The organism is Micromonospora sp. L5, assembly GCF_000177655.2.
Classification (GTDB): Bacteria; Actinomycetota; Actinomycetes; order Mycobacteriales; family Micromonosporaceae; genus Micromonospora; species Micromonospora aurantiaca.
Genome location: NC_014815.1, coordinates 6,893,714 through 6,951,384, shown reverse-complemented (window position 1 = coordinate 6,951,384; position 57,671 = coordinate 6,893,714). Strand labels below are relative to the sequence as shown.

The following is a 57,671-nucleotide window of genomic DNA, read 5'->3' as shown; positions in this document are numbered from 1 at the left end:
TTCGCGCCGCTCCTCGCTCAGCGTCACACCGGCGGGGTTCTGGTAGGTGGGGATGGTGTAGAGGAACTTCACCCGCCGGCCTGCTCGGGCCAGGTCGGCGATGGCCGTCTCCAGCGCCTCCGGGATGAGCCCCTCGTCGTCCATCGGCACGTGGGCCACCTGGGCCTGGGCGGCCTGGAACACCCCGAGCGCGCCGACGTACGTCGGGCCCTCGGCGAGCACCACGTCACCCGGATCCAGGAAGAGACGAGCGACCAGGTCGAGGGCCTGCTGGCCGCCGACCGTGACCACCACGTCCTCCGGTGAGGCACCGCAGGAGGCGTCGATCCCGGACAGGGACATCACCTCGCAGATCCGCTCGCGCAGCTCCGGGGTGCCCTGGCCGATGCCGTACTGGAGGGTGGTGGCGCCGTGCTCGGAGCCGAGCCGGCCGAGCATCTCGCCGACCGCGTCGAGCGGCAGCGCCGCGATGTAGGGGGCCCCACCGGCGAGCGAGACGACCTCCGGCCGGCTGGCCACCGCGAAGAGTGCCCGGATCTCCGAGGCGGTCATTCCGCGGACGCGCCGGGCGTACCGGTCGGTGTAGTCGTCGAGCGTCGTGCCGGTCATGGACATCACCTCGATCGGGTGTCGGCGGGGCTGCCGCCCGGTGTGGTACCCGCGATGCCGACATCCATTGGCGGCGGGGGCCGGTTGGTCGATCGTAGTCCCCGGTGACGGTCGCGGCACCGGCCGTGTGGACACGTCCACATCCCGGACCCGCCGTCGGCCGTCCGGGCGAGGGCTCGCGCGTTCACTCCCGTACCGCCGGACGGGGGCGTACGATCGCTCGTCGGGAGCAGGAGGGCGCGGGACTCACCGGCGCTCCGAGCCTAGTGGTGGGGTGCGCTCATGTCGCGACGTCTGGTCAGCCTGACCCTGGACACGCTGGAGGACCTGCCTCGATCCTGCCGGAGCTGCGTCTACTGGGAGCTGGATCCGGTCTCCGCCGAGCGGGCCTGCGCGGCAGGCGACCCGGGCCTGGAGAAGGAGGCGTGGGTCTCCCAGACGCTGCTGGAGTGGGGTTCCTGCGGCAAGCTCGTCTACGTCGACGGCATGCCGGCCGGTTTCGTCATGTACGCCCCACCGGCGTACGTCCCGCGCTCGATGGCGTTTCCCACCTCACCGGTCTCGGCGGACGCGGCTCTGCTGATGACGGCGCACGTGGTGCCCGCCTTCGCCGACGGCGGCCTGGGCCGGATGCTGGTGCAGGGCGTGGCCCGCGACCTGACCAAGCGCGGCATCAAGGCGATCGAGGCGTTCGGCGACGCCAAGTTCGGCGACGACGCGGACGACCCGGCCCGCGCGTGCGTGGCACCCGCCGACTTCTTCCTCTCGGTGGGCTTCAAGACGGTCCGGCCGCACCCGCGCTACCCCCGCCTGCGGCTGGAGTTGCGGACGGCGCTGAGCTGGAAGTCGGACGTCGAGTACGCGCTGGAGAAGCTGCTCGGCTCGATGAGCCCGGAGACGCTGCTGCGGCCGGTCCGCCCGGCACCCGCCACCCGCTCGACGAGCTGAGCCGCGGGTCAGTCGACGACGGTGCCGGCGGCCACGATCGCCCGCAGTTCGCTCACGTCGATCGAGCCGGTCGGCACGTCCCGCTCGATCGGCAGGTACATCCGCTGCACGCCGGCCACGATGGCCTCGACCACCCGGTCCCGGAAGCGCGGGTCGACGAGCCGCGCCCGGTCGTCCGGTGAGGTGAGGTAGCCGACCTCGACGCGTACCGCGGGCATCCGGGTGAGCCGGAGCAGCTCCCATGCCTTGGCGTGGGTACGGCAGTCGCGCAGCCCGGTGCGGGCCACGATCTCCCGCTGCACGAGCCCGGCCAGGCGCTCGCCGGTCGCCGACGTGACGCCGTTGTCGGTGCCGTAGTGGTAGGTGGCCACACCCTCGGCCTCCGGGTTGGCGTGCCCGTCGGTGTGCAGGGAGATGAACACGTCCGCGCCGAGGGAGTTCGCGAGCTGGGCCCGGTCCGCGTCCGGCAGGCAGTCGCCGGGCGACGGACCCCGGGTGAGCTGCACCCGTACGCCGGCGGCGGCGAGCCGCCCCTCCAGCCGGCTGGCGAGGTCGTGCACGAGGTCCGCCTCGCTCCAGCGCAGCGTGCCGTCGGGCACCACCACGCCCGGGTCGGTGCCCCCGTGCCCCGGGTCGATCACCACGGTCCGCCCGATGAGCGTCGGCCCGGCCTGCCGGATGGCGTCGGACTCGCGCAGCCACTGCGGGCGCCCGCCGACCACCTTGCGGCCGAGGCGGCGCAGCGCGTTGACGGTGTGCGGCCCGCACGAGCCGTCCGGTTTCAGGCCCATCTCCCGCTGGAACTGCGCCACCGCGCGGGAGGTGCGGATGCCGTAGATGGCGTCGGCGCGGCCCACGTCGTACCCCATCTCCAGCAGGCGTTCCTGGAGCGAGCGGACGTCCTCGCCGGTCAGCGGCTCGGGTACGGCGTGGTAGAGCGCGCGGGCCCCGAACCGCCAGCGGGCCGCGTCGAGCGCCCGCCAGGTCTCGGCGCCCACCCGCCCGTCGACGCTGAGGCCGCGGGACTGCTGGAAGGCCCGTACCGCGCGTTCGGTCTGTGCGTCGTAGTCGTCTCCTCCGGCCTCGGCGGGAAGAAGTTCCAGGCCGGCGAGGACGGTACGGATCTCGGCCACCGCCGGTCCCTGGTCACCGGGTCGGATCGGACGCACGACGACCCCCCTCTGCACGGACGTTGCGGACCGGAACTCCGACGATGCTTACGGAGCGTACCGTGGGCGATACCCGGCGGGTTCGTGTTCATGCAGGTCAGGAAAGCCGCAACCCCCGCCACCGGGCGTGGTGACAGGGGTTGCGGCGGTGTCGGTACGGCTCAGAGCGCCGACTCGATGAGCTTGACCAGCTCGCCCTTCGGCTTGGCGCCGGCGATCGACTGCACGGGCTGGCCGTTCTTGAAGATGGTCAGCGTCGGCACCGACATCACCCGGTAGGCGCGGGCCGTCTCCGGGTTCTCGTCGATGTTGAGCTTGACGATGGTGACCTGGTCCTTCATCTCGCCCGCGATCTCCTCCAGCAGCGGCGAGACCTTGCGGCAGGGGCCGCACCACTCCGCCCAGAAGTCGACCAGAACCGGCTTGTCGGACTGCAGCACGTCAATGACGAAGCTGGCGTCCGTGACCGCCTTGGTTGCTCCCACTATGAACTCTCCTCCTCCGAACCTTGCTCGTGGAACTCTCAGCCCTGAATGGTGGCGATGAACCGCTCGGCGTCCAGCGCGGCGGCGCAGCCGGTGCCGGCCGCCGTGATGGCCTGCCGGTAGGTGTGGTCGACGACGTCGCCCGCCGCGAACACACCGGGCACGCTGGTACGGGTGCTGGGGGCCTGCACCTTCACGTACCCCTCGTCGTCCATCTCGACCTGACCGCGGAACAGCTCGCTGCGCGGGTCGTGCCCGATCGCCACGAACACGCCCGTGACGTCGAGCACCTTGCTCTCGCCGGTGTGCACGTTGCGCACCCGTACGCCGTTGACCTTGCCGTCGTCGCCGAGGATCTCCTCGACCACGGAGTTCCACTCGACCTTGATCTTCTCGTTGCCCAGCGCCCGGTCCGCCATGATCTTGCTGGCGCGGAACGAGTCGCGGCGGTGGATGATCGTCACCGACTCGGCGAAGCGGGTGAGGAAGCTCGCCTCCTCCATCGCCGAGTCGCCGCCGCCGACCACCACGATGTGCTGGTTGCGGAAGAAGAAGCCGTCACAGGTGGCGCAGGACGACACACCGTGGCCGAGGTATTCCTGCTCACCCGGCACACCCAGCGGACGCCAGGCCGAACCGGTGGAGAGGATGACGGCGTGCGCGCGGTACGCGGTCTCGCCCACCCACACGGTGCTCACCGCGTCGGAGCCGATCTCGCCGGTGTCCTTCAGCTCGACCCGCGTCACGTCGTCGGTGAGGAACTCGGCGCCGAAGCGCTCGGCCTGCTTGCGCATGTTGTCCATCAGCTCGGGGCCGAGGATGCCGTCCGCGAAGCCGGGGAAGTTCTCCACCTCGGTGGTGGTCATCAGCGCGCCACCCGACTGCACGCCCTCGATCACCAGGGGCTTCAGGTTGGCGCGGGCGGCGTAGACCGCCGCCGTGTAGCCGGCCGGACCGGAGCCGATGATGATCAGGTTGCGGACCTCGTCCACTGCCGTCTCCCGATGTGTGTGTTCGTCACCGGTCGCACCGATGTCGATCCCGAGTGCCGACGGCTCAGGGGCGCCGGCGCCTGACTTGCAGAACGTCATCGTACGAAGCGGGGATTCCCGAGCCGGTCATCCGGTGGGTCAGGTCACGTGGCGGGACAAGCGTCGTGACCGCGTTTTCACCCTACCCGCGTCCGGAACCGCGTGTCCGCGCCGGACCCGGGTACTCCGCACTCCGGCCCGCTCACCCAGCCCCAGCGGGCGCCGCCCGCGTCCGCGAACGTCACCACGAGCGCCGGTGCGCCCTGGAACCGGGCGTAGTCGACCATGTTCACGGTGAGCGGCCCGGAACCGTGCTCGACCCCGATCGCGGTGAGGCACGCGGCGAGGTTCTCCGGGCGGGTCAGCCGGTCCAGCCCGCCGAGGCCGCTGAGGCGCTGACTGTCCATGGACAGGGGCGTCTCCGCGCCGTCCTTCGCCGCGCCGGACGGACCGGCCATGTCTCCGGGGATCGACTTCGCTCCGGCGGGCGCCCGGGCGCCGGCGAGGCGTTCCGGCGTCCAGTCGGTGCCGCTGCGCACTGCCGGTCCGGTGGTCCGGTACGGCGCGGCGGCCATCGGCGCCGCCTCCCGGGCCGCCTGGTCGGCCGTACCGCTGTCGCCCGTGTCGGCCATCCGGCCGACACCGAGCCCCACCGCGGCGACCGAGGCCGCGGCCAGCGCCACCGGCCCGGCGATGCGGGCCCAGCGCCGGGGACGACGACCGGGGCCGCTGTGCCGGTCGGGACGGGGTGCCGTGCCGGGTGGCCGGCTCGCGCCGCCGGACTGCGCCGGCACGAGCGGCGTACCGTCGCGCAGCGCGGGGCCGGCGCCGGCGAGCGCCGCGGTGATCCGGTCGGCCACCGCCTGCGGCATCTCCGGCGCGGGGGCCGCGGCCCAGCCGGCCAGGTCGGCGCCGACCAGGTCGATCGCGTCGGCGAGATTCTCGTACGCGGCACGCCACGTCGGGTCCTGCTCGACCAGCCGTGCCACTGTCGCCTGCTCGGGGGTGCCGTCCAGCGCCCCGCCGAGGTAGTCGGCGAGCAGGTCGTGGTCGACCTCGCTGAACTCCCGGGAAGTCACGGCTCCTCCTGGCTGACGGCCTGACGGGACGCTCCCGACGAGGATCCGACGCCCTCGGGGCGTCTGCGGTTCCCGGAGGTGAGCCGCGGCACGTCGGCGGCCGGTGCGTCGGTGCCGGTACGCAGGTGCCCGAGCAGCACGGCGAGGCGGGCCCGGCCTCTGGCGCACCGGCTCTTGACCGTGCCCTCGGCGACACCGAGCATGGCGGCGACCTCGACCACCGGGTAGCCCTGCACGTCGACCAGGACCAGCGCGGCCCGCTGTTCGGCGGGCAGTGCCGCGAGCGCCTGCCGGACCACGAGCGCGGTGTCGTGGTCGTGGGACGGCGCGGCCGGTTCCGGACCGCCGGTGTGCCGGCCCGGTTCGCCGTCGGTGTGCACGCCGTCGGGCAGCGGGACGGTGGCGTGGGTCTGCCGCCGCCGGATCCGGTCCAGGCAGGCGTTCACCACGATGCGGTGCAGCCAGGTGGTGACCGCCGAGTCGCCCCGGAACCGGGCCGCCGCTCGATGCGCCGACAGCATGGCGTCCTGAAGGGCGTCGGCGGCTTCCTCGCGGTCGCCGATCGTCCGCAGCGCGACCGCCCAGAGGCGGTCCCGGTGCCGTCGGAACAGCTCGGTGAAGGCGTCCCGGTCGCCTGCCGCGTGTGCCCGGAGCAGCTCCAGGTCGGAGCGGCCGGGCTGCGCGCCGTCGCGTTCCGCCATCACCACATCCGGCGGAGGTGGCGCGGCGGGGACGGCGGCCGGGTCACGAGCCCTGGACCACGATCTCCTGGACGCCGAGCTTCCAGCTGTTGCCGCTGTCCTTCGCCGGCAGCTTGGTGATCCAGAACAGCAGGTACTGGTACTTCTGGTCCGGCTCGAAGGCGTTGAAGATCATCTTGGTGCCGCCGTCCTCGTTCGCCGGCCCGATCAGCGTCGAGTAGGCGTTGACGAGCTGCTTGTCGCCGGAGGAGCTGGACGGGAAGTCGCCGCGGGCGCCGGTACGCAGCTCCACGGTGGCACCGGTGGCCGAGAGCGTCGCCTCCAGCTGCTTGACCGTGTGCGGGGCGCCCAGGTCGATCCAGACACCCATGCCCTTCTTGAGGCCGCCGAACTTGCCGTTGTTGCGGTAGCTGTTGGTCTCCCAGCCCTCGTCGTCGTTCCCGTCGATCACCTTCTCGGCGTTGCGCACCTCGGCGCGGTCGCCGTCCGGGTCGATGATCCGTACGTCCTGGATGGTGAGCTTGCGGACCTGCGCGGCGGGCTCGGCGCCGCCCCCGGTGGCCGGCGCGCTGTTCGACGGCTGGGCGACCGGCTCCTTGTCGCCGTCGTCGCCACCACCGAGCGCGTTGATGCCGATGAGCAGCCCGACCAGGGCGACCGCCAGCAGACCGGCGATGCCGATGGCGACCTTGCGACCGCCGGCCGCAGCCAGCGGTGAGGGTTCCTCGCCGGGCTCGGCGGTGAAACGCAGCGGACCGGCCTGCTCCAGGAACTGCTCGTCGGCGGGGATGTCGAGCCGGCTCAGCTCGGCGGCCAGCACGTCCGACGACGGCGGAGGGATCTCCGCGTCGAGCAGGTCCATGGTGAGGTCGTCGAGGTAGGCCGGCACACCGGCGCGCATCTGCCGTGGCGCGGCGATGGCGCCGCCGGCGTCCCGGACGGCGTCCGGCAGGGCGGCGCGGCCGTGCCCGGCGGTGGCGCCGTGCAGCGGGGCCTCGCCGTGCGGCCAGTGCCCGGTCAGGGCGAAGTAGAGCACCCCGCCGACCGCGCGCAGGTCGTTCTCCTGGCTGTCCGCGCCGTCGGTACGCGCGTCGGCGAGCACCACGCGGCCGTCGTCGCTGATCATGACGGTGCCGGGGTGGAGGTTGCCGTGCACCATGCCGGTGGCGTGCACGGCGGCGAGGGCGCTCGCGACGGCGTTACCGATCGCGGTGGCCCGGGCCGGGTCCAGCGGCCCGTCGGCGGCGACCATCTCGCGCAGCGACTGCCCGTCGACCCACTCGCGGACCACGTAGGCCCGGTCGTCCTCGTCGATCGCGTCGTAGACGCCGACCAGGTTGGGGTGGATGACGCGGCTCGCGGCGACCGCGGCCTGAAGCATCTCGGTGGCGGAGTCGCCACCCGGGTAGCGGAGGACCACGGCGACGGGACGGCGGAGCACCACGTCGACACCGCGCCAGACCAGCCGGCCCGCGCTGTCGTTGTTGATGTGCTCGACCAGTTCGTACCGCTCCGCGAGCAGCTCACCGACAGTGGGAGCACCGAAGGTCACGACCGCAGGAGAGGTCTCCTCCGCTTCCTGACCCTCGCCGACCTGGGTCACCCGTCCTCCCTCGGTGATCGCGTCGATCGATGGACCCGTGCTGCTGGGCATGTGGCTTCCCGCTCTGCCTTCGGTGGAACGGCCGGCGGTCTCGACACCCGCGCCGATCCCGGTCGTACCCGTCGAGAGCGACCTTACCCGGGATGCCCGGTTCTCCGACATGTCATCTTCCCGCTGTGACCGGCCGGAAGGCCAGTCGCCACGGGCCCCGGCCGGGTCGCCCGCCCACCCGGCGGGCGAGCCGGACACGCACCGTCAATCTAAAGGTTGGCGGCAACGAGGCGGCACAGGGGCGTACCGGTGCGGAGACGGGGAGGTTTTCCCCGCCCCGGCCTGCGCTCCCTCGTCCGTACGGTTGGTTGTCCACAGGCCGAGAGGCCCATTGGACGGCGGAATTCCAAGTTATCCACAGCCGTATCCCCAGCCTGGTGATCCTCGTTCACCGTCGGTCACCGAGGGGGTCAACGCCCGAGGCGCCGCCGGACCATCCCGACCACCTCGGTGATCTCGCCGATCCGCAGCACCATGGCGAGCCCGAGATAGGTCGCGCCGATCGCCGCGCCGCCGATCACCAACTGGACCGCCGCGGCGAGCCAGCTCAGGCTCGCCGGGTCGCCGGGGAGCACGGCCACCACGAGTACGCCGACGAGCGCGGCGCCGAGCGCCGCCACGACCACCCGGCCGAGCGTCCGCATGATCCCGCCCAGTCCGATCCGGCCCACCCGGGGCCGCAGCAGCATCGCCGAGATGATCGCCGCCGCCAGGTACGACACGGCGTTGCCGAGCATCATCCCGGCGGCCGCGAACGTGTTCGAGAAGAGCAGGAACAGGCCCACCTGGAGCAGGACGCGCAGCGCCACCACCGGGATGTTGATCAGAGCCGGGGTACGGGTGTCCGGCAGCGCGTAGAACGCGAAGGTGAAGAGCTGGCTCACCGCGAACGGCACCAGGCCCAGCGCCGCCACGAGCAGCACCGTCGAGGTGGCCACCGCGTTGTCGCCGGTGAACGCGCCGTACCGGAACACCACCACCGAGATCGGGGCGGCCAGCACCGCGTAGCAGACCGCGATGGGCGCGAGCACCGCGGTGACCATCCGGGTGCCGCGGGACAGGTCGGCGGTGACGTCGTGGAACCGGTTCTCGGACGCCGCCGCGCTCATCCGGGGCATCAGCGCCGTGATGATCGAGACCGCGATGATGCCGTGCGCCATCATCAGCAGCAGGAAGACGTTGTTGTAGATCAGCAGGCCGGCGTTCTCGCCGTCCCCGCCGGTGGCCCGGTTGAGCAGGTTGACCACCACGAAGAGGCCGAGCTGGTTGACCGCGACGTAGCAGAACATCCAGGCGCCGAGCCGGGCCAGCTCGCGCAGCCCCAGCTCGCGGAAGTCGAACCGCGCCTTCCACCGGAAGCCGACCTTGCGCAGCGCGGGCAGCAGGCCGACCGCCTGCACCGCCACGCCCAGCAGCGTGCCGCCGCCGACCAGCAGGATCCGGTCCCAGCCCACCTCCTCGGGCCGGAGGCCGGTCGCGCCGAAGACGACGATGTACAGGCCGAACGTGCCGATCGAGACGAGGTTGTTGAGGATCGGCGCCCACATCGGGGCGGCGAAGTGCCCCCTGGTGTTCAGCACCGCGGCGATCAGCGCGCTGATGCCGGTGAAGAACAGCATCGGCAGCATCAGGTACGACAGCCGGGTGACGAGCTTGGTGTACGCCGGATCGTCGCCGCCGGCCGCATACACGGCGGTCAGCACCGGGGCCAGCAGCACCGCGATCAGCGCGGTCGCGGCGAGCGCCAGTACCGCGAGCGTCAGCAGGCGCTGCGCGTACGCCTCGCCCCGGTCCGCGTCGATCTTGCGGCGGCGCACCAGCACCGGCACCAGGACGCTCGTCAGCACGCCGCCGAGCAGGAACTCGTACACCTGGTTGGGCAGGAACTGGGCGGTGGTGAACGCGTCGCCGACCATCGTGCCGAGCGCGGCGCCGATCATCAGGTTGCGGATGAACCCCGTACCCCGGCTCACCAGGCTGCCGATCGCCATCACCGCGCTGTTCGCCGCGGCGCTGGTCTCGGCGACCACCTCCTGCGGCGGTGCGACGGCCTCGACGCCGGGCTGGTTCAGTGGCTCGGCCGAGATGAAGGTGGCGCCGTCGTCCGGCGGCAGGCCGCCGCCGTGCGCGTTCGCGCTGCGGTAGAGCCCGCCGCTCATCTGCCAGCCTCCAGGGGGTACGTGGCGATCGGGCCCGGCCGGCCCCGCCCAACCGGAACCTTAGTCAACCCGGACCCGTTACCCGCGCCCGGCGCGGTCGATCCACCTCCGGCCCGATAGGCTGGCGATCCCATGTCCGAAGCCTCCGCCTCCCACGCCGCCGACCGCCGCGAACTGACCGCCGCGCAGCGCAACGCCGTCGCCGAACTGCTCCGAGTCTCACCGGTCGCCGACGAGCTGGGCCGGCGCTTCGCCCAGGCCGGTCACGAACTGCACCTGGTGGGCGGATCCGTCCGCGACGCGCTGCTCGGGCGGCTCGGCAACGACCTCGACTTCTGCACCGACGCCCACCCGGACGAGACCATCAAGGTCATCCGCGGCTGGGCCGAGTCGATCTGGGAGACCGGACGCGAGTTCGGCACCATCGCCTGCCAGCGCGACGGCCTCAACCTGGAGATCACCACGTTCCGCGCGGAGGTCTACGACCAGGTCAGCCGCAACCCGGTGGTGCAGTACGGCACCAGCCTGACCGAAGACCTCAAGCGCCGCGACTTCACGGTGAACGCGATGGCGGTCAGTCTTCCGGACCACCGGTTCACCGACCCGTACGGCGGACTGGCCGATCTGGCCGCCAAGATCATTCGTACCCCGGGAACGCCGCAGGAGTCGTTCCGCGACGACCCGCTGCGGATGCTGCGCGCGGCCCGGTTCGCCGCGCAGCTCCGCTTCGCCGTCCACCCGGACGTCCGCGCGGCGATGACCGAGATGGCTGCGGACCTGGACCGGATCACCGCCGAGCGAATCCGGGACGAGTTCACCAAGCTCCTCTGCGGCGCCGACCCGATCACCGGGCTGCGCCTGCTCGTCGACACCGGGCTGGCCGAGCGCTTCCTGCCCGAACTGACCGGGCTGAAGCTCACCATCGACGAGCACGCCCAGCACAAGGACGTCTACGAGCACACGCTCACGGTGGTCAGCAACGCCATGTCGATGGAGTCCGACGGTTGCGACTTCGTGCTGCGGATGGCCGCGCTCATGCACGACATCGGCAAGCCCGCCACCAAGGCGGTCGGCGCGGACGGCCGGGTCAGCTTCCACCACCACGAGGTGGTCGGCGCCCGGCTGACCAAGAACCGGATGAAGGCGCTGCGCTACTCCAAGGAGATCACCTCCCAGGTGGTCAAGCTGGTCGGGCTGCACCTGCGCTTCTACGGGTACGGCCGGGGCGAGTGGACCGACTCGGCGGTCCGCCGGTACGTCACCGACGCCGGTGACCTGCTGTCCCGGCTGCACAAGCTGACCCGCTCCGACTGCACCACCCGCAACCGGCGCAAGGCCGCCCAGCTCGCGGCCGACTACGACGCGCTGGAGGAGCGGATTGCCCGGATCGCCGCCGAGGAGGACCTGGCCCGGGTCCGGCCCGACCTGGACGGCAACGCGATCATGGAGCTGCTCGGCGTACCGCCGGGGCCGGTGGTCGGTCGCGCCTGGCAGTACCTCAAGGAGCTGCGGCTGGAACGCGGGCCGCTGGACCGCGACGAGGCCGAGGCGGAGCTGCTGCGCTGGGCGCGCGACGAGGGCATCACCGGCTGAGGCCGGCGCCGCGGATCTGACGACGATACGCCGGCGTGTCGACCGAACGGTTGACCCGCTCCGGTCGATGTCTCCCGCATGATGAGTCATCGGCAGCCGCCGAATCGACAGATGCGGCTGTTCTGATTCATCCGCCCGTCCGATCCGGACGGTCGCTGGACACGGGGAGACAATTCGTGACACGTCGTGGCGGCTTGCGCCGCTCCGCCCTCGTGGGGCTCGCCCTCACCAGCGCCACCTCCATCCTCTGCGCCACCGTCGCCGGGCCGGCCCTCGCCGACCCGAAGCGACCGTCGGTCCGTGGCGCCGGCACGGCCGAGGCGGTGCCCGGCCGCTACATCGTGGTTCTCAAGAAGGGCAAGACCACCCCGGCCAAGGTGAAGTCCGCCGCGTCCGCGCTGGCCGGCGAGCACGGCGGCACCGTCCGCCGGGTCTTCGGCAAGGCGCTGAACGGCTACTCGGCCACCATGGACGCCCGGCAGGCCGCGCGGCTCGCCGCCGACCCGGACGTCGAGTACGTCCAGCAGGTCCAGCGCTGGAGCACCGCCGGCACCCAGACCACCCCGCCGTGGGGCCTGGACCGCATCGACCAGCTCAAGACCCGGACCGACGGCAGGTACACCTACCCGTCGACCGGCGCCGGGGTGACCGCGTACGTGATCGACACCGGCATCGACATCGACCACCAGGACTTCGGCGGGCGCGCCCGCAACGGCTACGACGCGGTCGAGCAGGACGACGTCGCGCAGGACTGCGACGGGCACGGCACGCACGTGGCGGGCACGATCGGCGGTACGACGTACGGCGTCGCGAAGGCCGTCGACCTGGTCGCCGTCCGGGTCCTCGACTGCTCCGGCCAGGGCGACACCGAGCAGGTGATCGCCGGCATCGAGTGGGTCACCACGAACGCCACCGGGCCGTCCGTGGCGAACATGAGCCTCGGCGTCGACCGCGTCGACCAGGCGGTCAACGACGCGGTCGCCCGCTCGATCGCCTCCGGCATCACCTACGCGGTAGCGGCCGGCAACAGCATGCAGGACGCCTGCGGCTCCTCGCCGGCGAGCGTGCCCGCCGCCATCACCGTCGGGGCCACCGACCGGGTCGACATGCGCGCCTGGTTCTCCAACTACGGCCGCTGCCTGGACCTGTTCGCCCCCGGCACCGGCATCGTCTCGGCCAAGGCCGGCACCAGCGCCGGCTCGGAGTCGATGAACGGCACCTCGATGGCGTCCCCGCACGTGACGGGCGCCGCCGCGCTGCTCCTGGAGGAGCACCCGGGCTGGTCGCCGCAGCAGGTGCGCGACTCGATCGTGACCACCGGCATCGGCGGCGCGGTGCACGACATCATGGGCTCCACCGACCGGCTGCTGCACATCGGCTCGGCCGTGACGGCCCGCGGCTCGTACGGGCTCAAGGCCCGGGTCAACGGCCGCTACGTCACCGCGGAGAGCGCGGGGACGAAGCCGCTGATCGCCCGGGGCACCTCGATCGGCGCCTGGGAGAAGTACGACGTGGTCGACGCCGGCGGAGGCCTGTTCGGCCTGCGGGCGCGGGTCACGAACAAGTTCGTCACGGCGGAGAGCGCCGGGGCGAAGCCCCTGATCGCCCGCTCGGCCACCATCGGCGCGTGGGAGAAGTTCCAGATCGTCGACAACACCGACGGCACGATCAGCCTGAAGGCGGCGATCAACGGCAAGTACGTCACCGCGCCGAGCGCGACCTCCCCGCTGATCGCGAGCAAGACCGCGATCGGCACCGCCGAGAAGTTCGACTTCGACGCCCCGGCACCCCTCGTGAGCATCAAGTCGGTGGCCAGTGGCAAGTTCGTGACGGCGGAGAACGCCGGGGCGAAGCCGCTGATCGCCCGCTCGGCGACCGTCGGCGCCTGGGAGAAGTACGAGCTGGTGAACGTGGGTGACGGCTACGGCACCTTCGGTCTGAAGGCCCAGATCAACGGCAAGTTCGTGACGGCGGAGAGCGCCGGGGCGAAGCCGCTGATCGCGCGGGGCGCCTCGATCGGCGCGTGGGAGGGGATGTCGTTCCTCGACTACAACGCCGACGGCTCGGTCTACCTGTACGCGAACATCAACGAGAAGGCGGTCACCGCCGGCAGCGCCGGCACCAGCCAGCTCATCGCGAGCCGGACCATCGACTGGAACAGCCCGACCCTCGGCCTGGGCGCGGGCGAGAAGTTCGTCGTCGCCGTGCTCTGATCCGTACCACCGCACGACGCCCGCCGGCTCCCGAGGGGAACCGGCGGGCGTCCGTCGTCACGGGGTGACCGTGGTGCCGTCCACTGTGGTCTTGCCGTTGTGCTGGGCGCTGCTGCCCAGCCGCGCCAGCAGCCCGGCCAGGTCGATGCCGGTCAGGTCGCTGCCGAGCTGGAGGCCCTGTGCGACGTTGCCGGCCACGGACTTGGTCAGCGACGACGCGCCGTCGGTGGAGATCACCGTCATCTTGTCGATCGCGCCGATCGGGGCGCTGGCCGCGCCGACCACCTCGGGCAGCACCTTGACCAGCAGGTCCAGCACGGCCGCCTCGCCGTACGCGGCGAACGCCTCGGCCTTGCGGGCCATCGCGTCGGCCTCGGCCTGACCCTTGGCCAGGATGGCCGCGGCCTCGGCCTGGCCCTCCCGCTCGACCGCCTCGGCGATCGCGGAACGACGGCGCTGCTCGGCCTCGCCCTCCTTGGCGCCCTCGATCGCGTTAGCCTCGGCCAGCGCGGCCCGCCGGGCCCGCTCGCCCTCACCGGTGAGGCGGGCCTGCTCGGCGGAGGCCTGCGCGGCGGCGATGGTGGCCTGCCGCTGCGCGTCGGCGTTGAGCACCGCCGCGTTGCGGGCCGCCTCGGCCTCCTGCTCGACCTTGTACCGGGCCGCGTCGGCCGGCTTGCGCACCTCGGTGTCGAGCTGGCGCTGCTTCAGCTCGGCGTTGCGCTCGGCCACCTTCTGCTGCTCGGAGAGGATCGCCTGGTCCCGCTCGGCCTGCGCGAGCGGCCCGGCCGCCGCCGACTTCGCCTTCGCCGCGTCGATCTCGGCCTGGATGCCGGCCTGCTTGAGCGCCAGGTTCCGGTTCGCCTCGGCGATCGCCTCCTCGGCGAGCAGCCGCTCCTGCTCGGCCTGCTGCCGGGCCCGCGCCTCGGCGATGGCCGCGTCCTTGAGCACCCGGGCCGCCTCCGGCCGGCCCAGGTCCTGGAGGTAGGAGCCCTCGGCCGAGATGTCCTGGAGCTGGAACGTGTCGAGCACCAGGCCCTGGTTGGTCATCGAGTGCTCGGCCTCCTCGGCGACCGCGCTGGCGAACGCCGCCCGGTCCCGGATGATCTCCTCGACGGTGAGCCGCCCGACGATCGAGCGCAGCGCGCCGGCGAGCACCTCGCGGGTGAAGTTGTCGATCTCCTCCTGCTGGTTCAGGAAGCGCTGGGCGGCGGCGCGGATCGCGTCCTCGGTGCCGCCGACCTTCACGATCGCCACGCCGTGCAGCTCGGTGCGGATGCCCTGCTTGCTCACCGCGCCGCGGATGCTGACGTCGATCCGGCGGCTGGACAGGTCGAGCGACTGGAGCTTCTGCACCACCGGCAGGACGAACACCGAGGCGCCGAGCACGACCTTCTGGCCGGACATGTCGGTGGAGCGGGCTCCGTCGGCGGACTGGGTGGTGCGGCCCTTGCGGCCGGTGACGATGAACGCCTGGTTCGGCCCGGCCACCTTGATCCGGGACAACACGAAGAGGACGAGGACGACGGCGAGGAGGACCGCGCCGCCGATGGCGACGAGCAGGGGCATGGGCGTTCCCGTCTGTGTGGTGGTGTCAGTAGGTCTCGACGTGCACGCTGGTCTCGCTCAGTGCTTCGACCACGAAGATCCGGGTGCCGACCGCGATCGGCCCGTCGGCGCGGGCGTTGAGCTTCACCGGTTGGCCGGCGAGGCGTACCCGCACCTCGCCGTAGCCGCCACTGGGGATCGGCGTCACCACCAGGCCGATCGCGCCGGCCAGGTGGTCGCGGGTGGGTGTGGCGTCCGTGCGCATGTTGCGGGCCGCACGGCTCAGCCGCGCCGCCAGCCAGCCGGTGGGCACGGCGGCGAGCGCGCCGCCGGCCACCGCCGCCGCGATCATTCCGGGGGTACGACCCCCGAGCAGCTCGTTGACGATCGCGCCGCCGAAACCGAACGCCCCGGTGAACCCGGCGGCCGCCTCCAGCGACACCGGCCCGTCGACGTCCGGCTGGCCGAGGTGGAGCACTCCCGAGCCGAGCAGGGCGAGGGTCAGCACGCCGACACCGATCCCGCCGATGATCAGGAAGATGAGCGTCCCGGTGGCCATGACCTGCACGGTATCGACGCCGTGCAACATCGACTTCGCTCAGCGGTCGTCCAGCCCGCCCTCAGGGAACCGGCCGGGGAGAATGTCGGCGTGGGCGCGACAATGGGTGGCATGCGCTGGACCGTGCTCGACTCCCCGATCGGCGAGTTCTCCGTCGGCACCGACGACGACGCGGTGCGCGGCGCGCACTTCGGCCGGGTGGACGGGGCGTCAGGCGAACCCGGCGACGCGGTGGCCCGGCTGGCGGTGGCGGAGCTGCGGGCGTACTTCGCCGGTGAGCTGACCGAGTTCACCGTGCCGGTGTCGGCACCCCGGGGCTCCGAGTTCGAGCGCGCCGTGTGGCGGGAGATGACCCGCATCCCGTACGGGGAGACGAAGACCTACGGCGAGGTGGCGAAGGCGGTCGGAGACCCCGGAGGCGCCCGGGCGGTCGGGGTGGCCTGCAACCGCAATCCGGTGCCGGTGATCGTGCCCTGTCACCGGATCGTCGGCGCAGGCGGCAAGCTGGTCGGCTTCGGTGGCGGGCTGCCGCGCAAGGTGACGCTGCTGGAGCTGGAGGCGTCGGTGGCCCTGCGGCGAGCCTGGTCCTGACGTACGCGAAGAAAGAAGGCCGGGTCCGCGCGGACCCGGCCTTCCTTCTTGTGCGTGTCAGAGCGTCAGCGCTCGATCTCGCCGGCGATGAACGCCTCGACGGCGGCGTGCGCGTCGTGGTCGGCGTACTGCTCCGGCGGGGACTTCATGAAGTACGAGGAGGCGGAGAGGATCGGGCCACCGATCTTCCGGTCCAGCGCGATCTTCGCGGCGCGGACGGCGTCGATGATGACACCGGCCGAGTTCGGCGAGTCCCACACCTCGAGCTTCAGCTCCGCGTTGAGCGGGGTGTCACCGAAGGAGCGGCCCTCCAGGCGGATGTACGCCCACTTGCGGTCGTCGAGCCACGGCACGTGGTCGGACGGGCCGATGTGCACGTCGCTCTTGCTCATCTCGTGCGGGATCTGGGAGGTCACCGACTGGGTCTTCGAGATCTTCTTCGAGACCAGGCGGTTGCGCTCCAGCATGTTCATGAAGTCCATGTTGCCGCCGAAGTTGAGCTGGTACGTGCGCAGCAGCTCGACCCCGCGGTCCTCGAAGAGCTTCGCCAGGGCGCGGTGCACGATGGTGGCACCGACCTGGCTCTTGATGTCGTCGCCGACGATCGGCAGGCCGGCGTCGGTGAACTTCTTCGCCCACTCCGGGTCGGAGGCGATGAAGACCGGCAGGGCGTTCACGAACGCGCAGCCGGCGTCGATCGCGGCCTGGGCGTAGAACTTGTCGGCCTCCTCGGAGCCCACCGGGAGGTAGGAGACGACCACGTCGACCTGCGCGTCGCGCAGCGCCTGCGCCACGTCGACCGGCTTGGCGTCCGACTCCTCGACGATCTCGCGGTAGTACTGGCCGAGACCGTCGAAGGTCGGGCCGCGCTGCACGGTGACGCCGGTCGGCGGCACGTCGCACAGCTTGATCGTGTTGTTCTCGCTGGCGACGATCGCCTCCGCGAGGTCCATGCCCACCTTCTTGGCGTCCACGTCGAACGCCGCGACGAACTTCACGTCCGAGACGTGGTAGTCGCCGAAGGTGACGTGCATGAGACCCGGGACGCGGTCGTTCGGGTCGGCGTTCCGGTAGTACTCCACGCCCTGTACGAGGGACGAGGCGCAGTTACCCACACCGACGATGGCGACGCGGACGGAGCCCATAGCGTCTGCCTCCTTCTTCTTCATCACGGCCGCTCTTTCCTGGACGTTCCAGGCGTGGGCGGGCTGTCGTTGTCTCCTCGGCCACCGGCCGTCCCGGGTCGCGGGTCGGCGGGGGCCCGGCCGGAGCGCTCGTTGGCGATGAGCTCCTCCAGCCAGCGGACCTCGCGCTCACAGGCGTCGAGCCCGTGGCGCTGCAGTTCCAGGGTGTACGCGTCGAGGCGCTCGGCTGCCCGGCCGAGCACGTCACGAAGACCTTCGCGACGTTCCTCGATCTTGCGGCGACGACCTTCCAGGATCCGGAGCCGGGTGGCCTGGTCGGTCCGGGCGAAGAACGCGAAGTGCACGCCGAAGCCCGTGTCGTCGTACGTCTCGGGTCCAGCCTGCGCTATGAGCTGGGCGAAGCGTTCCTTGCCCTCCGCGGTAATGGTGTAGACCACCCGACCGCGTCGGCTGGTCAGCGCGGGAACCTCCTCGGCGGTCGCGGGTGTCTCGGCGGCTTCGGCGATCCATCCCGCCGCCTGCAGCCGACGCAGGGTCGGGTAGAGCGAGCCGTAGCTGATCGCCGCCCGGATGGCACCGAGCTTGGCGGTCAGCTCCTTGCGCAGCTCGTAGCCGTGCATCGACGCCTCCTGCAGGAGGCCGAGGATGGCGAGCTCGAGCACGGGCCATCCCCTCTTTTCCCCCTGCGCGGAGCGCTAACCACCGCGATGTATCGAACCGATACATCGCACGTTAGCGGAGAGGTGAGGGTGGGGCAAACCCCTGCTTACGCGACGCGATCATCACGCATCGTGACCATGGTCGCCTGGGTTCGCGGGAGCGCGTACCCTTTGCCGCATGCGTACGCAGCGCCAGGTCGTCGACTACTCGCTTCAGAAGCGAGCTGTGCTGCGTGAACTGCTCGCCGGGCGGATCGGCACGTACGACGTCTGCGACGCCTCGCCGTACCTGAAGAACGCTGCTCGCTTCCACGGCGAGCCGACCGACCACCGCTGCCCGATCTGCCGCAGCGAGAACCTGATCCACGTCCACTACATTTACGGTGACGAACTCAAGCAGTCGGCCGGCCAGGCGCGTACCCGGGCCGAGTTGCCCGTCCTGGCCATGACGCTGCGTGAGTTCCAGGTGTTCGTGGTGGAGGTCTGCCCCGGCTGCGACTGGAACCATCTCGTCGAGCAGTTCCTGCTCGGTCGGGACGGTCTCGCTGGCGAGGCGGAGGACGCGGACGAGTCGGTCGCGGCCAACGGCTCCACCCCTCGGCGAAGGCGAGAGGCGCAACGGTGAACGCGGCTGTCCCGATCGCTGCCGGCCCATTCCCCGGGCGGCAGGATCGACAGCCTTTACGCGTAATTGGTCCGAATAGATCGGATTTGACGGGCGATCGCTGGCACGGCCGGCGGGTAACGTCCCGTGTTCCAGCTCACGGCAACCCGGTGGCGGCGCCCCCGCGCCCCACCGCGACCGGCAGGGTGTGAGGAATGAACTACGGCGATCCCAGTTCTTCGCGCGGGCGGGCCCAGATCCCGGGCCCGAACGGCGACCCCGGTTCCGAAGGGAGCCGGGGCGGGAACGGTTGGTCCGGCGCGGCTGAGGGCGGCGCCTCGGCGCGCGCCTCCGCGACACCGTACGGCGCGGGCGGCCGGGCCTCGGTCGGTGGCGCTCCGGCGCCGCGCGGGGCGGCAGGCTCGGCCTCGGTCGGCCGGGCCGGCGCGGGCGGCCGGGCCTCGGTGCCCGTCTCGCCGGCACCCGGCGTCTCCGGACGCGCGGGCGCCGGCCGGGCGTCGGTGCCCGTCTCCCCGGCCGCTCCGGCCGGACGCGCCTCGGTGGGCGCGGCGAGCGTCGGCGCGGCCGGCGTCGGCGGGCGTGCGAGCGTGGGCGGACGCGCGAGCGTCGGCGCGGCGGCCGTCGGTGGCCGCGCCCGGGTGCCCGGCGCCGCCGGCGGCGGTCCCGGTGGTCCCGGCGGTCCGGCCGGCCCCGGCCGGCGTGGCCGCGGCGAGGACCCGGCGCGCGCGAAGAAGCGCCGCCGGATCAACATCCTGATCGCCGGCTTCGCCGTGTTCATCATGCTCGCCGGCATCGGTGTGGTGAGCTTCACCTGGTACTCCACCAAGGTGGTGCTCCCGGAGGACACCATCCCGCCGCTGTCCACCACCATCTACGACTCGAGCGGCCAGGCGATCGCCCGGATCGGCGACCAGAACCGCCAGCTGGTCACCATCGACCAGATTCCGGAGCACGTCCAGCACGCGGTCGCCGCGGCGGAGGACCGGAACTTCTACAAGCACTCCGGTGTGGACTACAAGGGCATCGCCCGGGCCGCGTGGAACAACCTCACCGGCGGCGACAAGCAGGGCGCCTCGACCATCACCCAGCAGTACGCGCGCAACGCGTTCGAGAACCTGAACCAGGACACGTACGGCCGCAAGGTGAAGGAGGCGATCCTCGCCTCCAAGCTGAACGACAAGTACGACAAGCGCGTGATCATGCAGCACTACCTGAACGTCATCTACTTCGGCCGTGGCGCGTACGGCATCCAGGCGGCGGCGCGGACCTACTTCGGCAAGGACGTCAAGAGCCTGACCGTGGCCGAGGCCGCGGTGCTCGCCGCACTGATCAAACAGCCGGAGCCGAGCGCGACCCACCAGGGCTACGACCCGGCGATCAACCCGACCGCCGCACTGGACCGGTGGAACTACGTGATCAACGGCATGATCACGGAGAAGTGGCTGGACGCGCCGAACACGCCGCAGCACCCCACCGAGTACCCGAAGAACATCGCGAAGCCGTCGAAGAACAGCGGCGGCGGCTTCGGCATCGACACCCCGTACGGCAACATCGTCAACTACGTCTCGCAGGAGATCCGCGAGATGAACCTCTGCACCGACAACGAGGCCGAGGCGACCGAGAAGAAGCCGCTCTGCGCCAAGGCGCTGAGCCGGGGTGGTTACAAGATCACCACCACGATCAACCGGAAGATGCAGGAGGCGGCGCTCGCCGCGGCCCAGCGGGCCAAGAAGGGCTCCGAACTCGCCGGCCAGCCGCCGAACCTGATGGCCGCCGTGGTGGCGATCGACCCGAAGACCGGGCGGGTGCTCGCCTACTACGGCGGCGACAACGGCACCGGCACCGACTACGCCGGGAAGAACGTCGACAACGGTGTGGTCAGCGGCGGTCACTCGCCGGGCTCGAGCTTCAAGATCTACACGCTCGCCGCGGCGCTCAAGGAAGGCATCTCCCTCAAGTCCCGGTGGAAGGGATCGGCGTTCACGCCGAAGGGCACCAAGTTCAAGGTCAGCAACGCCGGCGCGGACAAGGTCTCCTGCGGTGACTCCTGCACGCTCGAACTGTCGACGCTGAAGTCGCTGAACGTGCCGTTCTACTACATCACCGAGAAGATCGGCCCGGACAAGGTGCTCGACATGGCCAAGCAGGCCGGCGTCACCACCATGTGGCAGACCGACACCAACCCGGCCAAGGCGCACGACCTGACCAAGGCCGACCCGAAGGACCTGGCTCCGTCGCCGTTCTTCCACGTCCTCGGCTACGGCCAGTACCCGATCACGGTGCTCGACCACGCCAACGGCGTCGCCACGTTCGCCAACCAGGGCGTCTACCACAAGGCGCACTTCGTGAAGCTGGTGCAGAAGCAGAACCCGGACACCGGTAAGTGGGACACGGTCGGCGGGGAGAAGCTCAAGGGGCAGCAGCGGATCGACAAGGACATCGTCGCCGACGTGACGTCCGTGCTGAAGCAGTACCCGGGCCAGATCAACAAGAAGCTTGAGGAGGGCCGGCAGGTCGCCGAGAAGACCGGCACCTGGGAACTCGGTGACAAGACCACCCGCAACGGCGATGCCTGGATGATCGGCTACACGCCGCAGCTCGCCACAGCCGTCTGGGTCGGAAACGTCAAGGACCGCAAGGCGATCAAGTACAAGGACGGCCGGGACATCAGCGGCGCCAGGATGCCGGGTGACATCTTCCAGCGCTTCATGAACGACGCGCTCAAGGGCAAGGACAAGGAAGAGTTCCCGCCCGCCGCGAACGTCGGCGACGACGAGGCCGGCAACGGCGAGGTGCCGCCGCCGACGAACGAGCCCGGCCAGCCGGGCGGCCCGAACTGCGACCCGCTGGGTCTGTTCTGCCCCGGCGGCACGCCCGGTGGCGGCAACCCCGGCGGCGGCGACCAGGGTGGCAACAACCCCGGCGGGGGTGGGCTCCCCGGAGGCGGCGGACGCCCCGGTGGTGGCGGTGGCGGCGGTGGGCTGCTGCCGAGCACACCACCGACACGGCAGAACTGACGCGTACCACCTGACGGCGGCGGCCGGACCCGAGCGGTCCGGCCGCCGCCGCGTTTCGCGTACCGGAATTTCTCCGCGCGCGACGGGACGGCGACCCCCGGTGTACGGCAGGATGCCTCTCCATGAGCACCCAGTCGCCCGCAGGCATCGATGAGCCCGGCGCGTCCGAGGCGGCGCCACGATCCGCAGAGACGGTGGACCACCCGTCCCGCTCGGACTGGTTCGTCCGGGGCGCCTCCGGTCTGATCGGCGGGCCGCTCGGCGACCACGCCGCCGCCCTGGACCGGCCCGCCGGCCGGGAGAGCCGGTTCTGGACCGCCGGCCGGATCGTGCTGGCGCTGGTGTGCCTGACGCTGGCCCTGCACTGGGTGCAGAAGTCGCCCTGCCAGGACGGCGCCTGGCAGAACAACGTCCAGTACACCCGGATGTGCTACACCGACGTGCTGGCGCTCTACTACGCCGAAGGGCTCAACGAGGGCAAGGTGCCCTACGCCGACCACCCGGTGGAGTACCCGGTGCTGACCGGGTACTTCATGGGCGCGCTCGGCCTGCCGGTGCACGCCCTCGGCGCCGACAACCCCGCCATCAACCAGGGTCAGTGGTTCTACAACCTGAACGCGCTGGTGCTCGGCGCGCTCGCGGTCGCCACCGTCGCCGTGATCCTCAGCCTGCGCCGACGACGACCCTGGGACGCCGCGTTGTTCGCGCTCTCCCCGGCGCTGGTGCTCACCGCCACCGTCAACTGGGATCTGCTCGCCATCGGCTTGGCCGCGTTCGGCCTGCTGGCCTGGGCGCGCGCCCGGCCCGACCGGTACGCGCTGCTGCTGCCCGGAGTAGCAGGCGTCCTCATCGGACTGGGCGGCGCGGCCAAGATGTGGCCGCTGTTCATCCTCGGCCCGATCCTGGTCCTCGCGTTGCGCGCCGGGAAACTGCTGGCCGGGCTCGTCGCCACGGCGACCGCGCTGGTGACGCTCGTGGCCGTGAACCTGCCGGTGGCGATCCCGTACCGGGAGAACTGGGAACGCTTCTTCGACCTGAACACCACGCGCCCCATCGACTGGGGCACGCTCTGGTACATCGGTCGCTACCTGGACGGCCGGATCAGCCCGTCCTCACCCGGCCAGCTCGGGCCCTTCGAGTGGCTCAACGCGAACATCCCCACCCTCAACTGGCTGTCGTACCTGCTCTTCGGCCTGGCCTGCCTCGGCGTGGCCGGGCTGGCGCTGCTGGCGCCGCGCCGCCCCCGGCTGGCCCAGCTCGCCTTCCTGGTGGTCGCCGCGTTCCTCATCTTCAGCAAGGTGTGGTCCCAGCAGTTCGTGCTCTGGCTGCTGCCGCTCGCGGTGCTCGCCCGGCCGCGCTGGGGCGCGTTCCTGGCCTGGCAGGTCGCCGAGGTCGGCTACTTCGCCGCGTTCTACGGCGAACTGCTCGGCACGGCCATGTCCCGGCCGGTCTTCCCCGAGGGCGTCTTCGTGCTGGCGTCGAGCCTGCGCCTGATCACCGTGGCGGTGCTCTGCGGATTCGTCATCCGGGACATCATGCGGCCCGAACTGGACGTCGTCCGGCACACCTACGCCGACGACCCGGACGGCGGGGTGCTCGACGGCGCGCCCGACGCGCCCTGGCATCAGCGCTGGCGGGCGCGCGCCGCCGAACGGCCCGCCGAACCCGTTCCGGTGTGACCGAGACGGTCGTGTTCCGGTCTACAGCCGGAACACGACCGCCTCGCCGACCTGCTCCCGGGTCACGCCCAGCGCGTCGACCGGCCGGTCGAGCATCCCCTCCCACGGGGTGCCCTCCAGCTCGTCGCGCAACACGACCACGTTCTTCACGCCGATCTGCCGCAGGTAGTCGACGCTCGCGTAGTCCGGGAAGCTGACTGTCGCCTCGCGGATCTGGGCCTGCGAACGCGGCGTGAAACCGCTGCCGCCGTTGACCATCGGCTGGAACCGGTCGGTGGACCACAGCATCACCGGCTGATCGAGGTTCTGGCTGCTCGGCAGCACCAGCATCGGGCCGTCCACAGTCCGCATCGCCGCCGGCTGCCGCGGCACCACCGGCTGCGGCGTGGCGTTCAGCCCTTCCACGAGCACCAGCGCCAGCGGCAGCAGCGTGGCCAGGCGCAGCCACGGGCCCGGCCACGGCGGCACCCGCTCGGCGGCCAGCTCGCGTACCCGCATGCAGAACGCGGTGACCGCGCCGGCCGCGAGCAGACCCAGCAGCAGCGTGGTCCAGAGCATCATCCGGCCCGGCGTGCGCAGCCCGCTCCAGCCCGGCACGTAGTCGAACAACGGCACGTAGGTGAACCGGCCGCCGAAGAACCGGGTGCCCATCGCCAGCGCCATCGTCACCAGCACGCCGGCGAGCAGGAAGATCCGGTGCCGGACCCGCCAGACCGAGAAGAACAGACCACCGGCGGCGAGCGCGTAGAGCACGAAGCCCGGCAGCAGCGTCATCTCCGGATGCCAGGGCAGCACGGCACGGGCGCCCTCGTGCAGCCCGCCCCAGACCCGGGACTCGGCCGGCGCGGTGAAGAACCCGCTCGCCGGCGGCGAGTAGAGCCCGATGTCGCCGAGCGTCCGTTCCGCGTTCGGGTGCAGCTCGGCCACCCTGAAGTACGGCACCGCCAGCGCCGCGCCCACCGCGGCGAAGGCGAGCCCGCCGAACACGTCGGCCAGGAACAGCCGCCGCCCGAACGGACGCTTCACCCGGCGCCGTCGCACGAACCACAGCACCACCGCGACCAGAACGGTCCCGGCCAGCATGTACGCGAACGGCAGCCCGATACCGAACCCCAGGCTGAGCTGCCACGCGGCCACCAGCCACCCGGCGAACGCCCAGCCCGCGTGCCGGCGGCGCGGCCGGTAGCCGTACCGCAGCGACCAGCCGTGACCCCGCGCCAGCATGGCCAGCGCCAGCGGGATGCCGCCGTTGGAGAGGATGTGCAGGTGCCCCGCCTGGGCCAGCAGCCACGGCGCGTAGGCGAAGCTCGCCCCGGCCACCGCGCCGCCGATGCGGCCCGCGCCGAGCTGCCGGGCCAGCACGTACGCGCCGAACGCGGCGAGCGCGTGCGCCAGCACGAACATGATGTTGTAGCGCAGCACAGCGTGCTCCGGGCCGACCCCGATCAGGCCGGCCGGGGCGTACCCGAGGAGCGTGTCGGAGAACGCGAAGCTCCAGTTCTCCGGGTAGAACGTGTTCGCGTGCCACAGCATCGCCGGGTCGGTCCGCAGGATGTGGCCGGACCACGCCATCTGCCACGCCTGCAGGCTCGGATCCCAGTAGTCCTGCGGCAGCGTGTGCCGCGGATAGCGCAACGTGGGCCAGGTCATCGCCGCGGCCAGCGCCAGTGCGGCGACGGCGGCGAGCGTCCACTCGTGCACCAGGAACCGGCCGACCGCGCGGACGGCCCGCCGGGCCCGGCCGAGCACCGGCTCCGGCGCGGGCCCGAACGCGGACCAGGGATCGGCGGCCTTGTCGTCGGCCGTACCCGTTGTGTTCTCGTCGCCGGCGTCGGCCTTGTCGGCGGCGGTTCCGTCGTCGCCGCCGTTCGTCCGGGCGTCGTGGGCGTCGCCCTCGGCGGCGGCCTCGTCCCGGGCCTCGGCCTTCTTCCCGGCGGTGTCGTCCGTGCCGGATCCGCCCCCGGCGGTCCCACCCTCGCCGGGCGGGGCCGTCCCGGTCGCGTCGTCCGGCCGGTCCGGTGCGGCCGCGTCGCCGTCCGGACGGGGCTCGGCGCCGGACCGGCGGCCGGTCGTTCCGGACTGCTCGGTCGTCACGCCGCCGCGCCCAACTGTCCGCGCAGGAACGCGATGTCGGCGGCCTGGCCCTCGACGCCGCCGGGGGTCTCCACGATCACCGGCGCGCCGGCCGCGCGGATCACCGCCACCAGCAGTTCCGGGTCGATGGTGCCGCCGGTGAGGTTGTCGTGCCGGTCCTGGCCGGAGTTGAACGCGCCCTTGGAGTTGTTCGCGTGGATCAGGTCGATCCGGCCGGTGATCGCCTTCACCCGGTCGACCAGGCCCAGCAGTTCCTCGCCGCCCGCGTACGCGTGGCAGGTGTCCAGGCAGAAGCCGACCTCGTGGTCGCCGAGCGCGTCCCAGAGCCGGGCCAGCGAGTCGAGGTGCCGGGCGCAGGCGTTGTCACCGCCGGCGGTGTTCTCGATCAGCACCGGCAGCGGGAAGCCGCCGGAGTCCGCCGCGTACGCGAAGGTCTTGCGCCAGTTGTCGAAGCCGACCGCGACGTCGTGGCCGGCGTTGACGTGGCCGCCGTGCACGATCAGCCCTCTGGCCCCGACGTCCGCCGCGGCGGACGCGTGGGCGAGCAGCAGCTTGCGGCTGGGAATGCGGATCCGGTTGTTCAGCGTGGCCACGTTGATCACATACGGCGCGTGCACATAGAGGTCGACGTCGGCGGAACGCAGGCGCTCGGCGTCCTCGCGCGGCTTCGGGGCCTTCCAGCCCTGCGGGTCGGCCAGGAAGAACTGGACCGCCTCGGCCTGCCGGGCGGCCGCCTCGGCCAGCGGGTCGGTCGGGTCGACGTGGGCTCCGATTCGCATGCAGGGCAGCCTACGTCGCGCCTGCGACGGTCGGCGCGCTCGCGGGAGGCGCCCGGCGGGTCGGCCGCGTCACCACCCGGCCCGGCGGTCGTTGTCCGAGGTGGGATCGATGGTCGACGCTCCGCCCGCACGTGGTCCACAGCACGGACGGGCGAGGGTGGACCCCCGGAAACGGGACGCCCCGCCGTGCGGCCCGGCACTGCGGGGCGGGATCCGCTCGTTATCCCGGTACGGGAGGCCAGCAGTAGGACCAATTCCTCCATTTACCCCAAGTGGTGACGAGAGCCATTGTATGGTCAGACCAGGTGACAACACGATAAAGCTCCGCGGGGCGTCTTCGATCCAACCTCATCGGTGTGGTCGTTCCTCCCCAGGTCCCACCCAAGGAATGCGGACGGGACGCCCCGCGGTCCCGTGGACAGGGGTCCACCTGCCGGCTCGCCGGAGGTGGGCCCCTGTCGCCGCACCCGGCACACCGGGACCACCGGCCCGGCCATGATCGTCCGGACCGGCTATCCTGGTCCGGTTGTCCGTGTGTCCGGCCGGGTTCCCCCGGCACCGGCGCGGGCAACGACGCACGACCTCCTGCCACGGAAGGACCGTGGCCGCTTAGCCCACAGGAGGTGAGCACGTCTTGCGTCATTACGAAGTCATGGTGATCCTCGACCCCAGCCTCGAGGAGCGCACCGTCGCCCCGTCGCTCGACACGTACCTGAACGTGATCCGGACCGCGGGTGGCTCGGTGGAGAAGACCGACGTGTGGGGCCGCCGGCGCCTCGCGTACGAGATCAACAAGAAGGCCGAGGGCATCTACGCCGTCATCGACCTCCAGGCGACGCCGGAGGCCGTTGGCGAGCTGGACCGTCAGCTCCGACTCAACGAGTCGGTGCTGCGCACCAAGGTCATCCGCCCGGAGATGCGCTGAGCATCTAGACCCGGCACGTCCGGATCACAAGCCTCATCCACGCTGTCGTACGGCTCTGAGAGCCTGACGGCACAAAGATGAGTGCGCGAGGAGATGGTCATGGCAGGAGACACCACCATCACGGTCATCGGCAACCTGACCGATGACCCCGAGTTGCGATTCACCCCCTCCGGTGCGGCGGTCGCCAAGTTCCGGGTCGCTTCGACGCCCCGCTTCATGGACAAGGCCTCCGGCGAGTGGAAGGACGGCGAGCCGCTGTTCCTCTCGTGCACGGTCTGGCGCCAGGCCGCCGAGAACGTCGCCGAGTCGCTGCAGCGCGGCGCTCGCGTGATCGTGTCCGGCCGACTGCGCCAGCGGTCGTACGAGACCCGCGAGGGTGAGAAGCGCACCGTCATCGAGCTGGAGGTCGACGAGATCGGCCCGTCGCTGCGCTACGCCACGGCGAAGGTGCAGAAGATGTCCCGCTCCGGTGGCGGTGGCGGCGGCTTCGGTGGTGGTGGCGGCCAGGGCGGCGGCGGAGGCAACTTCGACGACCCCTGGGCCTCTGCTGCCCCCGCCCCCTCCCGCGGTGGTTCGGGCGGCAACTTCGACGAGGAGCCTCCGTTCTGATGGCGCCGAGCGCCCGCGATCGCAAACCAGGAGCACGAGCAATGGCTAAGGCTGCGGCCCTTCGCAAGCCGAAGAAGAAGGTGAACCCGCTCGACAAGGACGGGATCACCTACATCGATTACAAGGACACCGCGCTGCTGCGCAAGTTCATCTCCGACCGCGGCAAGATCCGCGCTCGACGGGTGACCGGCGTGACCTCGCAGCAGCAGCGGCAGATCGCCCGTGCGGTCAAGAACGCCCGCGAGATGGCGCTCCTGCCGTACACGGCCACGACCCGCTGAGAGGAGGCACGGACATGAAGATCATCCTCACTCAGGAGGTGTCCGGCCTCGGCTCTCCGGGCGACATCGTCGAGGTCAAGGACGGCTTCGGCCGTAACTACCTGCTGCCGCAGGGCTTCGCGATCGCCTGGACCAAGGGCGCGGAGAAGCAGGTCACGGTCATCAAGCGGGCCCGCTCGGCCCGCGAGATCCGCGACCTGGGCCACGCCACCGAGGTCAAGACCCAGATCGAGGGTCTGAAGGTCAACCTGAAGGCCCGCGCCGGCGACGGCGGGCGGCTCTTCGGCTCGGTCACCCCGGCCGAGATCGTCGACGCCGTCAAGGCCGCCGGCGGCCCGACCCTGGACCGCCGCCGGCTGGAACTGCCCGGCCACATCAAGGCGCTCGGCTCCTACCCGGTCAGCATCCGGCTGCACCCCGAGGTGACCGCCAAGTTCGACCTGAACGTGGTCAAGGGCTGACACCCGAAGCACGACGCGAAAGGCCCGCACCGGTCGCCGGTGCGGGCCTTTCCGCATCCCCGCCGCTCAGCCGAGCGGATTGCCGGTCACCGCGCTGATCACCACGGTGGACAGCCCACCACCCACCACCGCGGCCGCCAGCGCCACTGTCGCCGACCGCCACGTCGTCCCGACCTGCCGCAGCAGCACCGCCACCACCAGACTGCTCACCATCGCCAACCCGAACCGCGGCGCCGCCGACACCAACGACTCCAGCGCGTGCGCACGCGGCGAGTCACAACCACCGCCGGTGATGTCCGTGACGCACCCCGCCGGAGGCTGCCCGCTCAGGAACAGCAGGCCGACCACGAGCAGCACCGCCGGAACCAGATAGCAGGCCGCCGTGTAGACCAGCGGCCGCAACGGACCACCCGGATCCGGGTCCAGCAGGTCGTCCTCCAGCCGGCGACCCCACGAACCGCCGCCGATCGTCTCCACCCGCCGCCGCAACGTCGACGCCGCCGGCTCCACCGGGCGACGACGAGGCGCGGTACGCGGCCGCGGCGCCGAGTACGCCACCGCGGGCGAACGCGGAGCAGTCGACGGTGTCTCCATCCACCGGGGGTCGTCACCCGAGAGCCGGGTACCCGACCAGAACGCCTCGGCTCGCGCCGGCGACGCCCAGCCCTCCCGCACCGGCGGCGCCGAACGGTCCCACGGATCGGCCTCCGCGTACCGGTCGTCGGTGTCCCGCACCGGCTCCAGGAAACCGGTGTCGGTGAACCGGTCCCACTCACCCGTGTGCTCCGTACGGTCCCACCGGCTCTCCGCCCGCTCCCAGCGGCTCGCTGGCACCGGCCGGTCCCAGGCGTGCACGCCCGACGCGTCCCACGGATCGACGGCGGGCGGCTCCACCGGCTCACGCTCGGCGCTCCGGCGGCGCTGCCACGGATCCGCCGCCGGCCGCGACCGCGCCGACTCCGATGGCGTCGCCCGCGACCAGGCCGGCTCCGACTCCGACGCCGTCGCCCGTCCCCAGGCCGGCTCCGACTCTGCTGCCGGCGACGCCGGCCGGCCCGCGTCCGACGCCGACGCCGGCCACTCGGCATCCGTCCCCGAGCGGGACCACGCGCCGCCCGAGGCCGCCGACCGCGACCATGCGGAGTCCGACCCCGCCGGCGGCGGCCAGGAGGAACCCGACGCCGACCGGCGACGCCGACCCGCCGGCCGTTCACCGTCCGATCCGGCCGGCCCCTCGCTCGTACCCGCCGACTCCGGCAGCCCGGACCAGGTCACCTGCGGCCGGCGCGTCGCCGCCCGGCGCGGGCGACTCCGGGGCGCCGCCCCCGACACCGGCTCGTCGTCCTCGTCCGCCCGCCGGTTGCCCACGTACCCCCGCTCCTGCGGGGCGTCCATCGTCCACTCGGCGGTGTGGTCCGACAACGGACCCGCACCGATCGCGCGCAGATCCCGCCGGCCGGCACCTGAGGCCGGCGCCTCCACCTCGTCGTCGTCGGGCGCGGCATGCCGCCCGCCGCCGTCCGCGCGACTCACCCCGGACTCCAGCGCCCAACGGGGAAGGTACGTCTCCACCGGCTCGTCCTGGCCGCGCTCGATCGCCCGCCGCCGGCTCGCCGTGCGGTAGCCCTCCGGCGCGTACGAGTCGACCCGGCGCGGCCCGGCGGGCTCGTCCCAGGAACCGCTCGGCCGTCGCTCGCGCGGGCTGTCCTCCCCGCTTCCCCAGTCCCGGTGTCTCACGGCCGGAGCGTGACCTCTCTCAACCCGAAAGTAAACCCGCTGTCCCAGGTGTCGCCGTTTCGCAGCGATAGTACGGGACGAACGACGACAAAGCTCGGCCGGAAATCTTCCGTCCACAGGGTGGGGATAGTAAAAGCCCAGGTCAGAGGCGATAAGCCCGGAATTCCCCATCACTTTTCCACACCCCTGTGCACACCCTGCGCACATGCCTGTCCCCAGGCGTCCACAGGTTGTCCCGAGGCTCATCCACCGGCCTTGTTGAGCGGTTGACCTCGGGTTCCGTATCGTGGTCCCCCGACCGCCGGGCGATGACCCCCGATCGACCGGAGGGTCGGCGGAGAGTTGTCATACCCCGGCGATACAGCTGGACTCGATCCGACGCAGCGAGGGGGGAACCCGTGTCGGTCACCGACGAGACGCGTGCGGAACGGACCGGGGGATCATCGCCCGAGCCGCCGCCGCGCGAATCTGCGTTCGAGAAGACACCACCCCAGGACGTCGCCGCCGAGCAGTGCGTACTCGGCGGCATGCTGCTGTCCAAGGACGCCATCGCGGACGTCGTGGAGATCCTGAAGACAAACGACTTCTACCGTCCGGTCCACGCCACCATCTTCGACGCGATCCTGGACATCTACGGTCGCGGCGAACCCGCCGACCCGATCACCGTGGCGGCCGCGCTCGCCGACTCCGGTGACCTCGCCCGGATCGGCGGCGCCCCCTACCTGCACACGCTGATCGCCAGCGTGCCCACCGCCGCGAACGCCGCGTACTACGCCCGGATCGTCGGCGAACGGGCGGTGCTGCGCCGGCTGGTCGAGGCCGGCACCCGGATCGTGCAGCTCGGCTACGGCACCGGCCCGAGCGGCAGCCGCGACGTCGACGACATCGTCGACCTCGCCCAGCAGGCCGTCTACGAGATCACCGAGAAGCGCGTCAGCGAGGACTTCGCCGTCCTGGCCGACATGCTCCAGCCGACGCTGGACGAGATCGAGGCGGTCGGCGCCCAGGGCGGGGTGATGACCGGTGTGCCGACCGGGTTCACCGACCTCGACCGCCTGCTGAACGGCCTGCACGCCGGCCAGCTCATCATCGTGGCCGGCAGGCCTGGTCTCGGTAAGGCGCTCGCACTCGACACCCCGCTGCCCACCCCACAGGGCTGGACCACCATGGGTGAGGTGCGCGTCGGCGAGCAGCTCCTCGCCGCGGACGGCATCCCGACGACGATCACCAACGTCTTCGACGTGATGTACGACCGCCCCTGCTACGAGGTCGAGTTCTCCGACGGAAGCGTCATCGTGGCGGACGCCGAGCACCTGTGGAAGACCACCACCCGGGCCAGCCGACGCCAGCCGGAGGCACGTCGGCGGCACCACTGGGCCGAGCCGGCGTTGGCGAAGGTACGGGCGGCCGAGGTGGCTGCATTCGCCGAACCGCACCGCCTGGTCACTCTCGCCGAAACCCTGGAACAGGTCGGTCCGGAATTCCGCAACGTGCTTCACACGGTGGCGCAGACAGTGGGTTCCAACAGCCGGGTCGCCCGCCCGGTGACCTGGGCCGGCAAGACACGCAACTGGACGGCTCCGGGCTACCCGGTGGGCGCGTTGATCTCCGGCCTCCGTGCACGCGCGGAACGACCGGTGAACGCCGGCAGCCGCGCCGAGCATGACGGGATCGTCACGACGGCGCAGATCGCGGCCACGCTACGTACCGAGACGGCCGACCGCCGTCTCAACCACGCCGTGCGGAACTGCGCGCCGCTCCGACTTCCGGAACGCGACCTGACCGTCCCGCCGTACACCCTCGGGGTGTGGCTCGGCGACGGGCACACCGGGGCCAGCCGCTTCACCACCGCGGACGCGGAGATGCTCGACCTCGTGGCCCAGGACGGCTTCCTGGTGCGCCCGAGCGGGCCCATGGTCTACAGCGTGCATCTGCCCACGCCGGTCAGGACGGCGGACCGCACCTGCGTCGACTGCGGCGGCTCCACCCGTGCCCTGCGGGAGAACCCCGGAACCCGCCGATGCGCCGAGTGCCACGAGCGGAACGGTTCCTTCCTCGCCCTGCTCCGCCGGGTCGGGGTGGCCTACGACAAGCACATTCCGGACGACTATCTACGCGCCTCCGAAACCCAGCGCCGGGCGTTGCTCGCCGGTCTCATGGACACCGACGGCACGGTGGCGCCGACCGGGAACCTGCAGTACACGTCCACCTCGCGGCGCTTGATCGACGGCGTACGGGAACTCGTCGTCAGCCTGGGCTATCGGTGCACCATGACCGAGCGCAAGGTGCGCGGCCGTACCGAGGAATCGTCGATCGCGTACACGCTGAACTTCTCCACCCCGGACACGGTCTTCCGGCTGGACCGGAAGCGGACCGCCCATGCGGCCCGGCGCCGGACGTCCTCGGACGTCCGGTCCCACTCGCGGTTCATCGTGGACGTCCGTCCGGTGCCGAGCGTTCCGGTGCGCTGTGTGACCGTCGACAATCCCGACCATCTGTATCTGGCGGGCCGCTCGATGATCCCGACGCACAACAGCACGGCAAGTATGGACTTCGCCCGAAATGCAGCTATCCGCGCCAACCAGGCGTCGGCGATCTTCTCGCTGGAAATGAGCAAGGTCGAGATCGTCATGCGACTCCTCTCGGCCGAGGCGCGCGTGCCCCTGCACGTTCTGCGCAGCGGGCAGCTCTCCGACGACGACTGGACCAAGCTGGCCCGCTGCATGGGTGAGATCAGCGAGGCGCCGCTCTTCGTCGACGACACGCCGAGCATGAACCTCATGGAGATCCGGGCGAAGGCGCGGCGGCTCAAGCAGAAGCACGACCTGAAGCTGATCGTCGTCGACTATCTCCAGCTGATGACCTCGCCGAAGCGCACCGAGAGCCGGCAGCAGGAGGTCGCGGACCTGTCCCGTGGCCTGAAGCTGCTGGCCAAGGAGGTCGAATGCCCGGTGATCGCGGTGAGTCAGCTGAACCGTGGCCCCGAGCAGCGCACCGACAAGCGACCACAATTGTCCGACTTGCGGGAATCTGGATCTATTGAACAGGATGCAGACGTTGTCATTCTTCTGCACCGCGACGACTACTACGACAAGGAGTCGCCGCGAGCGGGCGAAGCGGACTTTATTGTTGCAAAGCACAGAAATGGTCCTACCGACACGGTCACCGTAGCGGCCCAGCTACACCTGTCGCGCTTCGTCGACATGGCCATCGTCTGAGCGACGTCAGCCGAGCAGCGGGAACCAGCCGGCGGCCTCGCCCAGCTCCAGCCGGTCCCGGTCGGTGAGCGGCACCCGCCCGGCGGCCTTCAACAGGTAGTCGTGGTCGTCCCAGCCGGCCGGCCGTACCGCGTCGTCGCTGAGCAGGCCGTCCATCGTGGTCACCGCTACCCGCGTCGGGTCCGCCGCCGGCCGCGGCGCGTCCGGCAGGTCCACCACCAGGTCCAGGTGATGGATGACCGCCTCGGTGGTCAGGGTGGCGAGCAGATGGGGTACGCGCAGCACGTGCCCCTGTGTCGTCACGTACCCGTCGGGGTCGGCCGCGGTGGCCGCGCGGACGGCGGCGGGCGCGGTGTCGGTCCAGAGCCGGACCACGCCTGTGGGCCTGTCGAAGGCGGCGGCGGAGCGGCGTGCCCACCAGGCGTGCCCGGCGCTCACGTCGTCGTCGCCGGGGGTGAACGCGCGCCAGTAGCTGACGTCGTCCACGTCGGCCGGTCCGGGTGCGGGGCTGGCCAGGGCGACGAGTGCGCGCTGGGCGTCGCAGAGCACGTGGAACAGCAGGTCGGCGACGAGCCAGCCGCGGCACCGGGTGGGCCGTTGCAGGCCGGCGTCGTCGAGCGTGGTGACGACGGCGGTGATGCCGTCGTACGCCTGGGCCAGCGCCTCGTGCTGCCGGATCGGGCTCATGTCGAGCAGCCTGCCACGGTGCGGCAGGCGCGGCACGCCGACGAGCGCGCCGGGTCGATGCGGTGCATCGGCCCGGCGCGCGCGTTGTCGGCGGTCAGTCGAACAGTTCGCCGAGGAAGCCGTGCTTCTTCTTGCGCCGGTAGTGGCCGTGGTAGCCGTGGTGCTGCTGGCCGTGGCCGTACGCGGGCTGCGCGTAGCCGTGGCCGGGCGGCGGCGGAGGGGGCGGGGGGACGGCGCCGTAGCCGGGCTGGTGCGGCGCGGCGGCGGGCGGGGGCGGCGGAGGTGGCGGGTAGCCGGCACCGGACGGCGCGGCCTGCTGCGGGGCGCCGCCGTGCTGCCGGTTCCAGTTGGCCTCGGCATCGAACAGCTTTTCCAGCTCGCCGCGGTCGAGGAAGATGCCCCGGCATTCGCCGCACTGGTCGATGACTACTCCGCTGCGCTCGTACTGGCGCATTTCTCCGCGGCACTTGGGACAGGTCATCTGCATGACAACGACGGTACCGGGTGTTTTCACGCAGTGGCGGTCAGCGCCTGCGTGACCTCGTCGTCGGAGACCTCGTGGAAGTCCTCGTAGTACGCCCCGACGGCGGCGAAGTCGGGCGGGAGTTGGCAGCTCACGACCGTGTCGGCGTCGGCGGCGAGCATGTCGTACGCCTGCTCGGATCCGACCGGGACGGCGACCAGGACCCGGACGGCGCCGAGGTGGCGGGCGACCTGGACGGCGGCCCGGGCGGTGGCGCCGGTGGCGAGTCCGTCGTCCACGATGACGGCGGTGCGCCCGGTGAGGTCGAGCGGTGGGCGGCCGCCGCGGTAGCGCTGTTCGCGGCGTTCCAGTTCGGCCTGTTCGCGGCGGCGGACCTGGGCCCTGTCGTTCTCGCTGATCCGGCCGGCGACCATCTCGTTGAGGACCTGCACGCCGCCGGGGCCGAGCGCGCCGTACGCGACCTCGGGTGCCCAGGGCACGCCGAGCTTGCGGACGACGAGGACGTCCAGTGGTGCGCCGAGCCGGTCGGCGACCACCCGGGCGACGGGTACACCGCCGCGTACCAGGCCGAGCACGATGACGTCGGGCCGGCCGGCGAGGTCGGTGAGTCGTTCGGCGAGTTCGCGTCCCGCCTCGGCCCGGTCGCGGTAGGTGGTCATCCCTCAGGTGTACGCCTTCCGGCCGGATCGCGCGGGGCGGTTGCCGGGAATGCCGCCCTGTCGTCCGGTCGGGTGAGCGCCAGCGCGGGGGCGAGGACGAGCAGGGCTGCCGGGTAGAGCAGGTACCCGAAGCGGGTGGAGGGCATCAGCAGGATCGCGGCGAGCAGTCCGTACCCGCAGATGATGGCCGTGGCGGCGGCGGTGCGGGGCGGACGGCGCAGCAGCCGGACGGCGATGGCGAGCCCGGCGGCGACGAGCAGCGCGGTGGCGACGGCGCGGCCGGCCGGGAGTGTCTCGGCGATGAGGTGCCCGGGGAACGGCGACTGGGCGGGGCTGGTGACGAGGCCGTGGCCGAGCGGGAAGCGCAGCACGTTCTCGACGAGGGCGTCGCGGTCGACGAGGAGCACCGGGATCAGGGCGAGGACGGGTAGGCCGATGGCGCCGAGGGCGGTGCGGGTCGCGGACCGGCGGGTGGCGGCCCAGCAGATCAGCACGACGGCGACCGGCCAGGCGAAGAGCTTCAGGGCACCGGCGGCGCCGACCGCGAGGCCGGCCCGCCCGGGCCGGCCGGCGGCGGCGAGCGCGAGGGCGAGCAGGCAGAGCGCGAGTACGGGGAGGTCGTCGCCGCCGGTGGCGAGGGTGAGCGCGCAGACGGGCAGGACTGTGGCGGCCTGGACGGCGCGCAGGACGGCGGCGTCGCGGCGGGGTGCGCCCGGGCCGCCGCTTGCGCGCAGCGTGGCGACGAGGGCGACGAGGGTGAGCGCGGTGACCACGGCGAACCAGACGCGGGAGTCGGTCCACCAGGCGTCGACGGCGGCACGGGGCAGCCCGAACAGCGCCATACCGGGCTGGTAGGGGGTGTAGCCGAGGAGTTGCTCGCCGGGGGGCAGGGCGGCGATGGCGTCGGGTCCGAGGTAGGGGGTGCCGTGCTCGGCGAGGCGGGCTCCGGCGTGTTCGACCACGATCACCTCCTCCTGGGCGCGGTCGGTGCGTCCGCCGGCGCGTTCGACGCTCTGCGTGACGATCGGCAGCAGCGCGGTGGCGGCCCAGGCGAGACCGGCGACGGTCCAGCGTGCGGGCAGGCCGGCCAGGGGGGTGCCGGGGTCGCGGCGGCGGGCGAGCAGCTGGGTGGTCGCGGCGAGCGTGGCGAGCGCGTACCCGATGGTGGCGACGGCGCCCCAGGCGCGGTGCGGCGGGAGGGTGGAGGTGGCGGCGGTGATCGCGGCGAAGACGGTGGCGGCGGCGTAGAGGCCCAGGTCGAGGGCGAGGCCGCCGGCGGCGGTGTCGAGTGCCGACCAGCGGCGGGAGACGGGGGTTGCCGGGTCGGCTTGGGCGGTCACGCGGGCCAGTGTGGCAGACCGGCGGGGTGGCCCGGCCGGGTCAGGGTTGCCGGGCGTCGGTGGCGGCGGGGGGTGACGGGCGGGTGCGGCCGGTGCGGCGGCCGGGGAGGCGGATGACGGCGCCGGCGTCGTGCAGCGCGGGTGCGAGCGCGCCGGTCCGGCCGCCGTGGCCGCGCTGGAGGGCGGCGAGGAGCGCGGCTGCGGGCAGTGGCCGGGCGAACAGGTGGCCCTGCCCGGCGGCGCAGCCGAGTTCCCAGAGCGCGCGGCGTTGCGGTTCGCTCTCCACGCCCTCGGCGACCACGGTGAGGTCGAGGCTGCGGCCGAGGTCGAGGGTGGAGCGGATCACGGCGGCGGCTTCGGGCGCGGTCTCCATGGCGCCGACGAAACTGCGGTCGATCTTCAATTCGTGTACGGGGATGCGGGAGAGCAGGGAGAGCGACGAGTATCCGGTGCCGAAGTCGTCGAGCGCGAGCCGGACGCCGGAGTCACGCAGCCGGCTGAGGACGCGGTCGACGACGTCGAGCTGGCTGAGGGTGAGCGTCTCGGTCAGTTCCAGCACGAGCCGGTCCGGCGGGAGGTCGTGGGCGCGTAGCCGGGCCAGCACGGCGCCGGGGAAGCGGGCGTCGAGCAGGCTGCGCGGGGACACGTTCACCGAGACGGGCAGGTCGAAGCCGGCGTCGCGCCAGGAGCCGGCGGCGATGAGCGCCTGGTCGAGGATCGCCTCGGCGAACGCGGGGAGCAGCCCGGAGCGTTCCACCGCTTCGAGGAAGCGCAGCGGGTCGATGAGCCCGTGGGTGGGGTGGTGCCAGCGGGCGAGTGCCTCCGCGCCGATCACCTCGCCGCTGCCCAGGTCGACGATGGGCTGGAAGTTGACGGTGAACTCGTGGTCGGCGACGGCGCGGGGCAGTTCGCCGCCGAGGGTGAGCCGGCTCAGGTCGGCGGTGTCGCGGGCCGGCGCGTAGGTGGCGACCCGTTGGCCGGCGCGTTTGGCCTGGTACATGGCCACGTCGGCGCGGCGCAGCAGTTCGGCCATGCCGCCGGTGGCGGGGGCGACGGCGATGCCGCCGCTGGCCTCCACGCTGATCCGCATGCCGTCGAGGTCGAGCGGGTCGTGCAGCGCCGCGAGCAGGGCCTCGGCGCGGTGGGCGGCGACGGCCGGTGCGGGCAGGCCGCGCAGGAGTACGGCGAACTCGTCGCCGCCGAGCCGGGCGACCAGGTCGTCGGGGCGGGCCGCGCCGCGGAGTCGTTCGGCGACCTGGATCAGCACCTGGTCGCCGGCGCCGTGCCCGAGGGTGTCGTTGACTTCCTTGAAGTGGTTGAGGTCGATCAGCACCAGGGCGGTGACGCCGTCGGCGTGCCGGCTGGTGAGCTGGGCGCTGCCCTCGTCGAGCAGGTGCCGCCGGTTGGACAGGCCGGTGAGGGCGTCGTGGGTGGCGGCGTAGGCGTGGTCCTCGGCGATGCGGGCGAGTTCGGCGTACGCCTGGGCGTTGCGGACCGCGGTGCAGAGGGCGGAGGCGAAGGTACGCAGGGTGTACTGCTCGCGTTCGGAGAGTTCGACCGGGCCGGCGAACCGCAGCCGCAGCACGCCTACGTCGACAGTCCGGTCGTGGCCCTCGAGGCGGTTGGTGAGTACCGAACCCTCGATCGAGCTCGGTTCGCCGGCCGGGCCGCGGTAGGTGATGGCTCCTCCGACGCCTCGCACCACCAGTGCTTCCTCACGTAGTTCGATTTCGACCTCGTCGGCGGAGAACAGCTCGGTCGCTTGCGTGACCGCTGTGGTGAGTACCCGATTGAGATCGACTACATTCAATGCGTCGGTCGTCCGGGCCAACCGTTGCCAGGCCTCCCGCTCGGCGCGATTACGAAGTCGGCTGGAGTAGGCGAGATGCAGGCTCAACACGAGCGGCGGTACGACGATCAGGAAAGTCGGGTCGATCCGGAGGATGAGCAGCGTGCACAGGATCACCGAGAAGCGGGCGGCGACGCTCGCCAGCCGGAGATCCCACTGCTCCCGGAAGCGCTTGCGGATCGGTGTCCCGGTCGCGAAGGCGAGGACCGGGAAGGTGAGCAGCTCATCGAGGACGACGACGGTCACGTAGGCCAGCACCAGGGCGGGCAGTGAGCGGCTGATGGGCCCTGACCAGGGCCAGGACCAGCCGGCGGCGATGAGGACCAGGCCTCCCGCCGCAGCCAGCGTCATCTCCTTGGCGACGCCGAAGGCCAGCTTGATCGGGGTGAGGCGACCGATCAGGCGGGTGATGGCGACGCCCAGGCCGGTAGCGATGACGACCCACGGCACGGGTGCGACCGCAAGCCCGATCACGGTTGCCGCATCGGTCCACGAAACGCCGTGGGTGGTGGCGCGAATACGAATTCGCACATTCACCGTCGCAGCCACGGCTACGAGAAAGGTGATCGTGGCCGCCCGTGTGATGTTCTTCTGGGTTGTCAGGTCGCCGACGGCGATCAGGCGGATGCTCACCAGTGTGGCCAGTGTGGCCGCAAACACGACGAGACCGACAAGCAGCAAGAGCCGCCGATCGGTCCCATTGTCGCGTGCGTGGGCGCGAGTCACGTGGTCTGCCTCCACCGCGCTCGTTCGTAGCGGTGCGTGTGCTCGTACTGTACGGCCCGCTCAGGCGCCCCGGAAGTTCGCTTCACAGCCAGTCGTTGCCGCGCATGGCCTTCGCCCTTCGTTCGACCCCCAGAGCCGGCGATCACCGGCCCATCCGACGTCGAACATGTTATGGCTTTTAGGCCAGGATACATCCATTAGATGTCCATATGCGCATATTGCGCCAATGCGCCTGCTTCTTGTTACGCTCGGTCTTTGACCGGAGACTGAACGCATATTCAGTGCGCGCTTTCAAGTGGGATTATCGAGCCCTTCATCACCGGGTGTCTGTAGTCGTTCGGTTTCCTCCTTCCGTAACATCCGCCACGACAACTCACAGAAAAAGCGTCGTTGCTCTCCGGCACCGGAAACTCCTGTGGCGTATAGGGTGCTATCTTCCGTAAGTCTGCATTTCGCATAGTTCACACGGTCGCGGGCAATTTGATTGGCGCGTGCCGCCCGGAGGGAACAGTTGGTGGATATCCGGCTGCTGGGCGTGCCGGAGGTGTGGCAGGGATCGGATCCACTGCCACTCGGTACGCCGAAGCAGCAGATGGCGCTGGCGGTGCTGGTGCTGCACGGCGGCCAGCTCGTCACCGTCGACACCCTCGTCGACGAGCTGTGGCCCGAGGACCCACCCCGTTCCGCGTTGGCAAACGTGCGGACGTATGTGGGCAACCTTCGACGGACGTTCGATCGGCATCAGGGCCCGAGCCTGGTTCGGCTCTCCGGCGGCTACCGCCTGGATGTGGGCGACGAGCGGGTGGACGTGCGTTGTTTCGAGCACCTGACCGGTGAGGCGGTGTCGGCCTGGTCGGACGGGCAGCACGAACGTGTTGACGAGTTGCTCAGCCAGGGCGAACGTCTGTGGCGCGGTCCTCTGGCGGCCGGCCTGCGGGTGGGGCCGGTTCTGACGGCGCGCCGGGCGGCACTGGAGGAGCAGCGGCTGGCGGCGATCGAGCTTCGTGCCCGGCTCGACGTCGCACTCGGCCGCACCAGAGCGGCAATCGCACTTCTCACCGATCACGTGAACAGTCATCCCTACCGGGAGCAGGCACACGCGCTGCTGGCCAGTGCGCTGAAGGCGGACGGCGACGCGGGCGGCGCCCTGGCTGTCATCCATCGCGCCGAGTCGATCCTCACCCGGCAACTCGGCATCGAGCCGGGAACCGAGCTGCTCGATCTGCGCAGGTCACTACTGGGCAGGACCGCGCCGCGCTCGCCGTCCGCAGCCGGGCAGGGCGGTGCTGAACGAGGAGGTGCGGCCACCTCGAACGCGCGGCGGGCGCACCCGTACCACCTTCCGCGGGGCGCTGCTGATCTCGTCGGACGGCGGGGACTCGTCGAGAGGATGCTGGCGGAGATCGGATCGCCGGGTGACGGATCGCCGACCGTACGCGTGATCGACGGTATGGCGGGCAGCGGCAAGACCCTCTTCGCGCTTCACCTGGCGCACCTGCTCAGCGACCGGTACCCGGATGGGCAACTCTTCATCGATCTGCGGGGGCACACCGAGGGAGCCCCGGTCGAGCCGGGCGACGCCCTCACTGTGCTGCTTCGCCAGCTGGAGGTACCGGCGGGCCGGATTCCCAGTGATCACGAGGAGCGGGCCGAGTTGTGGCAGCGCGAGCTGCGGGGTCGCCGCGTCGTCCTCGTGCTGGACAACGCGGCCGACGGGCAGCAGGTGCGTCCGCTCCTGCCCGTCGGTTCAGGGTCGGCGGTGCTGGTGACCAGTCGTCGGCGGCTGTCGGTGAGCGACATCGGTCCGCCCGTCTCGCTTCCCGTGATGACACCCGACGAGGCGGTGGAACTCCTGGCACGCACCGCCGGTGCGGAGCGGATCAGCAAGGAACCGGATGCCGCGACGGAGGTGGCTCGCCGCTGCGGCCATCTGCCGCTGGCCGTCCGGCTGGCCGGCGGATGGTTGGCCCACCGGCCGGCCTGGCGAGTTGCCGACCTGGCTCGACGGCTCGAGGCCGGAGGCACCGTGCTGCGGCAGCTGGCGGTGGAGCAGCAGACCGTCGCCGGTGCCTTCTCAGCCTCGTACGAGCACCTGAGCGAACCCGTGAAATGGCTGTTCCGGCTGATCGGCCTGCACCCGGGCGACTCCTTCGACGCGCGTATGGCCGCCGCTCTCGCGGCTCTTCCGCTCGACCGGACGGAACGGATGCTGGACGACCTCCTCGACCAGCACCTGATCGAGGAGGTCGCTCCGGGGCGCTACCGGATGCACGATCTGATGCGTCAGTACTCCGCCGAGCTCTTCCGTGAGTCGACGGATCCCACGCAGCGCCACGAGGCGGGCAACCGCCTGCTCGACCACGTCCTGCACCAGGTGGCGGTCCGGGCAAGCTCCCTGGACCAGCAGGTACTGGCTACCCACCTGCGCCTGGAGGCGCCGCTCCGGGCCGATCTGATCAGCGAGGCTGACACCTCGGACATCGAATGGCTGGAGCGGGAGCGGCCCAATCTCATCGCGTTGATCAGATTCGCCCTTCAGGAGGAGGGGCAGTCCGGATACGCATGGCGCCTGGCTCGGGCGATGTGGCGGTTCTGCTACATGCGGGGGTACTTCGGTGACATCGTCGCGACCCACCAGACGGGCCTGACCGCTGCCGAGCGCAGCGGTGACCGTGCGGCACAGGCGGTCATGCACAACTACCTGGCGTCGGCGTACACCCGGACCGGCAGCTATCTGGACTCGCTGCGTCACCTCGAGGTAGCGGTGTCCATCTCGCGGGACCTGCACGACCGGCGCAGCGAGCACCGTTACCGGGCGAACCTCGTGGTCGTCCACTGGCTCACGGGAAGCTCCGAGCGGTCGGTGAGTCTGGGACGGCAGTTGCTCCGGGAGGACACGCGAGGCGCGGTCGACCCGATCGTGGCCCTGCCCAACCTCGGGTACGCGCTGACCGCCGTCGGGCGGTATCCCGAAGCGCTCCGCGCCCATCGGCAGCACCTCTTCCTGGCTCGGTGCCAGGGAAGCCGGTTCCACATGTCCAACGCGCTCGGCCACATCGCCTCGGTGGAGAACCGCCTCGGAAACTACCGCAAGGCGGTGCGCCTGATCGCGGCGTCGCTCCGGCTGCGCGCGCAGACCGGGCACCGGTTCGGTGAGGCGGAGGCCCGCAACGACCTCGGCGTCGCCTACCGGCATCTGGGCCGGCTCGCAGAGGCACGAAGCCAGCACGAACTGGCTCTCGACCTGGCGCGGGACTCGAGTGACCGGCATGTGCAGGCGGCGGCGTCGAACGACCTCGGCCTGACACTGGCCGCGGCCGGACACGTGGACCAGGCCGTCTCCGCGCACCGTGAAGCCCTCGGCCTGGCCAGCCGCATCGCGCATCCCTACGAGCAGGGACGCGCCCTGAGTGCCCTGGCCGATCATCTGGCCGGAACGGACGCCGCCGAAGCGGACCGCTACCGGCAGCGCGCGTTGGCGATCTTCGAGCGGATGGGTGCGCCCGAGCGCCACGACCTGCGCCGGCAGCTCGCCGAGACGCCGGCCTGAACCGGCTTATCGATTTCTTATCGCGGCGTTCGTTAGCGTCCCCGGCATCGGCCAACGGGGAGGGTTCAGCGCCAGAGCGGACCCGGCCGAACGAGGCCCCCACCGTCAGTTCCCCCCAGCGAATCGGCGGTGGGCAGGTGAGGGAGGGGCGTCGTGCACCGGCACCCGACACGACGCTCCTCCCCGCCGCAGGCCGCGGCACCCGGGCAGGCCGGAGCACCCGCGTCGTCGTACCCGGCGGATAGGGTCGGGCCGTGACCGAACCCGCGCAGCTCACCCACGTCGACCCGGCCGGTGCGGCCCGGATGGTCGACGTCTCCGCCAAGCCGGTCTCGGGCCGGCTCGCGGTCGCCGCCGGCCGCCTCCGCACCACTGCCGAGGTGGTGGAGTTGCTGCGCCGCGACGGCCTGCCCAAGGGCGACGCGCTCGCCGTCGGCCGGCTCGCCGGCATCATGGGCGCCAAGCGCACGCCCGACCTGATCCCGCTCTGCCACCCGATCGCGTTGCACGGCGTCACAGTCGACCTCGACCTCACCGCCGACACGGTGGAGATCACCGCCACCGCGAAGACCGCCGACCGCACGGGCGTGGAGATGGAGGCGCTGACCGCCGTGGCGGTCGCCGGGCTCGCCCTGGTCGACATGGTGAAGGCGGTCGACCCGGCCGCCTCGGTGGACGCCGTCCGGGTGCTCCGCAAGGAGGGCGGCAAGACCGGCGAGTGGGTCCGGCCGGAGGACCGGCCGTGATCCGGGCCCGGGTGATCGTGGCGTCCAACCGGGCTGCCGCCGGGGTGTACGAGGACACCAGCGGCCCGCTGCTCGTGACCGGGCTGCGCGAGCTGGGCTGCGAGGTCGACGCTCCGGTGGTGGTGCCCGACGGCGAACCGGTCGGCGACGCCCTGCGTGCCGCCCGCGCAGACGGCGTCGACGTGGTGCTGACCAGCGGTGGCACCGGCATCACCCCGACCGACCGCACGCCCGACGTGACGCGCGCGCTGCTCGACTACGAGATCCCCGGCATCGCCGAGGCGATTCGCGCGCACAGCCGCGACACCGTGCCGACGGCTGCGTTGTCCCGCGGGCTGGCCGGGGTGACCGGCCGGACGCTCGTGGTCAACCTGCCCGGCTCACGCGGTGGCGCCCGGGACGGTCTGGCGGTGCTCGGCCCGATCCTGCGGCACGCCGTCGACCAGCTTCGCGGCGGCGACCACTGAACCCGCGCGGCACGTGCCCCGGCGTTAGGCTCGCCGGATGAGCACGGAAACCGAAGCCGCCGCGGCCGAGGCCGGCACGCCACCACCGGCCGGGTGGGAGGAGGCCCGCTCCCGGGTGTACGCGGTGGGTCTGTCCGCCGCGCTCCCCGCGGTCGCCCGTCCGCTTGCCGAGGCCGACGGGCACACCCTGGCCGAGCCGCTGACCACGCGCACCGACCTGCCGGCGTTCCCCACCTCCAGCGTGGACGGCTGGGCGGTGCGCGGCGCGGGGCCGTGGCGGGTGGTCGGGCGGGTGCTCGCCGGGCAGACCGCGCCTCCGCTGGAGGCCGACTGCAGCACGGTGGAGATCGCCACCGGCGCGATGGTTCCCGAGGGCACGACGGCGATCCTGCGGATCGAGGAGTCGACGCGTACGTCGGACGGCCTGGTGTCCGGCACGCCCCGCCCGGCGCCGGAGTGGCGGGAGCCGGGCGAGGAGGCGCACCTCGGGGAGGTACTGCTGCCCGCCGGCACGCCCGTGGACCCGGCGGTGATCGGCCTGGCCGCCTCCTGCGGGCACGACACGCTGCGGGTCCGCCGCCCACCCCGGGCCGCGCTCCTGGTCTTCGGCGACGAACTGCTCACCTCCGGTCCGCCCGGCGCCGGGCGGGTCCGTGACGCGCTCGGTCCGTCGGTGCCGGCCTGGCTGCGCCGCTACGGCTGCCAGGTGCGCGCGGCCGACGTGGTCGGCCCGGTCGCCGACACGCTGCCCGCGCACGTGGCGGCGCTGCGGGGCGCGCTCGCCAACGCCGACCTGGTCTGCACCACCGGCGGCACCATGCACGGTCCGGTCGACCATCTGCACCCGACGCTGGAGGCGCTCGGCGCCGACTACGTGGTGAACACCGTGGCGGTGCGCCCGGGTTTCCCGATGCTGCTCGCCCGGCTGGTGGACGGCGACGGGCGGGTGCGGTTCGTGGCCGGTCTGCCCGGCAACCCGCAGTCGGCCGTGGTGGCGCTCGTGTCGCTCGTCGCGCCCCTGCTCGCCGGTCTCACCGGCCGGCAGATGCCGGTACTGCCGCACGTGACACTGGCCGAGCCGATTCCCGGGCGCGGCGACTACACCCATCTGGCGCTGGCCCGCTGGGACCGCGTCGCCGGCACCGCGTACCCGGTGCGGCACGTCGGCTCGGCGATGCTGCGTGGGCTGGCCGGCGCGGACGGGTTCGCGATGATCCGGCCCGGCACCAGCGGCGCGGCCGGCGACCGGGTGCCGCTGGTGCCGCTGCCACTGACCCCCGGGGAGCGATTCGGGTGAGCGCGACGAACGAGCCGACGGGAGACGTCGTGACAGTGGAAGCAGGCGTGGTGCTCGGCGCGGTGACCGACCGGCCGCTCGACCTGGCCGCGCACGAGGCGGCGGTCGCCGACCGCCGTGCCGGCGCGGTGGTGTCCTTCCAGGGCGTGGTCCGCGACCACGACCACGGGCGGGCGGTCACCCGGCTGGAGTACGAGGGCCACCCCACCGCCGAGGCGGTGCTGCGCGAGGTGGCGGCCGAGGTGGCGGCCGACCCGCAGGTGTACGCGGTGGCGGTGTCGCACCGGATCGGCCCGCTGGAGATCGGTGACGTGGCACTGGTGGCGGCGGTCAGCACGGCGCACCGCGCGGCCGCGTTCGCCGCCTGCGCCCGGCTGGTCGACGAGGTGAAGGCGCGGCTGCCGATCTGGAAGCGGCAGGTCTTCGACGACGGCACCGAGGAATGGGTGAACTGCCCCTGAGGGCTCAGCGCCGGGCGGCGAGCGCGGCGGTGCGGCCCAGCCGCTCGTGGTAGAACGCCGGCTCGGCGCCGGGACGCCACGGCAGCGCCGCGACGAGCACGATCAGCGCGATGGCCAGGGAGTTCTCCATCAGCGCGCCGAACAGGCCGTCCTGGTAGTGGGACACCTCGGGGAGCTGGTGCTCGTACGGCCAGATCGGTGAGATCAGGAACAGCAGGTAGAGCCCGAGCGCGCCGACGCCGTGGCGGAGCCCGGTCAGCGTCGGGTACCAGATCGGCGGGCGCAGTGCCGGCACACCGTTGGCCGAGGGACCGCCGGTGCCGCGCGGGGGCAGGCCGCGGCTGGCTTCGCGGCGGCGTACCGCGGCGTCGGCCAGCACGATGATCGCCGGGATGACCCAGATCAGGTGGTGCGACCAGGAGATCGGGCTGATCACGTTGGCGGTGAGCCCGACCAGCGTGAACGCGGTCAGCTCGTCGCCGTCGGCGCGGGCGCTCATCGCCCGGGACAGGCCCAGCGCCAGGATGAGCACCGAGAACGCCAGCCAGAGCAGGCCGGGCGTCTCGATCGAGTCGTAGAGGCGCGCCAGCAGACCGGCGAGGGACTGGTTGGCGGTCATGTCCGCCGCGCCGACCCGCTCGGTCTGCCAGAGCACGTCGGCGAAGTACGCGCGGGACTCCTCACCGAGCACACCGAACGTAGCGATGGTCACGCCGATGGCGGTGCCGACAGCGGTGAGCGCGGCCCGCCACTGCCGGGTGAGCATCAGATAGGCCACGAACAGCGCCGGGGTGAGCTTGACCGCCGTGGCGAGCCCGATGCCCACACCGGCCCAGGCGCCGCTGTAGACGAACCGGGCCAGCGGCGAATCGGCCGTCTCGTAGTGGGTGCCCCGCTTGGCCCGCCAGCGCAGGCCCACCATGTCCGCCATGATCAGCGCGAACAGCAGCAGGTTGACCTGCCCGTAGCCGAGCGTCTCCCGGGACGGCTCGATGGCGACTGCGAGCGGGGTGGCGATGCCGACGGTGAACCAGAGCGGCCAGCCGAGCCGGTCCACGATGGGGCGTAGCAGCGCCGCGAGGACGACGGCGAGCGCGCCGATGCTGGCGAGCGCGTTGACGAAGCCGGCGCCGTCGACCGGCAGCCACGACATCGGCAGCATGACCAGGGCGGCGAACGGGGGGTAGGTGAAGCCCAGCGTGGTCGAGGGCGCGACGAAGTCGTACAGCTCGTTGCCGCCGGCCCACCACAGCACCGCGCCGTGGTAGATCTTCATGTCGAAGAAGTTGTACGGCCGTCCGAAGGCGCCGATGGCGAGCCACGCGGCGTACGACACGGCGGCGACGACGCCGAGACGCACCACGATCCGGCGGTCGACGCGGGAGGTCGGGGCGAGGCGGTTGGTCCGTCTACCGACTGTCGTCGGCATGGCGTGGCCACCCCCGTACCAAGGTCGTCGTACCCGTCCAGGTCCAGAACGGAGCCTAGAACGGCGCCTCACGTTGCTGCCTCCCGCGTTACGCGACCGTGTCCGATCCCACACGTGTTTTTGACATTTCCACCGCGTTAACGGGTCTCGGACGGTTCAGGTGATTGGTGGCCTTGCGGGGGGTGGTAGGCCGTACAGAGTGCCTGGTCAGCCGGGCATGCGGCGGGCGGTCGCCGCGGAGCGTACGGCGATCTTCGTCTCGCGGCGCGCCGTGCGGACCGCGCGCCTGACCGACCGGCGAGAGTGGTCGATCCGGTGGCCGGCGCGCCAGCGCAGCCCCGGCTTGCCCTCGGTGTCGGCGGCGGCGAGGAGGAGGCCACCGAGCAGGCCGAGGTTCTTCAGGAAGTGGATCTGGTTGTTGTTGCGCGCGGCCGGGTCGTCGTTGTTCCAGAAGGCGTGGCCGGCGGCGGTGGTCGGGATGAGCGTGCCCGCGAGCACCAGCGCGGCCGGACGGGTGAACCGGCCGGTGGCGAGCATCAGGCCGCCGACCAGCTGGGTGGCGGCGTTGGCCCGGATCAGCGAGACCGTGTCGGTGGGGATGCGGGGGTGCACGTTCTGGATCAGCGGGGCGACCTTCCCGGTGACCGGTTCCGCGGCCTGCACCAGGCGTTCCGGGTTGCGCAGGTTGCGGGCGCCGCTGACCACGAAGATGCCGCTCAACATAACTCGGGCGAGGGAGCGCACGGGCTTCATGGCTCAGTCTTACCCCGTCGGGGGCGTCGTCATCCCCGCAACACACGAAAGGTATCGGCCGACGTGGACGTCCGAACGGTATCGATTTCAGCGACCGTCGCGGATGGACCGGTTGCGTTCGGTAAGGTCGCGCGGGTGACGACGCTGCGACTGCGCCCCGAGGGCCCCGCCGACGAGGCGCCGGTGGCCCGGGTGCTGGCCGCCGCCTTCGCCCGTCCCGACGTGGCCACCCCACCGGAGGTCGGCCTGGTCGAGGAGCTGCGGCACAGCCCGGCGTGGATCCCGGAGCTGGCCATGGTCGCCGAGTACGGCGGCGAGGTGGTGGCGTACGCGCTGCTCACGCGCGTCGGCGTACGCACCGAACGCGGCACCTGGCCGGCGCTGGCCCTGGGTCCGGTGGCGGTGGCGCGGCACCGGCAGCGGCTGGGGCACGGCACGGCGGCGGTGCAGGCGGCACTGGACGCCGCGACCGAGCTGGGCGAGCGGCTGGTGGTGGTGCTGGGCGACCCGGCCTACTACCGGCGGTTCGGGTTCGGCCCGGCGGACCGGCTGGGCCTGACCAGTCCCTGGTCCGGGCTGGGGGAGCCGTGGCAGGCGCTGGTGCTGCCGCCGTCGGCGAGCGGAGAGCCGTCACCGCCGTCCGGCGAGGTGGTCTTCCCGCCACCGTGGTCGCGGGTCTGAGCGGTCCGGATCGCGGCCGAGCGGCCTGAGACCGCGCGGCCCGAGCGGCCTGAGCCGTCAGGCGGGCTGGGTACGCAGGTAGCGGCCGAAGTGCGGCACTGTGAACGCCACAGTCCCCCGCTCGCCGGAGTAGATCAGCCCCTTCTTGATCAGCGCATCACGCGCCGGGGAGAGGCTGGCCGGTTTGCGGCCGAGCGCGCGGGCGATCTCTGCGGTCGGCACCGCCGCGTCCATGTCGTCCCGGCCGCCCTCCTCGCCGTCCACCAGCGCCAGCGTGGCCATCGCGCGCATGTACTCGCGTTCGGCAGGCGTGGCCCGCTCGAACCGGGAGCCGAAGAACCCCACCGCCAGTTCGGCTTCCGCCTCGGGCGCGGCGACCCGGACGTCCGCCGCGGTGATCGGGGAGCGGGGTGCGTGGTCCCAGGTGGCCTTCCCGTACGCCTGGACGAAGTAGGGATAACCACCGGACTTCTCGTAGAGCAGGTCGAGGGCTTTCTGCTCGTACTCGACCTCCTCCCGCTCGGCCGGCGCGCAGAGCGCCTGGTCGGCGGCGATCCGGTCGAGCCGGTCGATGCGCTGGTAGCGGTAGAGCCGCTCGGAGTACGACTTGGCCGCGCTGAGCACGGCAGGCAGGTGCGGCAGGCCCGCGCCCACGACGATGAGCGGCGCGCCGAGCTGGGACAGCTCGTGGCAGGCGGCGCAGAGCGCGGAGACGTCCTCGGCGCCGACGTCCTGCATCTCGTCGATGAAGATCGCGATGCCGGTGCCGACGTCGGTGGCGACCGCCGCCGCGTCGCTGAGCAGTTCGACCAGGTCGATCTCGATGTCGCCGGAGTCGGCGCGCCCGCTGCTCGCGGGTACGTCGATGCCGGGCTGCCAGCGGTCGCGCAGCTTGGGTGCCGCGCCGCCCCGCCCGGTGGGGGTGGAGCGTTGCGCGAACGCCTTGAGGACGCCGAGGAACGCGTCGATCCGGTCCGGGGCACGGTGCCGGGGCGCCAGCTCGCGGACGGCCATGTGCAGCGCGGCGGCGATCGGGCGGCGCAGCGACTGGTCCGGCCGGGCCTCGATCTTGCCGGTGCCCCAGAGGTGGTTGATTGCCTCGGAGCGCAGCGTGTTGAGCAGGACCGTCTTGCCGACTCCCCGCAGGCCGGTGAGCATCAGGCTGCGTTCGGGGCGACCGCGGGCGATCCGTTCCAGCACCACGTCGAAGACGTCCAGTTCCCGCCCCCGCCCGGCGAGTTCGGGCGGGCGCTGGCCGGCGCCCGGTGCGTACGGGTTGCGGACCGGATCCACGAATCGCACAGTATCGGGTTCTCTAGCGACCAGGCTAGATGCGCATAGAGGCGGCTACCGCGTGTCGGCCTCGACAGAAAACTAGGGCTGTCTAGCATCCACGCTAGACAGCCCTAGTTTTGGTTACCGACAGGCGGACAGGGTCAGCGGCGCTTCAGGCAGAGCACGAAGTCGAGCGTGTCCAGCTCACTGTCGAAGAAGTACCAGTCGGTGTAACCGGCCACCTTCCCGCACTTCGCCTCCGCGTCCTTCTTGCCGCTCGTCGCGCCGTCGATGCGGCGCAGCACCTCGTACGTCTTCGGGGCGCAGTCGGCGATCACCAGCTTCGGCTGGCCGCCGCCACCCTCGTTGGCGACGCACTGGCCCGCCTTGACGAAACGCGGATCGGTCGACGAGGCCGGGGCCGCCGTCGTGGGCGTCGTGTCGGCCGGTTCGCTCGGCGGCGCGGCCTCGCCGGTCGGATCCGCGGCCGGCTCGGTGGCAGCGGTCGTGCCGCCGGTCGGGCTCTGCTCGTCCCGGCCCAGCATCCAGTACGCCCCGGCGCCGCCCAGCAGCAGCACGGCCAGCACGATCACCACCACCAGCAGCGGGCCCTTCCCGCGCTTCGGCGGCGTCGGCTCGGCGTACGGCGGTTGCCCGCCGCCGTACGGCGGCCCGGCATAGGGGTCACCCGGGTGGCCCTGCTGCGGCGGCCCGGGTGACCAGGCCGGTCCTGGCTCGTAGCGCTGCTTCGGCGGCCCGTACTGATCGGCCGGCGGGCCGTAGCGGTCGCCGGAACCGTACTGCTGGGCGGGCGGGCCGTACCGGTCGGCGGGGCCGTACTGCTGGGTCGGCGGGCCGTACTGCGGGTCGGGCTGCGGGGCGTAACGCGGGTCGCCCGGCGGGGCGTAGCGAGGATCGGGCTGCGGGGCGTAGCCGTCGTCGGGCCGTCCCCAGGGCTCGGGAGAGCCGCCGCCCGGTGGACCGAAGTTCGACATGAACGCCTCCTGCGTACGCCAGTGCTGAGAGGCCGGCCACCAACTGGGGACGCCGACGCCGTGGTCACCGTAGCGTGGTCCCACGATGAGCTCACGCCCCACGAGTGCGACGAACGTTGTCGATTCCGCGACGCCGCCGGCCCGCACCGCGCTGATCTGGACCGCACTCGTGCTGGTCTACCTGCTCTGGGGCTCGACCTACCTGGGCATCCGGGTCGCTGTCGAGTCCCTGCCGCCACTGATCTCCGCGGCGATGCGGTTCGCCGCCGCCGCGGTGGTGCTCGCCGTGGTGCTGCGCCTGCGACGTGGACCCGGCGCGTTGCGGGTGCCCGCACGCCGCGTCGGCTCCGCCGCGCTCGTCGGTGTGCTGCTGCTCGCCGGCGGCAACGGCCTGGTGGTGCTCGCCGAGTCCGGCCCGGCCGGGACCGCCGTACCGTCCGGGGTGGCGGCGCTGCTCGTCGCCACCGTGCCGCTGCTCGTGGTCCTGCTGCGGACGGCAGGTGGGGACCGGCCGCGACCGTGGACGTTCCTCGGAGTGGCACTCGGCTTCGCCGGTCTGGTCCTGCTCGTGCTGCCCCGCGACGGGGTGGACGGCGTGCCGGTGGCAGGCGCGCTGACAGTGGTCGCCGCGGCGGCGAGCTGGTCGGTCGGCTCGTACCTGTCCGGGAAGATCCGGATGCCCGCCGACCCGTTCGTGGCCACCGTCTACGAGATGGTCGCCGGCGCTGCGGTGCTCGCGCTCGTCGGCGTGGCCCGAGGTGAGCTGCGCGGCTTCTCCTTCGCGGACGTGACCGGACGGTCCTGGGCGGCGATGGCCTACCTGATGGTGGCCGGTTCGCTGGTCGCCTTCACCGCGTACGTCTGGCTGCTCGCCCACGCGCCGATCTCGCTGGTCTCCACGTACGCGTACGTGAACCCGGTGGTCGCGGTGGCACTCGGCGCCTTGTTCGTCGCGGAACCGATCACCTCGCAGGTGCTGATGGGCGGTGCGGTCATCGTGGTCGGCGTGGCGGTGGTGGTGAGCACCGAGCGTCCCCGCCGGTCCCCGCCACCAGCCGTCGACGGGACGGCCGGGGAGCCGGCCGGGCGGTAGCGTCCCGGCCCGTGTCGGCGCTGCTGGTGACGGGGATCGCGCTGCTGGGCGCGGCGGCCGGGTGGGCGGCGGTCCCGGCCGGGCGGTCCTTCGTTCCCGACACCGACGGCCGGGTCCGAACTCCGAACCGGAGTGTGCTCGCCCTCGTCGGCGCCGTGGTGTTCGGCGGGCTCGCCGCCGCCCGGGGCGCCGATCCGGCGCTGGCCGCGCTGCTGCCGGTCGCCGCCACCGGGTTGGTCCTCGTGGTCACCGACCTGACCGCGCTGCGGCTGCCCGACCCGCTCGTCGGCCTGGTCGCGCTCGGCGGCGGGCTCGGACCGGCCGCTGCCACAGCGACGACCGGCGAACCGCGCCACCTGGCCGTCGCGGTGGCCGGAGCCACGCTCTCCTTCATCGGGTACGCGCTGCTGGCGCTGCTGCCCCGCGCCCGGCTCGGCTTCGGCGACGTGAAGCTCGCCGCCGCGCTCGGGCTGCCGCTGGGCTGGCTCGGCTGGCCGGCGCTGCGGCTCGGGCTGATCCTGCCGCACGTGCTCGCCGGAGTCACGGTGCTGGTCCTGCTCGCCGCCGGCCGGGTACGCCGGGACACGCCGGTGCCGTTCGGCCCGGCGCTGCTCGGCGGCGCGTGGCTCGCCGCCGTCCTCGGCTGACCTGCGCGCTCGGCCCGGGCGCCGCGGGCGGTCAGATCAGACGGAGCTGGTGGTCCTTCGGACGGCGGGGCTCGGTCGCGTCCAGACGCTCGAACAGCGCCGGGTCGATCACGTCGAGGAACGGCGACGGGCGGGTGTCGCGTTCCGCGCCGTGCCGGGCGCGGCGGCCCGCGTGGCTCACGTAGAGCCGGTCCTGTGCCCGGGTCAGCCCGACGAAGAACAGCCGGCGCTCCTCGGCCACCGCGTCGTCGTCCGGCTCGGATCCGGGCCAGCGCAGCGGCAGCAGCCCGTCCTCGGCGCCGACCAGGAACACCACCGGGAACTCCAGACCCTTCGCGGCGTGCAGCGTGAGCAGCGTGACCGCCTCGGCGCGCGGGTCGAGCGCGTCCACCTCCGCGCCGGTGGCGAGCTGGTTGAGGAACAGGTCGAGGTCGTCGCCGCAACGCCGGGCCAGCGGGGTGAGCAGGTCCACCGCCGTGCGGACGTCCTCGGGGCGTACCGCGCCGGAACCGTCGAGCGTGGGCACGGCGAAGCGCTCGGCCAGGATCTGCCCGGCCTGCCGTACCCGGGCCGCGAGCGAACCGTCCAGACCGGCGTGGCGCAGCTCGCGGGCGATTGCGGGCACGCCGGGACGGTCGCGCAGCCGGTCGTGCGAGCGCTTCTGCACCGGGATGTTCGCCCGGGCCAGCGCGTCCACGATCGGTGCGGCCTGCGCGTCGGTCCGGTAGAGCACCGCGATGTCGGAGAAGGACAGCGAGGTGGTCCGCCCGTCGATCCGACCCGAGTCGAGCGAGCGGTGGGACAGGCCGCCGACCAGCTCGTCCACGGTACGGACCACGAAGTCGGCCTCGTCGTAGGCGGAACTCGCCGCGTACCGGCCGACCAGCGGCGCCTCCGGGTCGAGCCGGGCCGGGTCGAGACGCCGGCCGCGCACCAGCGACGACGGCGCGATGGCCTGCACCGCGGCGGCCAGGATCGGCGCGGAGGAGCGGTAGTTGCGGTTCAGCCGGACCAGCCGCGCGTCGGTGAAGTCCTGCGAGAACCGCAGGAAGTAGCCCACGTCGGCGCCCCGGAACGAGTAGATCGCCTGGTCCGGGTCACCGATCGCGCACAGGTTGCCGTCCGGCGGGCTGAGCAGCCGCAGCAGCTCGTACTGCACCGCGTCGACGTCCTGGTACTCGTCAACGAAGATCCACTTCCACCGCTCGCGGTACTCGCGGACCAGCTTCCGGTCACCCTTCAGCAGGGCCACCGGCAGCGTCAGCAGCTCGTCCAGGTCGACCAGGTCCCGCTTGCGCAGCAGTGCCACGTACCGCTCGTCGTCGTCACCGGCCTCGGCGCGCGCCGCCGCCCGGTCCGCCTCGTCGGCGATCCGGAAGTCCGCCGGCAGCCCGGCCGCCGTCGCGTTCTCCCGCAGCACGGTCAGGCCGAGCGAGTGGAACGTACCCACTGTGACGTCCTCGGCGACCGGGCCGAGCAGCCCGTCCAGCCGGTGCCGCAGCTCCTCGGCCGCCCGCCGGGTGAACGTGATCGCCAGGCACTGATCAGGGAATACGTTCAGCTCCGCACACAGATACGCGATCCGGTGGGTGAGCGTGCGCGTCTTGCCGGTGCCCGGACCGGCCACGATCAGCAGCGGGCCACCCGGCGCCGACGCGGCCACCCGCTGCATCGCGTCCAGCCGGTCCAGCAGGCCGGTGCCGACCTCCTCCATCCCGGCGAGCATCGGCTCGAACGGCTCGTGCGGAGACGGCGGCGGCGCGATCGGGGGCGCTGGCGGCGGCGTGCGCTTCGGCTCCGGCCGGGCCGGCGCCGGGCGCTTGGCCTTCGGCTTCGGCGCCGACTCCGCCGGCCGCCGCTGCGCGGGCACCGGTACGTCGAACAGCGTCTCCTGCCCGGCCCGGGCACCCCCGGCGCCCAGTTCCGCCGGGTCGAACAGCGTGATCACGCCGTACTCCCCGTCGTAGCCCGGCACCCGGCGCACGTCGCCGCGGCGCAGCCGGCCGATGCCCTCCGCGAGCAGCTCGCCGCCGACGCGGCCGATCTCCTCGATCGGGGTACGCGTGAGGATCTCCAGCTCCGGTCCGAGCGCGGCGATCAGCTCGTTGAGCTTGCCCTCGACCTTCTTCGACCGCGCGCCGACCCGGTTCAGCTCGCCCAGGATCTCGGCCAGCGGCACCAGATGGGTCACCTCGCGGGCGTGCGCCGGCCGGTGCCCCGCCGGGCGGTCCGCCAGCTCCTCGACCCGGCTGAGTACGCCCACAGTCAGCGGCTTGCCGCACTCCGGGCAGCGTCCGCCCGCCTCGCGGGTCCGCTCTGGCGACCAGTTCACGCCGCACAGCCGGTGCCCGTCGGCGTGGTACTTGCCCTCCTCCGGGAAGAACTCGACGGTGCCCGCGAGCCCGTCGCCGGTCCGCAACGCCTCGCGGATGGCGAAGTAGTCGCGGGCCGCGGTGAGGACCGTGGCCTCCCGGGCCAGCGCGGGCGGCGAGTGGGCGTCCGAGTTCGACACCAGCTGGTAGCGGTCCAGGCTGCCGACCCGCCAGTTTATCTCCGGATCGGACGACAGGCCGGTCTCCACCGCGAAGATGTGCTCGGCCAGGTCGGCGTAGCAGTCGGCGATCGCGTCGAAGCCGGACTTCGAGCCGAGCGCGGAGAACCAGGGCGTCCAGATGTGCGCGGGCACCAGGTAGCCGTCCGGGCTCGCCTCCAGCGTGATCTCCAGCAGGTCGCGGGAGTCCAGCCCGAGGATCGGCCGGCCGTCCGAGCCGAGGTTGCCGATCCGGCCCAGCGCGGTGTTGAACCGGGCCACCGCGTCCAGGTCCGGCAGGTAGATCAGGTGATGCACCTTGCGCGTCCGGTCGTCGCGCTTGTAGATCGTGGAGATCTCCACGCTCAGCATGTACCGGACCGGGTCGGCCTCCGCCTCACTGGCCAGCCGGGGCGGCAGCCGCCGGGCGACGTCCCGTTCCGCCTCGGGTGAGAGCCGGTACAGGCCCGGCTCGGCCGGGTGCAGCGTCTCGCGCAGGTGGTCGTACCAGGCGGGATGGGTGAAGTCGCCGGTGCCGAGCACGCCGATGCCCTTGCGCCGGGCCCACCAGGCCAGGTTCGGCAGGGTCAGGTCGCGGCTGCACGCGCGGGAGTACTTCGAGTGGATGTGCAGATCCGCGACGTACGGCGGGAGGCCACCGGGGGGTGCGGCGCTGAACGGAGGCACGCCGCATCCTGTCACGTCCGGTCCCCCGCCCGCCCGTCGCCACGCGTACGGGTGACCTGAGCAATGCGGTGCTGGACTCGGCGGCCCATGCACGCTATTGAGCGCGCAGCTCGACGAGCGTCACCTGGGGAGGCGCGCCCACCCGCACCGGCGGGCCCCAGAAACCGGCGCCGTTCGTGACGTACACCTTCGTGCCGTCGACCTCGCCGAGACCGGAGACCACCGGCTGTTCGAGCTTCACCGCCAGGTTGAACGGCACCATCTGGCCGCCGTGCGTGTGCCCGGAGAGCTGGAGGTCGACGCCGAACTTCGCCGCCTCCTGCGCGGCCACCGGCTGGTGCGCCAGCAACACCACCGGCCGGCTCGGGTCACGGTCGCCGAGAGCAGCGGCGTAGTCGGCGGGCCCGGCCACCCCGGTGCCGGCGGCGCTCACGTCGTTCACCCCGGCCAGATCCAGCACGCCGCCCCGGGCCTGGATCTCCTGCCGCTCGTTCTGCAGCACGCGCAGGCCGAGCCGGTCCACCTCGCGGACCCACTCCTCGACGCCCGAGTAGTACTCGTGGTTGCCGGTGACGAAGAAGCTCCCGTACCGGGACCGCAGGTCGCGCAGCGGCTCGGCGGCCTCGCCCAGTTCGGCCACCGTGCCGTCGACCAGGTCACCGACCACGGCGACCAGGTCGGCGTCCATCCGGTTGATCATCGCGACGATCCGCTCGGTGTGCGCCCGGCCGCGCAACGGCCCGATGTGGATGTCGGAGACGGTGGCGATGCGCAGTCCGTCCATGCTGCGGGGCAGCTTGGCCAGCGGGATCTGCACCCGGTCGAGCTGCGGCGGACCCATCGCGTTGCGGACGCCGTACCCGGTGACACCGGCGGCGGTGAGCCCGGCGAAGATCGCCGCCCCGCGCGCGAGCAGCAGCCGCCGGGAGGGGTCGTGGTCCGGCGCGTGGGTGCCGGCCGGCGGCGCGTCGGTGGGGTCGACCGGCGGCGGCGTCGGACCGTCCGCCGTCGCCGCGCCCACGAGCGCGGGCTCGGGCTCCGGGCCGGCGGCGACCGCCGAGCGGGCCCGCCGACGCAGCACGAGCCGGACCACAGCGGTCGGCACCTCCAGCACCAGCAGCAGCACCAGCAGGTAGAACATGAGCGCGACCCAGAGGTAGCCGGGCCAGGCGAGCCAGTACCAGCCGTTGCGCGTGCCCGCCATGGTCACCGGCACGAGCACCGCCAGCGCCGCGATCGTCACGCCACCGGCCCGGCGCCACCGCCCGGGGCGCGTGGTGTCCCGGACCAGCCGCCTCCACAGGTAGAAGTGGATCAGGCCGATCACGAGCACGACGAAGCCCAGGAATGTCGCCATGGCCAGCACGTGTGCCCCCCTCAGCCGCCCGCGAAGGGCGGCAGCACGTCCACCGTCACCCCGGCCGGCAACAGTGCCCGTCGATCATGACAGGCCACGCCGTCGACCAGGAAACTCGCCGCCTTCAGCACCACCGCGAGGCGTTCGCCGTGCCGGGCGGCCAGGTCATCGAGGAGTTCGTCCAGGGACCGGCCGGCGGATGCGGTCTCCTCGGATCGTCCCGCGGCCGCGCGGGCCCCGGCGAAGTAGCGGACCGTGAGCTCCACCCTCAGCCTCCGATCGCCGACATCGAGCGCGCGGGCTGGAGGAACGTCGGGTCGTCGATGCCGTGCCCGGCCCGCTTGGCCCACATCGCGGCGCGCCAGCGGCGAGCCAGCTCCTCGTCGTCCGCGC

The 57,671-nt window shown here is 72.2% G+C and carries 48 protein-coding genes (2 of these 48 running past the window's edge); 20 read left to right on the top strand and 28 right to left on the bottom strand.

What is annotated here, in order from left to right:
* A protein-coding gene (locus ML5_RS31075; RefSeq protein ID WP_013477530.1) for a PLP-dependent aminotransferase family protein crosses the window boundary here: on the bottom strand, positions 1 to 609 show its beginning. Its footprint begins 705 nt before the window's first position; only the first 609 of its 1,314 coding nucleotides appear in the window; it begins with the start codon at positions 607 to 609; the stop codon falls past the left edge of the window.
* Between the two features lie 282 nt (positions 610 to 891).
* Here ML5_RS31075 and ML5_RS31070 point away from each other — a divergent pair, with 282 nt between their 5' ends.
* Entirely contained in the window at positions 892 to 1,557 is a 666-nt protein-coding gene (locus ML5_RS31070; RefSeq protein ID WP_013289377.1) for a hypothetical protein, read from the top strand.
* A gap of 8 nt (positions 1,558 to 1,565) precedes the next feature.
* Here the strand turns inward: ML5_RS31070 and ML5_RS31065 are convergent, their stop codons facing one another.
* From ML5_RS31065 to murJ, 7 genes are all read right to left on the bottom strand, one after another.
* Positions 1,566 to 2,726, bottom strand: a complete 1,161-nt coding sequence (locus ML5_RS31065) for an N-acetylmuramoyl-L-alanine amidase (protein WP_013477529.1) — start codon at positions 2,724 to 2,726, stop codon at positions 1,566 to 1,568.
* A 161-nt stretch (positions 2,727 to 2,887) separates the two neighbouring features.
* Positions 2,888 to 3,211: a thioredoxin gene (trxA, locus tag ML5_RS31060; RefSeq protein ID WP_013477528.1), complete on the bottom strand. Its 324-nt coding sequence runs from the start codon at positions 3,209 to 3,211 to the stop codon at positions 2,888 to 2,890.
* A gap of 38 nt (positions 3,212 to 3,249) precedes the next feature.
* Entirely contained in the window at positions 3,250 to 4,203 is a 954-nt protein-coding gene (gene trxB, locus ML5_RS31055; protein WP_041784681.1) for a thioredoxin-disulfide reductase, read from the bottom strand.
* 176 nt (positions 4,204 to 4,379) lie between these two features.
* Positions 4,380 to 5,321 carry a hypothetical protein gene (locus ML5_RS31050; protein WP_013477527.1) on the bottom strand — a complete coding sequence of 314 codons (942 nt, stop codon included), beginning with the start codon at positions 5,319 to 5,321 and terminating at the stop codon, positions 4,380 to 4,382.
* Complete coding sequence (gene sigM / locus ML5_RS31045) at positions 5,318 to 6,022, bottom strand: RNA polymerase sigma factor SigM (RefSeq protein WP_013477526.1); 705 nt, start codon at positions 6,020 to 6,022, stop codon at positions 5,318 to 5,320. Before sigM ends, ML5_RS31050 begins: the two co-directional genes overlap by 4 nt.
* A 43-nt stretch (positions 6,023 to 6,065) precedes the next feature.
* Positions 6,066 to 7,676: a protein kinase family protein gene (locus tag ML5_RS31040; RefSeq protein WP_041784380.1), complete on the bottom strand. Its 1,611-nt coding sequence runs from the start codon at positions 7,674 to 7,676 to the stop codon at positions 6,066 to 6,068.
* Positions 7,677 to 8,086: 410 nt separating this feature from the next.
* Positions 8,087 to 9,835, bottom strand: coding sequence for a murein biosynthesis integral membrane protein MurJ (murJ, locus tag ML5_RS31035; RefSeq protein ID WP_013477524.1), 1,749 nt, complete (start codon positions 9,833 to 9,835; stop codon positions 8,087 to 8,089).
* Between the two features lie 132 nt (positions 9,836 to 9,967).
* Here murJ and ML5_RS31030 point away from each other — a divergent pair, with 132 nt between their 5' ends.
* Together ML5_RS31030 and ML5_RS31025 are read left to right on the top strand one after the other, a co-directional pair.
* The gene (locus ML5_RS31030) at positions 9,968 to 11,428 is read left to right on the top strand and encodes a CCA tRNA nucleotidyltransferase (protein ID WP_013289369.1); all 1,461 of its coding nucleotides are present in this window, start codon (positions 9,968 to 9,970) and stop codon (positions 11,426 to 11,428) included.
* A 176-nt stretch (positions 11,429 to 11,604) separates the two neighbouring features.
* Entirely contained in the window at positions 11,605 to 13,641 is a 2,037-nt protein-coding gene (locus ML5_RS31025) for a S8 family serine peptidase (RefSeq protein ID WP_013477523.1), read from the top strand.
* Between the two features lie 57 nt (positions 13,642 to 13,698).
* On the opposite strand, the gene ML5_RS31020 is transcribed toward ML5_RS31025, so the two are convergent.
* Both ML5_RS31020 and ML5_RS31015 read right to left on the bottom strand, forming a co-directional pair.
* Complete coding sequence (locus ML5_RS31020) at positions 13,699 to 15,207, bottom strand: flotillin family protein (protein WP_013289367.1); 1,509 nt, start codon at positions 15,205 to 15,207, stop codon at positions 13,699 to 13,701.
* A gap of 25 nt (positions 15,208 to 15,232) precedes the next feature.
* Entirely contained in the window at positions 15,233 to 15,775 is a 543-nt protein-coding gene (locus tag ML5_RS31015; RefSeq protein ID WP_013289366.1) for an NfeD family protein, read from the bottom strand.
* An 81-nt stretch (positions 15,776 to 15,856) separates the two neighbouring features.
* On the opposite strand from ML5_RS31015, the gene ML5_RS31010 reads away from it, so the two are divergent.
* Positions 15,857 to 16,336, top strand: a complete 480-nt coding sequence (locus ML5_RS31010) for a methylated-DNA--[protein]-cysteine S-methyltransferase (RefSeq protein ID WP_030269532.1) — start codon at positions 15,857 to 15,859, stop codon at positions 16,334 to 16,336.
* Positions 16,337 to 16,401: 65 nt separating this feature from the next.
* Here the strand turns inward: ML5_RS31010 and ML5_RS31005 are convergent, their stop codons facing one another.
* Positions 16,402 to 17,481 (bottom strand): inositol-3-phosphate synthase, encoded by a 1,080-nt coding sequence (locus tag ML5_RS31005; protein ID WP_013289364.1) that lies wholly within the window; start codon positions 17,479 to 17,481, stop codon positions 16,402 to 16,404.
* A gap of 23 nt (positions 17,482 to 17,504) precedes the next feature.
* Positions 17,505 to 18,143 (bottom strand): PadR family transcriptional regulator, encoded by a 639-nt coding sequence (locus tag ML5_RS31000; protein ID WP_013289363.1) that lies wholly within the window; start codon positions 18,141 to 18,143, stop codon positions 17,505 to 17,507.
* A gap of 175 nt (positions 18,144 to 18,318) precedes the next feature.
* Here ML5_RS31000 and ML5_RS30995 point away from each other — a divergent pair, with 175 nt between their 5' ends.
* The 3 genes from ML5_RS30995 to ML5_RS30985 all read left to right on the top strand — a co-directional run bounded on the left by ML5_RS30995 (position 18,319) and on the right by ML5_RS30985 (position 23,461).
* Positions 18,319 to 18,765 carry a DUF5318 domain-containing protein gene (locus ML5_RS30995; protein ID WP_013289362.1) on the top strand — a complete coding sequence of 149 codons (447 nt, stop codon included), beginning with the start codon at positions 18,319 to 18,321 and terminating at the stop codon, positions 18,763 to 18,765.
* 194 nt (positions 18,766 to 18,959) lie between these two features.
* Positions 18,960 to 21,782, top strand: coding sequence for a transglycosylase domain-containing protein (locus tag ML5_RS30990; protein ID WP_013289361.1), 2,823 nt, complete (start codon positions 18,960 to 18,962; stop codon positions 21,780 to 21,782).
* Positions 21,783 to 21,904: 122 nt separating this feature from the next.
* Positions 21,905 to 23,461 (top strand): glycosyltransferase family 87 protein, encoded by a 1,557-nt coding sequence (locus tag ML5_RS30985; protein WP_013289360.1) that lies wholly within the window; start codon positions 21,905 to 21,907, stop codon positions 23,459 to 23,461.
* 21 nt (positions 23,462 to 23,482) lie between these two features.
* Here ML5_RS30985 and ML5_RS30980 read toward each other — a convergent pair whose 3' ends face one another.
* Together ML5_RS30980 and ML5_RS30975 are read right to left on the bottom strand one after the other, a co-directional pair.
* Positions 23,483 to 25,555, bottom strand: coding sequence for a hypothetical protein (locus ML5_RS30980; RefSeq protein ID WP_013477522.1), 2,073 nt, complete (start codon positions 25,553 to 25,555; stop codon positions 23,483 to 23,485).
* Positions 25,552 to 26,334 (bottom strand): deoxyribonuclease IV, encoded by a 783-nt coding sequence (locus tag ML5_RS30975; RefSeq protein ID WP_013289358.1) that lies wholly within the window; start codon positions 26,332 to 26,334, stop codon positions 25,552 to 25,554. The genes ML5_RS30980 and ML5_RS30975 overlap by 4 nt, the downstream gene beginning before the upstream one ends.
* Before the next feature lie 634 nt (positions 26,335 to 26,968).
* Between ML5_RS30975 and rpsF the strand changes: the two genes are divergently transcribed.
* The 4 genes from rpsF (at position 26,969) to rplI (ending at position 28,610) form a co-directional block, all read left to right on the top strand.
* Positions 26,969 to 27,259 carry a 30S ribosomal protein S6 gene (rpsF, locus tag ML5_RS30970; RefSeq protein WP_013289357.1) on the top strand — a complete coding sequence of 97 codons (291 nt, stop codon included), beginning with the start codon at positions 26,969 to 26,971 and terminating at the stop codon, positions 27,257 to 27,259.
* Positions 27,260 to 27,340: 81 nt separating this feature from the next.
* Complete coding sequence (locus tag ML5_RS30965; RefSeq protein WP_018788497.1) at positions 27,341 to 27,868, top strand: single-stranded DNA-binding protein; 528 nt, start codon at positions 27,341 to 27,343, stop codon at positions 27,866 to 27,868.
* Between the two features lie 41 nt (positions 27,869 to 27,909).
* The gene (gene rpsR / locus ML5_RS30960; RefSeq protein WP_013289355.1) at positions 27,910 to 28,149 is read left to right on the top strand and encodes a 30S ribosomal protein S18; all 240 of its coding nucleotides are present in this window, start codon (positions 27,910 to 27,912) and stop codon (positions 28,147 to 28,149) included.
* 14 nt (positions 28,150 to 28,163) lie between these two features.
* On the top strand, positions 28,164 to 28,610 hold the full coding sequence (gene rplI, locus ML5_RS30955; RefSeq protein ID WP_013289354.1) for a 50S ribosomal protein L9: 447 nt from the start codon (positions 28,164 to 28,166) through the stop codon (positions 28,608 to 28,610).
* Positions 28,611 to 28,676: 66 nt separating this feature from the next.
* Here the strand turns inward: rplI and ML5_RS30950 are convergent, their stop codons facing one another.
* Positions 28,677 to 30,347, bottom strand: a complete 1,671-nt coding sequence (locus ML5_RS30950; protein WP_013477521.1) for a hypothetical protein — start codon at positions 30,345 to 30,347, stop codon at positions 28,677 to 28,679.
* 398 nt (positions 30,348 to 30,745) lie between these two features.
* Between ML5_RS30950 and dnaB the strand changes: the two genes are divergently transcribed.
* On the top strand, positions 30,746 to 33,565 hold the full coding sequence (gene dnaB, locus ML5_RS30945; RefSeq protein WP_013477520.1) for a replicative DNA helicase: 2,820 nt from the start codon (positions 30,746 to 30,748) through the stop codon (positions 33,563 to 33,565).
* A gap of 6 nt (positions 33,566 to 33,571) precedes the next feature.
* On the opposite strand, the gene ML5_RS30940 is transcribed toward dnaB, so the two are convergent.
* From ML5_RS30940 to ML5_RS30920, 5 genes are all read right to left on the bottom strand, one after another.
* A complete protein-coding gene (locus tag ML5_RS30940; protein ID WP_013477519.1) occupies positions 33,572 to 34,252 on the bottom strand; it encodes a maleylpyruvate isomerase N-terminal domain-containing protein in 681 nt (226 codons plus the stop codon).
* Between the two features lie 94 nt (positions 34,253 to 34,346).
* Positions 34,347 to 34,739: a zf-TFIIB domain-containing protein gene (locus ML5_RS30935; protein WP_013477518.1), complete on the bottom strand. Its 393-nt coding sequence runs from the start codon at positions 34,737 to 34,739 to the stop codon at positions 34,347 to 34,349.
* A gap of 23 nt (positions 34,740 to 34,762) precedes the next feature.
* On the bottom strand, positions 34,763 to 35,395 hold the full coding sequence (locus ML5_RS30930; RefSeq protein ID WP_013289349.1) for a phosphoribosyltransferase: 633 nt from the start codon (positions 35,393 to 35,395) through the stop codon (positions 34,763 to 34,765).
* Positions 35,392 to 36,735 carry a glycosyltransferase 87 family protein gene (locus ML5_RS30925; protein WP_013477517.1) on the bottom strand — a complete coding sequence of 448 codons (1,344 nt, stop codon included), beginning with the start codon at positions 36,733 to 36,735 and terminating at the stop codon, positions 35,392 to 35,394. The genes ML5_RS30930 and ML5_RS30925 overlap by 4 nt, the downstream gene beginning before the upstream one ends.
* Positions 36,736 to 36,775: 40 nt before the next feature.
* Positions 36,776 to 39,310: a bifunctional diguanylate cyclase/phosphodiesterase gene (locus ML5_RS30920; RefSeq protein WP_013477516.1), complete on the bottom strand. Its 2,535-nt coding sequence runs from the start codon at positions 39,308 to 39,310 to the stop codon at positions 36,776 to 36,778.
* A gap of 514 nt (positions 39,311 to 39,824) precedes the next feature.
* Here ML5_RS30920 and ML5_RS30915 point away from each other — a divergent pair.
* The 5 genes from ML5_RS30915 to ML5_RS30895 all read left to right on the top strand — a co-directional run bounded on the left by ML5_RS30915 (position 39,825) and on the right by ML5_RS30895 (position 45,831).
* Positions 39,825 to 42,860 carry a BTAD domain-containing putative transcriptional regulator gene (locus ML5_RS30915; protein WP_013477515.1) on the top strand — a complete coding sequence of 1,012 codons (3,036 nt, stop codon included), beginning with the start codon at positions 39,825 to 39,827 and terminating at the stop codon, positions 42,858 to 42,860.
* Positions 42,861 to 43,114: 254 nt separating this feature from the next.
* Positions 43,115 to 43,606: a cyclic pyranopterin monophosphate synthase MoaC gene (gene moaC / locus ML5_RS30910; RefSeq protein ID WP_013289345.1), complete on the top strand. Its 492-nt coding sequence runs from the start codon at positions 43,115 to 43,117 to the stop codon at positions 43,604 to 43,606.
* Positions 43,603 to 44,073, top strand: a complete 471-nt coding sequence (locus ML5_RS30905; protein WP_013477514.1) for a molybdenum cofactor biosynthesis protein B — start codon at positions 43,603 to 43,605, stop codon at positions 44,071 to 44,073. The genes moaC and ML5_RS30905 overlap by 4 nt, the downstream gene beginning before the upstream one ends.
* A gap of 37 nt (positions 44,074 to 44,110) precedes the next feature.
* Complete coding sequence (locus ML5_RS30900; RefSeq protein ID WP_013477513.1) at positions 44,111 to 45,370, top strand: molybdopterin molybdotransferase MoeA; 1,260 nt, start codon at positions 44,111 to 44,113, stop codon at positions 45,368 to 45,370.
* Positions 45,371 to 45,405: 35 nt separating this feature from the next.
* Complete coding sequence (locus ML5_RS30895) at positions 45,406 to 45,831, top strand: molybdenum cofactor biosynthesis protein MoaE (protein ID WP_176921779.1); 426 nt, start codon at positions 45,406 to 45,408, stop codon at positions 45,829 to 45,831.
* A 4-nt stretch (positions 45,832 to 45,835) separates the two neighbouring features.
* On the opposite strand, the gene ML5_RS30890 is transcribed toward ML5_RS30895, so the two are convergent.
* Positions 45,836 to 47,260 (bottom strand): glycosyltransferase 87 family protein, encoded by a 1,425-nt coding sequence (locus tag ML5_RS30890; protein WP_013289341.1) that lies wholly within the window; start codon positions 47,258 to 47,260, stop codon positions 45,836 to 45,838.
* A gap of 207 nt (positions 47,261 to 47,467) precedes the next feature.
* A complete protein-coding gene (locus ML5_RS30885; protein WP_013477511.1) occupies positions 47,468 to 48,013 on the bottom strand; it encodes a DoxX family protein in 546 nt (181 codons plus the stop codon).
* Between the two features lie 135 nt (positions 48,014 to 48,148).
* On the opposite strand from ML5_RS30885, the gene ML5_RS30880 reads away from it, so the two are divergent.
* The gene (locus tag ML5_RS30880) at positions 48,149 to 48,694 is read left to right on the top strand and encodes a GNAT family N-acetyltransferase (protein ID WP_013289339.1); all 546 of its coding nucleotides are present in this window, start codon (positions 48,149 to 48,151) and stop codon (positions 48,692 to 48,694) included.
* 57 nt (positions 48,695 to 48,751) lie between these two features.
* On the opposite strand, the gene ML5_RS30875 is transcribed toward ML5_RS30880, so the two are convergent.
* Together ML5_RS30875 and ML5_RS30870 are read right to left on the bottom strand one after the other, a co-directional pair.
* The gene (locus ML5_RS30875) at positions 48,752 to 49,987 is read right to left on the bottom strand and encodes an ATP-binding protein (protein WP_041784376.1); all 1,236 of its coding nucleotides are present in this window, start codon (positions 49,985 to 49,987) and stop codon (positions 48,752 to 48,754) included.
* Positions 49,988 to 50,130: 143 nt separating this feature from the next.
* Positions 50,131 to 50,964 (bottom strand): hypothetical protein, encoded by an 834-nt coding sequence (locus tag ML5_RS30870; protein ID WP_013477510.1) that lies wholly within the window; start codon positions 50,962 to 50,964, stop codon positions 50,131 to 50,133.
* An 85-nt stretch (positions 50,965 to 51,049) separates the two neighbouring features.
* On the opposite strand from ML5_RS30870, the gene ML5_RS30865 reads away from it, so the two are divergent.
* Both ML5_RS30865 and ML5_RS30860 read left to right on the top strand, forming a co-directional pair.
* The gene (locus ML5_RS30865) at positions 51,050 to 52,057 is read left to right on the top strand and encodes an EamA family transporter (RefSeq protein WP_232236626.1); all 1,008 of its coding nucleotides are present in this window, start codon (positions 51,050 to 51,052) and stop codon (positions 52,055 to 52,057) included.
* A gap of 11 nt (positions 52,058 to 52,068) precedes the next feature.
* On the top strand, positions 52,069 to 52,704 hold the full coding sequence (locus ML5_RS30860; RefSeq protein ID WP_013477509.1) for an A24 family peptidase: 636 nt from the start codon (positions 52,069 to 52,071) through the stop codon (positions 52,702 to 52,704).
* A gap of 31 nt (positions 52,705 to 52,735) precedes the next feature.
* On the opposite strand, the gene ML5_RS30855 is transcribed toward ML5_RS30860, so the two are convergent.
* The 4 genes from ML5_RS30855 to moaA all read right to left on the bottom strand — a co-directional run.
* On the bottom strand, positions 52,736 to 55,921 hold the full coding sequence (locus tag ML5_RS30855; protein WP_013477508.1) for a UvrD-helicase domain-containing protein: 3,186 nt from the start codon (positions 55,919 to 55,921) through the stop codon (positions 52,736 to 52,738).
* Positions 55,922 to 56,015: 94 nt separating this feature from the next.
* A complete protein-coding gene (locus ML5_RS30850) occupies positions 56,016 to 57,278 on the bottom strand; it encodes a metallophosphoesterase (RefSeq protein ID WP_369752063.1) in 1,263 nt (420 codons plus the stop codon).
* A 20-nt stretch (positions 57,279 to 57,298) separates the two neighbouring features.
* On the bottom strand, positions 57,299 to 57,544 hold the full coding sequence (locus ML5_RS30845) for a MoaD/ThiS family protein (protein ID WP_013289332.1): 246 nt from the start codon (positions 57,542 to 57,544) through the stop codon (positions 57,299 to 57,301).
* 2 nt (positions 57,545 to 57,546) lie between these two features.
* On the bottom strand, positions 57,547 to 57,671 hold the 3' end of the coding sequence (moaA, locus tag ML5_RS30840) for a GTP 3',8-cyclase MoaA (protein WP_013477506.1). It continues 889 nt past the right edge of the window; the window shows 125 of its 1,014 coding nt (coding positions 890-1,014); its start codon lies beyond the right edge, outside the window; its stop codon occupies positions 57,547 to 57,549.

Coding starts and splice junctions, on each gene's coding strand:
- ML5_RS31070 (WP_013289377.1), top strand. CDS start 892: ATGTCGCGACGTCTGGTCAGCCTGACCCTGGACACGCTGGAGGACCTG.
- sigM (WP_013477526.1), bottom strand. CDS start 6,022: ATGGCGGAACGCGACGGCGCGCAGCCCGGCCGCTCCGACCTGGAGCTG.
- ML5_RS31040 (WP_041784380.1), bottom strand. CDS start 7,676: ATGCCCAGCAGCACGGGTCCATCGATCGACGCGATCACCGAGGGAGGA.
- murJ (WP_013477524.1), bottom strand. CDS start 9,835: ATGAGCGGCGGGCTCTACCGCAGCGCGAACGCGCACGGCGGCGGCCTG.
- ML5_RS31030 (WP_013289369.1), top strand. CDS start 9,968: ATGTCCGAAGCCTCCGCCTCCCACGCCGCCGACCGCCGCGAACTGACC.
- ML5_RS31020 (WP_013289367.1), bottom strand. CDS start 15,207: ATGCCCCTGCTCGTCGCCATCGGCGGCGCGGTCCTCCTCGCCGTCGTC.
- ML5_RS31015 (WP_013289366.1), bottom strand. CDS start 15,775: ATGTTGCACGGCGTCGATACCGTGCAGGTCATGGCCACCGGGACGCTC.
- ML5_RS31010 (WP_030269532.1), top strand. CDS start 15,857: ATGCGCTGGACCGTGCTCGACTCCCCGATCGGCGAGTTCTCCGTCGGC.
- ML5_RS31005 (WP_013289364.1), bottom strand. CDS start 17,481: ATGGGCTCCGTCCGCGTCGCCATCGTCGGTGTGGGTAACTGCGCCTCG.
- ML5_RS30995 (WP_013289362.1), top strand. CDS start 18,319: ATGCGTACGCAGCGCCAGGTCGTCGACTACTCGCTTCAGAAGCGAGCT.
- ML5_RS30990 (WP_013289361.1), top strand. CDS start 18,960: ATGAACTACGGCGATCCCAGTTCTTCGCGCGGGCGGGCCCAGATCCCG.
- ML5_RS30985 (WP_013289360.1), top strand. CDS start 21,905: ATGAGCACCCAGTCGCCCGCAGGCATCGATGAGCCCGGCGCGTCCGAG.
- ML5_RS30975 (WP_013289358.1), bottom strand. CDS start 26,334: ATGCGAATCGGAGCCCACGTCGACCCGACCGACCCGCTGGCCGAGGCG.
- rpsR (WP_013289355.1), top strand. CDS start 27,910: ATGGCTAAGGCTGCGGCCCTTCGCAAGCCGAAGAAGAAGGTGAACCCG.
- rplI (WP_013289354.1), top strand. CDS start 28,164: ATGAAGATCATCCTCACTCAGGAGGTGTCCGGCCTCGGCTCTCCGGGC.
- ML5_RS30940 (WP_013477519.1), bottom strand. CDS start 34,252: ATGAGCCCGATCCGGCAGCACGAGGCGCTGGCCCAGGCGTACGACGGC.
- ML5_RS30935 (WP_013477518.1), bottom strand. CDS start 34,739: ATGCAGATGACCTGTCCCAAGTGCCGCGGAGAAATGCGCCAGTACGAG.
- ML5_RS30930 (WP_013289349.1), bottom strand. CDS start 35,395: ATGACCACCTACCGCGACCGGGCCGAGGCGGGACGCGAACTCGCCGAA.
- ML5_RS30900 (WP_013477513.1), top strand. CDS start 44,111: ATGAGCACGGAAACCGAAGCCGCCGCGGCCGAGGCCGGCACGCCACCA.
- ML5_RS30890 (WP_013289341.1), bottom strand. CDS start 47,260: ATGCCGACGACAGTCGGTAGACGGACCAACCGCCTCGCCCCGACCTCC.
- ML5_RS30885 (WP_013477511.1), bottom strand. CDS start 48,013: ATGAAGCCCGTGCGCTCCCTCGCCCGAGTTATGTTGAGCGGCATCTTC.
- ML5_RS30870 (WP_013477510.1), bottom strand. CDS start 50,964: ATGTCGAACTTCGGTCCACCGGGCGGCGGCTCTCCCGAGCCCTGGGGA.
- ML5_RS30865 (WP_232236626.1), top strand. CDS start 51,050: ATGAGCTCACGCCCCACGAGTGCGACGAACGTTGTCGATTCCGCGACG.
- ML5_RS30850 (WP_369752063.1), bottom strand. CDS start 57,278: ATGGCGACATTCCTGGGCTTCGTCGTGCTCGTGATCGGCCTGATCCAC.